Raw genomic sequence first — 52179 nt, forward strand, 5'->3', positions numbered from 1 at the left:
AACTCGCCGAACTCTGCCGCGAACGCGCCGACCGCCACGGCGAACTCCGCCACCTCCTCGAACCCGACCTCAAAGAGGCCCGCGGCGGACTGCGCGACGCCACCGCCCTGCGCGCCGTCGCCGCCTCCTGGCTCGCCGACGCCCCCCGCGACGGACTCGACACCGCCCGCCGCACCCTCCTCGACACCCGCGACGCCCTCCACCTCACCACCGGCCGCGCCACCGACCGCCTCGCCCTCCAGGACCAGGACCAGGTCGCCGCGGCCCTCGGCGAACCCGACGCCGACGCCCTGCTGCGCCGGGTCTGCGAAGCCGCCGGAACCATCGCCTACGCCGCCGACGTCACCTGGCGCGAGGTCCACCGGGTCCTGCGCGCCCGCCGCACCCGCCCCCGGCTGCGCGCCCTCCTCACCGGCGGCACCCGCCGCCCCGCCCCCGAACGGGCCCCCCTCGCCGACGGCGCCGTCGAACAGGACGGGGAGGTCTGGCTCGCCAGGACCGCCCGCCCCGAACACGACCCCGTACTCCCGCTGCGTACCGCCGCCGCGGCGGCCCGGGCAGGACTGCCTCTCTCCCGGCACACCGCCCGCACCCTCGCCGGATCGGCGCCGCCGCTGCCGGTACCCTGGCCCGCCGAGGCCCGGGAGGAGTTCGTCACCCTCCTCGGCGCCGGGCCGCCCGCCGTCCCCGTCTGGGAAGCCCTCGACGCCGAGGGCCTGATCACCCGGCTGCTGCCGGTCTGGGACCACGTACGCCACCGCCCCCAGCGGAACGCCGTCCACCGCTGGACCGTCGACCGGCACCTGATCGAGACCGCCGTCCGGGCCGCCGCCCTCACCCGCCGCGTCCACCGTCCCGATCTGCTCCTCGTCGCCGCCCTCCTGCACGACATCGGCAAGGGCCTGCCCGGCGACCACGCCACCGCCGGCGCGCCCCTCGCCCGGGACGCCGCCCTGCGGATGGGCTTCGGCACCGCCGACGCGGCCGTCGTCGAAACCCTCGTCCGCCACCATCTGCTGCTGATCACCACCGCCACCCGGCGCGACCTGGACGACCCGGCGACCGTACGGGCCGTCGCCGACGCCGTCGGCACCACCGGAACCCTGGAACTGCTGCACGCCCTCACCGAGGCCGACGCCCTCGCCACCGGGCCCGCCGCCTGGTCCGGCTGGCGGGCCCGGATCGTCGCCGAACTCGCCGACCGGGCCGCCGCCGTACTGGGCGGGGCCCGGCCCGAACCGGCCGGGTCCGGAGCGCCCGGCGCAGACGAGGAGCGGCTGGCCGTCGAGGCACATCGCACCGGCGGGCCCGTACTCGCGCTGCGCGCCCGTACCGACGCGGCTCCCGGCGGCCCCGGCACCGGGCAGGAACCGGTCCTCGGTACCGATGCCGGTACCCAGGGGGCGTCCGAACCCGTCGGCGCCGTGCTGCGGATCGCCCTGCCCGACCGGCCCGGGATCCTGCCCGCCGTCGCCGGAGTGCTCGCCCTGCACCGGCTCACCGTCCGCTCCGCCGACCTCCGGGAGATCCCCCTGCCCCCGTCCGTCGGCCCCGGCACCGCCCCCGTCACCGTGCTCGACTGGCGGATCGCCGCCGAATACGGCGCCCTCCCGCCCGCCGACCGGCTCCGCGCCGACCTGGTCCGGGCCCTCGACGGCACCCTCGCCGTCCGCGACCGGCTCGCCGAACGCGACGCCGCCCAGCCGCGCCGCCGGGGCGCCGAACCGCCCCCGCCCCGGGTCACCGTCGCCGCCGACGCCTCCCGGCACGCCACTGTCATCGAGGTCCGGGCCCCGGACGCCCCGGGACTGCTCCACCGGGTGGGGCTCGCCCTGGACGAGGCGGGCGTCCGGGTCCGCAGCGCGCATATCGGCACCCTGGGCGGGGACGCCGTCGACGCCTTCTACGTCACCGGGGCCCGGGGCGGACCCCTCGGCGGCCCGGCCGCCGAACGGCTGGCCCGTGCCGTCGAGACCGCCCTGCGCTGACGCCCCCGCCGACGCTCCGGCCGACGCCCCCGGTACCGCCCTCCGGTACGGCCGGACGGCGTCACATCCCCGCGGCCGGGTCCGGCGGACCACCGCCGGGCAGGCCCCGGGCCGTCTTTCCGGGCCCGGAGCGGGCGGGTACCTCCCGCGGCCGGATACCCTGGAGGGCGATTTCCCGTTGCCCCCGACTCTGAGGACCGAAGAGCGCCGTGTTCGATACTCTCTCCGACCGCTTGGCGAACACCTTCAAGACCTTGCGGGGCAAGGGGCGCCTCAGCGAGGCGGACATCGACGGCGCGGCCCGGGAGATCCGTATCGCGCTGCTGGAAGCCGATGTCGCCCTCCCCGTCGTCCGGGCCTTCATCGCCAAGGTCAAGGAACGGGCCCGGGGCGCCGAGGTCTCCAAGGCGCTCAACCCCTCCCAGCAGGTCATCAAGATCGTCAACGAGGAACTGGTCAGCATCCTCGGCGGCGAGACCCGGCGGCTGCGGTTCGCCAAGCAGCCCCCGACCGTGATCATGCTCGCCGGTCTCCAGGGCGCCGGTAAGACCACCCTCGCCGGAAAGCTCGGCAGCTGGCTCAAGGCCCAGGGCCACAGCCCGCTGCTGGTCGCCTGTGACCTCCAGCGCCCCAACGCGGTCAACCAGCTCTCCGTCGTCGCCGAGCGCGCGGGTGTCGCCGTCTACGCGCCCCAGCCCGGCAACGGCGTCGGCGACCCCGTCCAGGTCGCCAAGGACTCCGTCGAGCACGCCCGCGCCAAGCAGTACGACGTGGTCGTGGTCGACACCGCCGGCCGGCTCGGTATCGACCAGGAGCTGATGCGGCAGGCCGCCGACATCCGCGACGCCGTATCGCCCGACGAGATCCTCTTCGTCGTCGACGCCATGATCGGCCAGGACGCGGTCAACACCGCCGAGGCGTTCCGCGACGGCGTCGGCTTCGACGGCGTCGTGCTCTCCAAGCTCGACGGCGACGCCCGCGGTGGTGCCGCGCTCTCCATCGCCCATGTCACCGGCCGCCAGATCATGTTCGCCTCCAACGGCGAGAAGCTGGACGACTTCGACGCCTTCCACCCGGACCGGATGGCGTCCCGGATCCTCGGCATGGGCGACGTGCTGTCGCTCATCGAGAAGGCCGAACAGACCTTCAGCCAGGAAGAGGCCGCCAAAATGGCCTCCAAGCTGGCGAGCAGCAAGGGCAAGGACTTCACGCTCGACGACTTCCTGGCCCAGATGGAGCAGGTCCGCAAGATGGGCTCCATCTCCAAGCTGCTCGGCATGCTGCCCGGCATGGGGCAGATGAAGGACCAGATCAACAGCATCGACGAGCGCGATGTGGACCGTACGGCGGCCATCATCAAGTCGATGACCCCCGCCGAGCGTGCCGAGCCCACCATCATCAACGGCTCCCGCCGGGCCCGGATCGCCCGTGGTTCCGGGGTCGAGGTCAGCGCCGTCAAGAGCCTGGTCGAGCGGTTCTTCGAGGCCCGGAAGATGATGTCCCGGATGGCCCAGGGCGGCGGCATGCCCGGGATGCCCGGCATGCCGGGCATGGGTGGCGGCCCGGGGCGGCAGAAGAAGCAGCAGAAGCAGGCCAAGGGCAAGCGGCGCAGCGGTAACCCGATGAAGCGGAAGGCCGATGAGCAGGCCGCCGCCGAGCGCCGGGAGCAGGCCGGTCAGGCCAACCCCTTCGGGCTTCCGGCCGGCGGTGGCGACGGCGACCAGCAGTTCGAGCTGCCCGACGAGTTCAAGAAGTTCATGCGCTGACCCCGGGCCGTCGGGCGTCCCGTACGGGGCGGCCCTCCGCGCCCGGCTTCCGCAGTCGATCGGCACCCTCTGTCCGCAGGGGGTGCCGAGGCGTTTCCGGGGGTGCTTCCGGGGTTGTCCACAGGGGGATGCCGGTTCCGCCGCCCCGGTCTACCGTCCCGGATATGAGCGATCCCGTGCTGCCCGCCGTGCCCACTGTGCCCGCTGTGCCCGCGCCTGCCGTGCCCTGCTCCGGTCGCCGCCGCGCTGTCGTCGGCGGCCGTCCCCGAGCCCTGGCCGGTCCCGGGGGCCGGGCCTCTCCGGTCCCGGCCCCCGGACCGCGCGTTTCGGCCCCGGGGACCGCGCATCTCGGCCCCGCCCGTACGGTCCCGGCCGGAATCCGTGCCGATACGGCCGGAAGCACCAAGTCGGCCTTTTCCCGATGTCGGTTTCGGTACGGTGTCCGATGTCCGGTGAGCGGGGCCCTCCGGCCTGCCCGGAGAAGCCGTGCGGTGCGGGGAGCCGTACGAGGTGCTACGTACCACCTTGCGGCGCACTGAGAGTCTTCTCCGCAGATCGGCGTACCCGCCCTCGTCAGGACACATCAATGCCAACTGACGGGTACGTGCAAAATATTTGGGATGCCCCGTAATGGAACCGTGGGCCGTTCAGGCTCGTTATCACGACGTGAGCACGACACCACCTGTTCTCGCCGCAGAACTGGCACAGGCCTGGGCCGACATTCAACGGCACCACCCTGAGCTGCCGGATCTTGCCGCGCCAGAGTCCCTGATCGGAGAGTCGTCGTCCGCCTGCGGCGGCGAGCTGTCCTTCGAACGACTGCTCCATGAGGCAGTCCACGGCATCGCCGCCGCGCGAGGAGTCCGCGACACCTCGCGCGCCGGCCGCTACCACAACCGCAGATTCCTGGCGATCGCCGAGGAGATGGGTCTCGACCATGCCGAGGAGCCGCATCCCAGCAGCGGCTTCTCCCTGGTCGTCCTCAGCCCCGAGGCCAAGCGCCGCTACCGTCCTACGATCGAGCGCCTCCAGCGCGCCCTCAGAGCCCATACGGTCGCCACGGCGTCCGACACCAAGCGCTCCTTCCGCGGACCGGCCGCCAGGCACGGTTCCTCGGGCGGCGGCGTCCGGGTGAAGGCCGTCTGCGACTGCGGGCGCAATGTCCGGGTCGTCCCGTCGGTCCTCGCCCAGGCGCCCATCGTCTGCGGAGGCTGCGGCAAGCCCTTCCGAATCCCCGAACCGGTCGCCGCGGCGAGCTGAACCCCCGGCCCGGCCGCCTGACGGGGGCGGCGCAGGTCCGGGGGAGAGCCCGCCATCGGCGTGTGGCACAATGGCTAGCTGTACTCGACGGCCGCACAGGACCCCTCTCTCCTCCGGCTGACGCGTCCATCGGGCACCCGAGTACCGCAACCCCACGTGGCATCTCGTTGTGCCCAACCACGTCAAGACCAGGAGACACCACTTCCGTGGCAGTCAAGATCAAGCTGAAGCGTCTGGGCAAGATCCGTTCGCCTCACTACCGCATCGTCGTCGCCGACTCCCGTACCCGCCGTGACGGCCGGGCCATCGAGGAGATCGGCCTGTACCACCCGGTGCAGAACCCCTCGCGCATCGAGGTCGACTCGGAGCGCGCCCAGTACTGGCTGTCCGTCGGCGCCCAGCCGACCGAGCCGGTTCTCGCCATCCTGAAGCTCACCGGCGACTGGCAGAAGCACAAGGGCCTGCCCGCCCCCGCGCCGCTGCTCGTGGCCGAGCCGAAGGCCGACAAGCGCGCCGCGTTCGACGAGTTCGCCAAGTCCCTCGAGGGCGGCGAGCCCAAGGGCGAGGCCATCACGCAGAAGGCCAAGAAGGCCGAGAAGAAGGCGGACGAGGCGGCCGACACCGCCGGCGCCGCCGAGTCGACCGAGGCCTGAGCATGCTCGAGGAGGCTCTCGAGCACCTCGTCAAGGGCATCGTCGACAACCCGGACGATGTGCAGGTCGCCTCGCGCAACCTGCGCCGCGGACGGGTGCTGGAGGTCCGGGTCCACCCCGATGACCTCGGTAAGGTGATCGGCCGCAACGGCCGCACCGCGCGCGCCCTGCGCACCGTCGTGGGCGCCATCGGCGGCCGTGGGATCCGGGTCGACCTCGTCGACGTGGACCAGGTCCGCTGACACCAGTGGAACACCGGCTCGGGCCGGGGGTGGCCGACCGGCCGCCCCCGGCCCGAGGCGTATCCACGGGTCCGTGTCTCCGGGCTCTCCCGGCGCCCGGTCCCGTACGGACGGCCGCGTCCCTCCGGCCCCGTACCGCCGCTCCGGAGCGCCGCGACGGCCGCCCCGGCCTACCGTGGATCCGGAGATCCGTGGCGCCGGGCCGCGTGCAGCGGCGGGCGCGGCGGAACGTACCCCTCACGGGGCGGGCCGGTCCCGGACCGGACCCCCGCGGCCGGACCCCCGCGGCCGGACCAACCGGCCCCAACCACAGGAGAGGCAACGAAGTGCAGCTGGTAGTCGCCCGGATCGGCCGTGCCCACGGCATCCGGGGCGAGGTCACCGTCGAGGTGCGGACCGACGAGCCCGAGCTGCGGCTCGGCCCCGGAGCCGTACTCGCCACCGATCCGGCGGGCACCGGCCCGCTGACGATCGAGACCGGACGGGTGCACAGCGGCCGGCTGCTGCTGCGCTTCGCGGGTGTGACCGACCGCAACGGCGCCGAGGCACTCCGCAACACCCTGCTGATCGCCGACGTCGACCCGGAAGAGACCCCCGAGGACCCGGACGAGTACTACGACCACCAGCTGGTCGACCTCGACGTCGTCCTCGCCGACGGCACCGCCGTCGGCCGGATCACCGAGATCAGCCATCTGCCGTCGCAGGACCTCTTCATCGTGGAGCGGCCCGACGGCGAAGAGGTGATGATCCCCTTCGTCGAGGAGATCGTGGCCTCGGTCGACCTCGTCGAGCAGCGGATCGTGGTCGTGCCGCCGCCGGGGCTGCTCGACGACCGGGCCGTGATCGCCTCCGCGCGCGACGCCGAGGCGTCCGGTACCGGCACCGGCGCCGACGGATCCGACCCCTCCGGTACGGCCCCGAAGGGCGGGGCGTGATGCGGCTCGACGTCGTCACGATCTTCCCCGAGTACCTGGAACCGCTGAACGTCTCCCTCGTCGGCAAGGCCCGCGCCCGGGGCCGGCTCGACGTCCATGTCCACGATCTGCGCGACTGGACGTACGACCGGCACAACACGGTCGACGACACCCCCTACGGCGGCGGACCCGGCATGGTCATGAAGACCGAGCCCTGGGGCGACGCCCTGGACTCCGCCCTCGCCGACGGCTACGAGGCCGGGGCACACGACCCCGTCCTCGTGGTCCCCACCCCCAGTGGCCGCCCCTTCACCCAGGAGACGGCCGTCGCCCTGGCCCGGCAGCCGTGGCTGATCTTCACCCCGGCCCGCTACGAGGGCATCGACCGCCGGGTCATGGACGAGTACGCCACCCGGCTGCCCGTCCACGAGGTCTCCATCGGGGACTACGTCCTCGCGGGCGGCGAGGCCGCAGTCCTGGTGATCACCGAAGCCGTCGCCCGGCTGCTGCCCGGGGTCCTGGGCAACGCCGAGTCCCACCGCGACGACTCCTTCGCACCCGGCGCCATGGCGAACCTCCTCGAAGGCCCCGTCTACACCAAGCCGCCGAGCTGGCGGGGGCGTACCGTCCCCGAGGTCCTCACCGGCGGCCACCACGGGAAGATCGCCCGCTGGCGCCGTGACGAGGCGCTCCGCCGTACCGCGGCCCACCGGCCCGATCTGCTGGAGCGCTGCGAGGCCGCCGTCTTCGACCGCAAGGACCGGGAGACCCTGTCGATCCTGGGCTGGGAGCCGGAGCCCGGCGGACGATTTTGGCGCAGACCGCGCGCCGTGGAAGAATAGGCCGCTGCCGTACGTCCGGCGTGCGCCCCTGCCACGGGGGGACACGACGCCCGCCCCGACGCCGACGGCCATCCGAACAAACCGACTCTCCCGTCGATGACCTGTGGCATCGGCGAAGAAAGCAGACGAACATGTCGCATGTGCTCGACGCAGTCAACTCCGCCTCCCTGCGGTCCGACGTCCCCTCGTTCCGTCCCGGTGACACCGTGAACGTCCACGTTCGCGTCATCGAGGGCAACCGCTCCCGTATCCAGCAGTTCAAGGGTGTCGTCATCCGCCGCCAGGGCGCCGGCGTCAGCGAGACCTTCACGGTCCGCAAGGTCTCCTTCTCCGTCGGCGTCGAGCGCACCTTCCCGGTGCACAGCCCGATCTTCGAGAAGATCGAGCTCGTCACCCGTGGTGACGTCCGCCGCGCCAAGCTGTACTACCTCCGTGAGCTGCGCGGCAAGGCCGCGAAGATCAAGGAGAAGCGCGACAACTGAGGCATCGGCCCGGCGGCTCCCCAGGGGTCGCCGGAACCGGGCTCAGGTCCCGTACGGGTCCATGGCGTGGCCGGATAGGCTCGTCCGCGATGGACACCGAGAACGTACGCACGGAGCGCGACCGCTCATCCCACCCCGGCAGCCGGGATTCCGCCGACACGGCGGGGCCCGGCATGTCCGGACCGGGGGAGGAGCGGTCGCGCTTCCGGCGTTTTCGGCGTTCTCCGCGTGCTCCGCGCCCGTTCCGCCGCTCCGGTGCGGAGGACCGCCGGGAGGAGCCGGACGCGGCGGGCGCCCGGGGGTCCTCCTGGCGCCGGACGCTGCTCCTGGCGGCGGTCTGCCTCGGGGCGGTGCTGCTGGTCAGCCGGTTTGTGATGCAGCCGTTCCACATCCCGAGCGACTCCATGAAGCCGACCCTGCGGCCCGGTGACCGGGTGCTGGTCAACAAGCTCGCGTACGGCTCCGGAGACGTACCGGAACGCGGCGATCTGATCGTCTTCGACGGGACGGGCTCCTTCGTCCGGGAGGCGGTGGCGGAGCATCCGTTCCGGGAGGCGGTCCGGGGTGTCCTCGCGGCCGTGGGGCTCGCGGAGCCCGCGGCCACCGACTTCGTCAAGCGCGTCGTCGGCGTCGGGGGCGACCGGGTGGTCTGCTGCGACCGGCAGGGCAGGCTCACGGTGAACGGGACGGCGGTCGACGAGGAGTATCTGTATCCCGGCGACGCGCCGTCGAAGGTGGCCTTCGACACCATCGTCCCGCCGGGCAGGCTCTGGGTGATGGGTGACCACAGAAGCGACTCGCGTGACTCCAGGGACTATCTGGGCGCCCCGGGCGGCGGAACGGTCCCGGTGGAGAATGTGATCGGCCGGGCCGAGTGGATCGGGTGGCCCGCGGGGCGCTGGGGATCCCTGGGGCGTACGGATGCCTTCGACGGGGTCCCGGACGCGCCGGAAGGATCCGCTCCGGACGCGGTCGACCGGCCGCTGCCGGGCGGTGCGCGGGGTGCGGGTGACGGCGAAGACGCGGGCGGTACGGGTGCCCCCGCCTACGGACGGCCGCATGGGTAGGCGGGGGCGGCCCGCCGGACAGCGCCCCGACCCCCTGCCCTCCGCCGGTCCCGGCACGGCGGACGGCTCGCCGGTCCCGCAGGGCGGCCGGGCCGAGCGGCGCAAGCTGGCCCGCAAGGTGCGCCGCAGGCGGCGGCGGTGGGCGCTGACGGAGATCCCGCTGCTGATCGTCGTGGCGCTGGTGATCGCCCTGGTGCTGAAGACCTTCCTGGTGCAGGCGTTCGTCATTCCGTCGGGCTCGATGGAGCAGACGATCCGGATCGACGACCGGGTGCTGGTCGACAAGCTCACCCCCTGGTTCGGCTCCGAACCGGAACGGGGGGACGTGGTGGTCTTCAAGGACCCCGGCGGCTGGCTCGTGGGCGAGGCCGCCCTGCCCGAGAAGAAGGACGACCCGGTCGTCGTCAAACAGATCAAGCAGGGGCTCACCTTCATCGGGCTGCTGCCGTCGGAGGGCGAGCAGGACCTGATCAAGCGGGTGGTCGCGGTCGGCGGGGACACCGTCGCCTGCTGCGACCCGGACGGGCGGGTGACCGTCAACGGCGTCCCGCTGACCGAGTCGTACCTCAAACCGGGCAATGTCCCCTCGACCCAGACCTTCGAGGTCGCGGTGCCACCCGGGCGGCTGTTCGTGATGGGGGACCACCGGGCGAACTCGGCGGACTCCCGGGCCCATCTCGACGAGCCGGAGCGGGGCACGATCGCGGTGGACGCGGTCGTCGGACGGGCCGTGGTGATCGCCTGGCCGGTGCGCAACTGGGCCCGGCTCGACGGGCAGGAGATCTACGCCTCCGTGCCGAACGTACGTGCGAATGGTGAGGTGGCGAGGGGTGATTCGCATACCCTGTCGTCCCAGGGCCACAAAGGAATGGTCCTCCTCCCGAGCCCTGCGGAACTCTCGCTCGTTATGGGAGTGATGGGTCTGGTCGTCCTGCGGAGAACTCCGTGGCGGACGGGCGGACGGTTCACACAGACTGAGGAGTTGATGTGCGGGACGTCGCGGTCGGCGCACAGTCCGGACACGAGCAGCCGGAGGACGGGCCCGAGGGGCGCGACGGGTCCGCCGGGGCCAAAGGGTCTTCGGGGAGTACCCCGGCGGCCGGGCCCGCCGTGGCGTCGCCGTCCCTCAGGGACACCGCGTCGCCGGTGGCCTCGTCCCCAGCGGCGGCGTCCGTGAAGGGCGGTGACGGGAGGCCCGGCGAACTGCCGGACGGTTCCGGCGGCCCGGGCGGTCCCGGTGCCCCCCGGGACGGCCGGGGGACCGGGGGCAGTGGTGGACCCGGAGGTTCCGGCCCCGGCGGTCCCGCGGGGGGGCAGACCCCCTCGCCGGGTGCCGGTCCCGGCCCGGAGGGCACCGAGGGCGGCGACGAGAACGAAGAGGACGCAGAAGGGCGCCGCAAGCCGCAGCGCTCCTTCTGGAAGGAGCTGCCGATCCTGATCGGTATCGCCCTGGTCCTGGCGTTGCTGATCAAGACGTTCCTGGTCCAGGCCTTCTCCATCCCGTCGGACTCGATGCAGAACACCCTCCAGCGGGGCGACCGGGTGCTGGTCGACAAGCTGACCCCCTGGTTCGGCTCCGAGCCCGAACGCGGTGAGGTCGTCGTCTTCCACGACCCGGGCGGCTGGCTGGAGGGCGAGCCCACTCCCGAGCCCAACGCGGTCCAGAAGTTCCTCAGCTTTATCGGCCTGATGCCGTCCGCCGAGGAGAAAGACCTGATCAAGCGGACCATCGCGGTCGGCGGTGACCGGATCGAGTGCAAGAAGGGCGGCCCGGTCAAGGTCAACGGGAAGGCGCTCGACGAGCCGTACATCTTCCCCGGCGACACCCCCTGCGACGATCAGCCCTTCGGCCCGCTGACCGTTCCCGACGGCAAGATCTGGGTCATGGGCGACCACCGCTCCAACTCCCGTGACTCCCGCTACCACACCGAGGACGTCAACGGCGGCTTCGTCCCTGTGGACAAGGTCGTCGGGCGGGCCGTGGTCATCGCCTGGCCCGTGAACCGCTGGGCGACCCTGCCGGTCCCCTCGACGTACGACCAGCCCGGCATCGGGAACAAGGCCGCCGCCCTGGTGACCTCCTCCGCGCCGCTGGCCATGGGCGCCCTCGGAGCCGTACCGCTGGTGCTGTGGCGCAGGCGGCGGCTGATCGCCCGCGAGACGGCCCGGGACACCGCCCCGGCGAGCGCGACCCGTGCGACGGCGCCCGCGGCCGGGCGGGAGCCGGGGCTGTAGCGACGGACCCGCGAGGGAAAACCGCCCGGTAGGGTGCCGTCCCGGGGCGCGGCCGCGCGGGATCACCGCACGGCCGGAAGCCTCCTGGAGCGGGGGAGCGCCGGAATGACGGCAGCACGGACGGGCGGCGGACGAACGGAAGACGGCCACGGCCGGCTCGGCGGGAAACTGTCGGGCCTGGCCGTGGCCGTCGGCTGTGCGCTCTTCCTGGGGAGTTTCGGCTGGGGCGCCCTGGTGTACCGGCCCTATCTGGTACCGACGGACTCGATGACACCCTCCGTACGGGCGGGGGACCGGGTCCTCGCCGAACGGATCGACGGCGCCGACGTACGCCGCGGTGACATCGTGGTGTTCCGGCTCGCCGCCTGGGGCGACACGCCCATGGTGAAGCGGGTCGTGGCCACCGGCGGCGACACCGTCGCCTGCTGCGGGCGGGACGGACGACTCACGGTCAACGGCACCCCGGTCGCCGAACCGTATCTCCGCACCGCCGGACCGGCGTCGCCCACCGAGTTCAGCACCACCGTCCCCGAAGGACACCTCTTCCTCCTCGGCGACGAGCGGAACAACTCCCTCGACTCCCGGAAACACCTCCAGGACGCCGTCGGCGGATCCGTACCCCGGTCCGCCGTGGAAGCCCGGCTGGACGCCGTGGTGTGGCCCCTCGACGGCGCCTTTCTGGAACGGCCCGAGGGCTTCGCCGACCTGCCCGGGGGGATCTCCCGGATGGGACCGGTCAAGACGATCCTCTGGGGCATGGCCGCCGGAGCGCTGCTGGTCTTCGGCGGCGCACTCCACGACCCCGTACGGCGAGCCCTGCGCCGACGCGGCGAACGGCGGGAACGGCGGACGGAGGCGGCCACCGATGCCGGATGAGACGGACCCGGTACCCGGTCTTCCCGGTGGTACCGGCAGGTTTCCGGATGGCTCTGCGGACAGCTCCACGGCCGACTCCACGGGTGGTTTCGCGGGCGGCTTCGGCGGCGTTGACCTGCGGAGAGTCGCCCGCGTCGTACTACTCGACCCCCACGACCGAATCCTCCTCGTCCACGGCTGCCAGCCGGGCGACCCGACCGACGACTGGTGGTTCACCCCCGGAGGCGGACTCGAGGGCGACGAGACCCGCGCCGAGGCCGCACTGCGCGAACTCGCCGAGGAGACCGGCGTCACCGATGTCCGGCTCGGCCCCGTCCTCTGGCGGCGCCTCTGCTCCTTCCCCTTCGACGGACGCCGCTGGAACCAGGACGAGTGGTACTACCTGGCCCGTACCGAACAGACCACGACCGCGCCCGGCGCCCTGACCGAACTGGAACGCCGCAGCGTCACCGGGCTGAGATGGTGGACCTCCGCCGAACTGTCCGCCACGCGTGAGACGGTGTACCCGACCAGACTCGCCGGGCTGCTGCGCACGCTGCTCGACGAGGGCCCCCCGCCAACGCCGATCGTCCTCGCCCCCGAAATCGCCTAGAGACGGGTGCGACTGGCGCACAATAGGGGGACGCACGGCTGAAGGGGAACATGCCATGAGCGCCGAGGACCTCGAAAAGTACGAGACCGAGATGGAGCTGAAGCTCTACCGGGAGTACCGGGACGTCGTCGGACTGTTCAAATACGTGATCGAGACCGAGCGCCGCTTCTACCTCACCAACGACTACGAGATGCAGGTCCACTCGGTACAGGGCGAGGTCTTCTTCGAGGTCTCCATGGCGGACGCGTGGGTCTGGGACATGTACCGGCCCGCCCGCTTCGTCAAGCAGGTACGGGTCCTCACCTTCAAGGACGTGAACATCGAGGAGCTCAACAAGAGCGACCTCGAACTCCCCGGCAGCTGAGCAGCGGCCGATCAGCGGCCTTCGGCGCCCCGGCGGGCATCCGCGGTTCCCACGGATGCCCGCCGTCGCCATGACCGGGTGATTCCCGGATCCCTTCCGTCCTGCTTCCGGACCGTTGCCGGACGGCTCCGGGACCGCTCCGGCACCGCACTCGGTCCGCTCCGCTTCCGGTGAGCAGACCGGCCCGGCGGACCTGTACGGGTGACGGAGTTATCCACAATCCCCCCGTTGTCCACCAAGATCCACGGGCGGACGGCGGTCGCGTCACTCTCGGTGCAGGAGGTGGTGCCGAGATGAACGCCACGAAAGCACTGGGACACTACGGCGAGGAAATCGCCGCGCGCCTGCTCACCGAGACCGGAATGACCGTCCTCGCCAGGAACTGGCGCTACGGCCGCACAGGGGAGATCGACATCGTCGCCCGCGACGGCGACACCGTCGTGCTGTGCGAGGTCAAGACCCGCAGGGCAGGGCCCTTCGAACACCCCATGGCCGCGATCACCCCGGCCAAGGCCGCCCGGCTGCTACGCCTCGCCGAAGGCTGGATCGAGCGGTACGGCGGACCACCACCGGGCGGCATCCGGATCGACCTCGTCGGCGTACTGCTGCCCCGGCGCGGAGCACCCGTCGTGGAACACGTCCGGGGGGTGGCCTGATGGGATTCGCCCGTGCCTGCTCCGTCGCCCTGGTCGGTGTCGAAGGCGTCGTCGTGGAGGTCCAGGCCGACCTCGAACCCGGCATCGCCGCCTTCGCCCTCGTCGGACTCCCCGACAAGAGCCTCACCGAGAGCCGCGACCGGGTCAGGGCCGCCGTCGTCAACTCCGGTGCCGACTGGCCCCAGAAGAAACTCACCGTCGGACTCAGCCCCGCGTCCGTACCCAAAGGCGGCAGCGGATTCGACCTCGCCGTCGCCTGCGCCGTCCTCGGCGCCGCCGAACGTGTCGACCCCCGGGCCATCGCCGACCTCGTCCTCATCGGCGAACTCGGACTCGACGGCCGCGTCCGGCCGGTCCGCGGAGTCCTCCCCGCCGTCCTCGCCGCCGCCGAAGCCGGCTATCACAACGTCGTCGTCCCCGAACAGACCGCCGGGGAAGCCGCCCTCGTCCCCGGCGTCTCCGTCCTCGGCGTCCGCAGCCTGCGCCAGTTGATCGCCGTACTGAACGACGAACCCGTCCCCGTCGAGGAACCCGTCACCGACGGCCCCGACCCGATACTCGCCGGACTCGCGCTACCCGGCGCCGGCCTCGGCACCGGACTCGTCAGCGGCCCCGCGGACCAGCCCGACCTTGCCGACGTCGCGGGCCAGCACGCGGCCCGTACCGCCCTGGAGGTCGCCGCCGCCGGCGGACACCACCTCCTGCTCTCCGGACCACCCGGCGCCGGGAAGACCATGCTCGCCGAACGCCTCACCGGCATCCTCCCGCCCCTCACCCGGCGGGAATCCCTCGAAGTCACCGCCGTCCACTCCGTCGCCGGAATCCTGCCCCCCGGCCAGCCACTCGTCCGCACCGCGCCCTACTGCGCCCCGCACCACTCGGCGACCATGCCCGCCCTCGTCGGCGGCGGCAACGGACTGCCCCGCCCCGGCGCGGTCTCCCTCGCCCACCGCGGCATTCTCTTTCTGGACGAAGCCCCCGAATTCCCGGTCAAAGTCCTCGACGCGCTCCGCCAGCCCCTGGAATCCGGCTATGTCGTCGTCGCCCGCAGCGGCGGAGTCGTCCGCCTCCCCGCCCGCTTCCTGATGATCCTCGCCGCCAACCCCTGCCCCTGCGGCCGCCATACCAGCGACGGCACCGGCTGCGAATGCGCCCCAGCCATCGTCCGCCGCTACCAGTCCCGGCTCTCCGGCCCCCTCCTCGACCGGGTCGACCTCCGGGTCAGGGTCGAACCCGTCAACCGAGCCGACCTCATGGGACGAGGCGGCCGGGGAGAACCCAGCGCCACCGTCGCCGACCGGGTCCACCAGGCCCGCGAACGGGCCGCCCACCGGCTCCGGGACACCCCCTGGACCATGAACAACGAGATCCCCGGCCATGAACTGCGCACCCGCTGGCCCGTCGCCCCCGGCGCCCTCTCCGCACCCGAACGCGACCTCGAACGAGGACTCCTCACCGCCCGCGGACTCGACCGAGTCCTCCGCGTCGCCTGGACCATCGCCGACCTCACCGGCCGTGACCGGCCCCGGAACGAGGACGTCGCCCTCGCCCTCGAACTCCGTACCGGAGTACCCCGGGGCGCCACCCGGCCCACCGGAGGAGACACCCCGTGACCGAGGAACCCCCACCCGGCCCCACCGCCCGACACGCGCTACGGCCACCGGACCGATCAGCCACCGGCTCCCCGTACCCCCGGGAAACCGGCCCCCGGGACGACACCGAACGGCTCGCCCGCGCCGCGCTCACCCGCGTCGTCGAACCCGGCGACCAACTCGCCGGGCGATGGCTCGCCGACTACGGCGCCGTAGAAGTGCTCCACCGCATCACCAGCAGCCGCACCGGCACCGGCGCCGCCGCCGGGCAGGGCGGTGACCCGCCCCTGCCCGGCGCCACACCCCGCAGACTCGCCGGCTACCGGGCCCGCGCCGCGACCGCCGACCCTCACCGCGACCTCGCCGCCATCACCGCACTCGGCGGCAGATTCATCTGCCCCGGCGACACCGAATGGCCCACCCAACTCGACGACCTCGGCCCCACCCGGCCCATCGGCCTCTGGACCCGCGGCACCCCACACCTCAGAACCTGGGCCCTGCGCTCGGTCGCCCTCGTCGGCGCCCGGGCCTGCACCCCCTACGGCACCCACACCGCGGGCACCCTCGCCGCCGAACTCGCCCACCGGGGCTGGGTCGTGATCTCCGGAGCCGCCTTCGGCATCGACGGCGCCGCCCACCGAGGCGCCCTCGCCGCCGACGGCGCGACCATCGCCGTACTCGCCTGCGGAGTGGACTCCGCCTACCCGCCCGGACATACCGAACTCATCCGCCGGATCGGAGAACAGGGCCTCGTCATCGCCGAACTCGCCCCCGGCGATCACCCCACCCGCAGCCGGTTCGTCCTCAGAAACCGGGTCATCGCCGCCCTCAGCCGGGGCACCGTCGTCATCGAGGCCGCCTACCGCAGCGGGTCACTCGTCACCGCCCGCCACGCCCGTGAACTGGGCCGCCACATCATGGGCGTCCCCACACCTATTTCTGGGAGCAACGCTCTAGCTCCGATCCGGTTCCGGCTGGCCGTCGCGGCGTAGCCGGGCATAAGAGAGCCCCGGAGGGCGGGATGGGCCCTCCGGGGCTCTCTCGTACCTGCGCCGGGCCCAGGGCCCCGGGGCGCCATCCCGTGCGCTCCGGAGTACCGTCCTGGGCCGTCGCGCCCTACTGGCCGCCAGCCACCCAGCCCATGAACGCCCGCCAGGGCTGGCGAGTGGTCACGATCAGCGGGCCGTCAGCCCGCTTGGAGTCGAGGACAGCAACTGTCCCGTCGGCCGTCGCGTGGCACGCTCCGGCGACTCCAACGCAGTCGTCGCCTGCGGCCGATTCGGAGCTGAACAGAAACGGCTGGCCTACGTGAGTTCGGGTGACTCGTTCTTTGCGGATCGCCATGACGCGAGAACCTCTCGGATGAACATCTGGGTGGAGTCGGGGGACATGGCCTCCCTCACGATGTCGCTGAACGTCGAGTGGAGCTTGGCCACGTCGTCGAGCCGCGTCGAGTACCACGACCCCATGATCGTCTCAACGTAACCAACACGCTGGTCGTCGTCCATCCCGTAAAGCGCGAACTGTTCGGCCAGCGCGGGTGTTACGACCTTCTCCGGCATGACCTGGATGGAGATTTTGGCGTGCGTCGCCAGCATCAGCAGGTGGCGGAGCTGGAGGGCGTGCATGTTGCCCTCGTCCTCCATGTCGATGCACCTGGTGATGGCGCGCTCGCCGATGATGAACCACGCGCCGATCAGCTGCTCGTCGAACGTCCGGCGCAGGAACGCGCGGGCTCGCTCCTCCTTGATCAGGACCCGTCGGCGCACCTCGTAGTGAGGGAGCTTCGGGTGTGCGGCGTGGATGACCGCCGCCGAGTAGTTGGGCGTCTGGAGGTTGCCCGGGATCACGTTGCTGTCGAAGACACGCACGGTGGTGGCCAGCGCGTCCAGCGATGACAGCCGATTCAGGTTGTCGGCACCCACTTCGGCGGTCTCGATGCGCCCCATGTTCCGCTGGTCTGGGGCTCGTAGGTTTTTGATGATCTCCTGTGCGTTCACGGTCACTTGGCGACTCCGCTCACGGGCTGATGGCCTGTCATCATCCAGAATAGTGGCGTGGGTCACTCCGCATAATCACTCCGACCAAGGTGCACCCACACGGCTCTCCCCGGCCGTCCCCGGGCCTCGTGCTGGCGGGTGCGGCCGGACGCCCCCAGGCACCCCCGGAAGCCCACGGAGACCCCACGGGAGGCCCGGGAGATACCAGCCCGGGGCCGCTGGCGGCGCGGGGGAGACCTCGGGGTCGGGTTGGGCTCGCCGGCCTTACTTCTCGTGACTGATCTGAATACTTCTCGTGACTGCTCACCTTGCCGAAAACGCAAGGTCAGACGGGCATTGTGCGGGTGGTAAGGCCCATGGTGGAGTAGTCCTACACCCCGGCAGCCGTGGCTACCAGGTCGGGGGTCAGCAGGTAGTAGCCAGCGCATGGATATGACGCCCCGTCGTTACCCGCCTCACCTGGGCACCCTTCTTTCGAATGGGTCATCCATGTTGCAGTTCGATCCCGCCGCCCTGCGGCGGATCCGCGAAGAGCGCGGAATCTCTCAGCGCAAGCTCAGTACGACCGTCACGGGTGACGCCGCCCGGCTCTGCGCCTATGAGCGCGGCCGGTCCGTTCCCGACCTCCCGACCATCGGCAAGATCGCTGAGGCCCTGGGCATCGAGTACACGGCCCTCATCGGGTGGTCCAAGTGATCGCCAAGGACGCCCGGCAGATGACCGAGGCCGAACGCCAGCGACTCATCCGCCTGATCTTCGGACCGCGAAAGGGCGGCGAGGCCAAGTGACGACACACATGGAGCGACCCCCGGCGGACCAGGCCGAGGGTCGTCACGAGAGCCGCACTACCACCACCAACGAGACCAGCGAAGCACGCAGTTTCCCGGCGGTGCAAGCAGCCGCGTCGCCGTACGAGATCGCAGGTGAGTACGCGGAACTGGGCTTCGGCGTCTTCCCGATGCCCGTCAACAAGAAGCGCCCCGTGGTGGTGGGTTGGCCGGACAAGGCCCTGACCTCTTTCGAGGAGGTCGAGATCTACTGGCACTCGCTCGCCCGGCACGAGTGGCTGAACGTCGCGCTGACCCTGGACGGCTGGGTCGTCGTCGACGTCGACCCGAAGAACGGCGGGACGGCCTCGCTGGCCAAGCTCCAGGCCGATTACGGCCAGCTCCCGGCGACCCGGACGCACCACACGGCCTCCGGGCCGGACAGCCTCCACTTCGTCTACCGAGCCGATCCCGCAGTCGAGTTGAAGGCCGCGCCGCTTGACCCGGAGCGGTACCCCGGCATCGACATCAAGACCGGTCGGGCGTCGCTCATCGTCGCCCCCGGCTCGGTGATCTACAACCAGCGTTATCAGGTGGTGGACGCGGGCGAGTCCTCCGTGGCCCCTCCGTGGCTCTCGGAGATCCAGCAGGCCGCTCGGTACCTGCCCACCCGTCCTGTGGGCTCCGGGACCCCGTCCCGCCCCGCCGCTGGGCTGTCCGGCGGCCCGTCGCTGGCGGAGCTGCGGGCGCTGCCCTCGGACCACCCCGGGCGCGGCTGGCACTGGCTCGGCCAGGTGGCCGGGCACCTCGCCCGCAAGCACCGTAACGACGACTTCAACACCTACCTCGACGCGCTGGAGGAGATCGACAGCGAGTCCGACACCCCCCACGACAAGGACGCGCTGATGGTTACCGCCGAGCGAATCTGGCAGATGGAGCAGGACAAGCCCAAGGCGGTCAACGCCGAGCCGGTGTCTGACGGCCGGTACGAGGCCAGCCACCTGGGCGAAGCCCGGCGGCTCAAGGACTGGTCGGGCGCGGACCTGCGATACGTCATCGGGCGCGGCTGGCTCGGCTGGGACGGTCGGCGGTGGGTCCAGAACAACTCGACTGTCTTCCGGGCCGTCCACGAGATGACCGACCGGATGATGATCGAGGCCAAGGCTCTGCCGGACGACGACGAGAGCCGGTCGAAGCGCGTCGGCTACGTGCGCAAGCTCCAGGGCTCGGCCAACATCCGAGGCATCATCGAGCAGGCCGGACACTTGGCCGAGATCCAGGCGTCGGGCAAGGTCTTCGACGCCGACCCGTACAAGCTGCTCGTCGGCAACGGCGTGGTCGACCTCAAGACCGGCCAGCTCCTCCCGAACGGCCGCGAGTTCATGATCACCAAAGGCACCCGGATCGACTACGACCCGACCGCCTCGTGCCCGCGCTGGGAAGAGTTCCTGATGTGGGCCTTCAAGGGCGACGCCCAGCTCGTTGACTACGTTCAGCGGATGGTCGGCGAGATCCTGATCGGCCACAACGACGGCCAGCGCGCCTACTTCCTGTACGGCCCCGGCGGCAACGGCAAGTCGCAGCTGATCGAGGTCATTGGCGGAGTCGTCGGCGACTACTACACCCAGGCCCTGCCGGACCTGCTGACGGCGCAGGCCGCCGCCACGCACACCGAGGCTGAGGCCAACCTCGCCGGAGCCCGGATGATCTCCATCTCGGAGACCCGCAAGGGTCAGGTCCTGGACGAGTCCCGGTTCAACCGACTGTCCGGCGACAAGGTTCAGCGCGCGTCCCACAAGGGCGAGAAGTCGTTCGAGTTCCCGACCACGTTCACGATGGTCATGTACGGCAACGTCCGGCCCACCATCCCGTTCACGGAGGGCGTCCGCCGCCGGGTCAAGGTCATCAAGATGGACGCCAAGGTCGACCCGGCGAAGCGCGTTGAGGACCTGTCCGGCCAGCTCCTCCGGCAGGAGGGCCCCGCCATCCTGGCGTGGGCCGTGAAGGGCGCGGTGCGCGTCGCCAACGGCGAGCGCGTCGAGGACCCGCCGGTCGTGACCAATGCGGTCAAGGACTGGCAGCGCGAGAACAACCCGTTCGGCGAGTTTGCTGACGACTACCTGATCGTCGAGCCTGACGCGAAGATCTCGAACGATGACCTCTGGACGGCGTACGAGTTCTGGCGCAGCCACGGCGGGCGGGACTTCGCGAAGAACGTCACGCAGCTCGGTGACCGGCTCATGGAGTGGGCGGGCGTCGAGCAGATCGACGGCATCGAGCGGCCTCGGAACGCCATGAAGTTCGGCGGGGTCCGCAAGCGCGGATTCAAGGGCGTGAAGACCACTCTGCCCACCGTCTGACAGCGGCGGGCAGGGGGGTACACAGGTACACACCCGGTACACGCCCTCTCCCGGTGGATTCCAAAAAAAGAACTCCGAGAGCCGACCCCCGGAAGACCGTGTACCGACTGTGCACTGTGTACCCCCCTCGCCTGGGCCCCTTTCAGCACGTCAGCACCCACCCAGGATTTGAGGCATTGAAGTGACGAACATGCACCCGCTGGCCGTCGAGCTGGCCGAGAACGACATCGAGTTCAAGGAGCAGTTGGCCGCAGTGATGGCCGGGATCATCGAGACCGGGAACGTGACCCTGGTGCCCGAGTGGAAGACAGCGGTGGTCAAGGAAGCCGACCGCGCTGAGTTCGGCCAGATCACCCCCGGACCCCAGCCGCACCACATGCTCATGGTCCCCAACTCGGCGTCGATGCCGGGCGGCCCGTACTGGCTGTACCCGCTGGGCATGGAGGCGTGGCAGTACTTCACGGAGATGGCCGAGGGCTGACAGCCCGGGACGGCCAGCGGAGACCACCGGACGGCCGCCCGGGGCACAGAGCACCCGGGCGGCCCCAGAGGGCCAGGAAGACCCCACGGGAGCCCGCCGCGACGCCAGCCCGTCGCCCCCGCCAGCCGGGGGAGAGGCAGGGCGGCGAGACCAGTCACGACGAATCACAGATTCAACACGGGAAGTTAGGCCGGCGAGGACCCGCACGGCCAAAGTGAGAGGCAGGTGCAGGGTGGCCGTGGAGTTCAGGAAGGCGTATTCGGCGCGAGTGCTCGGGCAGCGGCTCAGCGTCATCCGGCGGCATGGTCTGTATGACCCGGACTGGTGCTTGGCCAAGGTGACCGAGGGCCCAGGGCGCGGGCAGCTCGACCAGATCATCCGAACCGAGTTCGCGAGGGCAGGGTTCAACTGCCTGTTCGACGCGACGGTTGTGTTGAAGATCGACGCGCCGGGCCTGCTGGCCAGGTTCGAGGAGATCGGACACGCGGAGCGGCTCGTGTTGAGGCTGCTCCCGCCAGCACCCAGAAAGTGGGTGTACGCGCCGCAGGATCGAGTGGTCCTGGAGGGCCCGGGGGAGGACCCGGAGCGACCCGACCCGTACTGGTGGGCGTCGGACGCGAAGCAGCCCCCGAAGGAGCCGCAGAACCCGCCGACCGGACCCCGGAAATTCTGGTCAGGGCTGTAGCGCTGCGGACATGAATGAGCCCCCGGAACCTACGCATTCCGGGGGCTCACCCGTGACCCCAAGGAAGGTCGCAACACATGCGCCGTGATGACCTCACCGCCGAATGTCGGCTCGGTATCAGGGTGTGCTGGGACCAGGAAAGCACGAGGTGGCCCCAGAGCGGTACTTGACAGAAACGCAAAAATTATGCGTATGCGCATGTGCATGATTTTCTGGGGATATGGACGGAAGGAGACTCCAGATGTTCATCGGAAAGGCTCTGCGTACTCTGCGCGAAGCCCAGCGGATGAGCCAGAGAGAAATCAGCGAAGCTCTTCTCGTGGAGCAGTCGACGGTAAGTCGGTGGGAAAACAACGAATGTCGGCCGAACGTGGAATCGCTGATCAAGCTGGCGGCCATGTTCCACGTTTCGCTGGAAGACCTCGTGGAAGGACACGTGAGCTGACATGAAGCAGGCGGAATACGCGGCGGCGTCGCCGGGGTGGTGGGTGGCCAATGGCCAGGGCATCGACCGGATGGGGCTGTGGCAGTTCGACGAGGACGGCGTAAGCCCGACCACCAAATCTCGGGATGGCATGTTCATGGCAAGCCAGCCGAGCGACGCGGTGTTCGAGATGCGGGGAACGGCCCGTCAGATCGCGGGGGCGGCGCACCTGCTGCGGCTGCTGGCCACGGTCGATGAGGCCGACCCGGACGAGGTCGAGCGGCTGCGGCGCAGGGTGCTGGAGGAGGTGGGCGAGTAGTGGCCGCGCTGGAGGGACCGGTCAACCCGGACGGGGAGCAGGGCGAAGGGCAGGGGGTCGGCGAAGACATACCGGTAGACCCTCGCGCGGAGCTGGTAATCGTGTTGGCGCAGCAGGGATTTGGCCGTAACGAGATTTCAAGGCGCACCGGGATCTCAACGTTCATGGTCTCGAAGATCGCCCAGGCTCACGGCGTCGAATTCGACCGCGCCAAGATGGAGCAGCCCCTTAAGGATCGGCTGAATGACCTGCGAGTCGCCCAGGCCGGAGCTGCCGAGGGCTTGAGCGAAGACCTGATCATCGCCCGAACCGTCTTCCGGATGGCGCGCACCCCTCGCGACTACGCCTTTGCCGCCAAGGCCATCGTCGACATTCAGAACTCGCTCTACAAGGCGATGCTGGCGGCGGCACCGGCCCTGGAAGACGTCAACGAGGAAGCCAAGTCCCTGCTGGGCGACCTGATGAAGGGCATCAAGGAAGTAAACGCCTTGATGGAGATTGAGGACGAGATGTACGAGCGGGGCGAGTTCGACCAGATGAGCCCGTCCTACCTCGAACAGAAGAGGAAGCGAGAGGCAAGTGAACGTGCAGATCGCGAAGGGTTCCACTGAGATCACCCAGGGCCCGACGACCCCGGACGGCCCGAGCGTGGACGAGCTGCGCACGATGCGGCGCGGATACGAAGAGACCAGCCGCCGGGTGACGGACCACTGCGTCGCCAACGGCATGGCCCTGAACACCGACCCCGGCGGCGAGGTGGCCGAGCACGAAATGGCGGCTCTGCGCCGGACGGCCAGCCACTCCGGCCAGCGGGCCCGGACGACGTCCCGCCAGCACCCGGAGTCGTACACCGAGGCCCGAGACCCGGTCACCCGGGCCGTGGTCCGCACGTACGAGGACGGCCGCACCGAGATCCGGGGATGACCGACGGTCCGAACGGGCGTGAGCCCACCCATTCCGCACACCACTCATGCCGAGGAGGCAACCCCATGAACGACGACCTGATGACCCGGGCCGAGCAGGCCATCGCCGACGAGGAGCACGCCCGGAAGGTGGCCAAGGCCCGGGAGCTGCTGGCCGACGACGAGGCCGCCCAGAAGGCCGCCGCCCTCAAGGCCCGGCAGGACCAGACCCGGGCCGAGGTCAAGGCGATGGTCGAAGCCGACGACGTCACGCTGGAGCACGTCGCGGCGAAGTTCGACGCGGCGGTGTCGGCGCTGGCCGAGCTGGCCCAGGCCGCCCTTCACCGTGAGCGGGTCATCTACGCGGCCAACCACAAGATGCAGGGCGCGCAGCTGCCGGAGGCGCGTGGCCGGACCAGCGAGGTCCAGGCGGACGGCGTGGTCCACCACGTCAACGACGCCCCGCCGCGTGTGCTGCTGGCTCGGGCCCTGGTCCTCGTCGCCCAGGCTGAGGGCACCCCCAACAACGGGTTCGACGCCCTCGCCACGGACCTGACCCGGATCGCGGGTCCGGTGCACCGCCGGACCAAGGTCGAGGAGATCCGCCGCTAGGTCGGCCGGACCTTGCCGGGTCGACATCGACCGCCGGACCTCGGTCCAGATCCCGTGTCGATCCGGCAAGTTGAGGCCCGGACCCGGTCTGGATCTGCTGGCGAGGTCGGCCCGGGTCTTGCGGACCAGGCACAGACCCCCACACCCCCCAAAGCGGGAGATCCGGCCGGGCCCACCCGATCTGGCCCCGGAACCCCTCACGCGAGGCCCACGCGGCGCGGGGTGGCCCCCAGGACTGGGGCCCAGCCCACGAGATACCCACGGGAGGGCTCCGGCGGTACTACGGACGGCCTCTCGTACCGGGGCCGGTACTCGGTGCCCGCCCGGGGGTCTCAGGCCCTCGGAGATACCTCCGGAGGGCTCGCCGGCCGCACCTTAACGATTCGACGCTGAACCGCACTGCCCGGACATACAGCGAGGGCCCCCGCACCCCGGTCGAGAGAACCGGTTGGACCGTCGGGGGCCCTCAGGAGGCGACGCGTCGCGCCAAATCCCCAAACCCGAGTGAACCAGCCTGCTAGCCGATGCCACCTCAGTGAGGACCGCCCCAGGGAAACACACACCTTGGGGCGCCCGGAAGGGATGCCAGAAATGGCCACCAAGAACTTCAAGCCCACTTTCCGAACCGCCACCGGACGGGTGGTGTCGTTCGAGTCGGCGACCACCAATGACGTCGCCGCCAAGAAGCGCGCCGGATTGTCCAAGGCGGGAATTCCGAAGCCGCCCAAGCTGGTGCCGCCGCCCGCGCTGGCGGAGCCCGAGCGCCACGAGAACGACGGAATTCCGGCCGTCCCGACGGCCCTTTTCCTGTTGAACGTGCTGGCGACCGGGTGGGCGTACGCCAGCCACGAGTTGGGCGGGGCGGTGCCCGGCTCGCTGGCCACCCTCCTGGCGCTCTACCTGCTGTTCTGCGTGGTCAAGCCCAAGTCCCGGAAGGGGAAGTAGTCATGGCGAAGTTCGATCCCCGCTGGCTGAAGGCGTACCGCAAGCTCAGCGGCTTGTCACAGCGGGAGCTGGCCGAGGCCGCCGGGGTGTATCAGCCCCAGGTGGCGAAGTGGGAGAGCGGCCAGCGGACGCCCGCCGAGCACAACGTGGCACGCCTCGCGTCGGCCCTCGGCCGAGACCCCGAGGACTTCCTGTCGTAGCCGATATCACTGTGCCACCGATATCACTGTAGCCGTGCCGCAGCCGCCCCCGGAGGCCCCCCGTGCCCGTGCACGGGGGGTGTGGGAGGGGGTGTCGTACGACAGTCCCAGTGATATCGGCTCGGGTGATATCGGGACCGGTTACTCGTCGTGAATTCAGGTGCGGGAATGGGTGCGGTCGAGCCTATGCGGAATGACGCTCTAGCTGGGAATTGTGCGCCAAATTTGCTGAATGTTTTAATGGCATTTCCAGCACGACAAGCCGCAATTCAGGGAGTACCGAAATGGCCGCCAAGAACACCGCCGCGAAGACCGCCCAGCCCGCCGCCGACGAGCTGCACGCCTGCGAGTGCTCCCGCTACGACGCGGTGTTCCCGGACGAGCTGACCGAGGAGAACCTGGAGTCGGGCAACTACCAGATCTTCGAGACCGGTTGCACCGCCCAGACCAAGCGGCTGTTCGCCCCCGGGCACGACGCCAAGCTCAAGAGCGCGCTCATCAAGTGGGGCGCCCTGGGCCTGGACATCCGCCGGACCGACGAGGGCGGGGTGGCCACCAGCGCCGAGGCCGTGAAGCACGCCAGCGCCTTCAAGTTCGCCCACATGGTGGCGGCCGGAATCAAGCGCGCCGAGGACAAGCGGCTGGCCAAGCTGGCGAAGGCCGAGGAGCGCGCCGCGAAGAAGGCCGCCCCGAAGGTCGTGACCGCCAAGGTCGGGCGCTGGGAGCGCCAGGGCACCGTCGAGGGCGGCGTCTTCACCTACCAGGACGCCAAGGGCGCGACCAAGACCACCACCAAGTTCGCCCTCGTCGGCTGACCCACCCGCCACCGGGTCCGGCCGGGGGGAGCACCCCGGCCGGGCCGACGCTGAGAACCAGAGGAACCAGCATGAGCCAGCTGAACACGGCGGCGGCCCTCGCGGCGATCGACCGAGCCACCGCCAGCACAGCCACCCTGCGCGCCGTCGATTACCTCCGGGTGTCTACCGAGGACCAGGCCAAGGGGTACGGCATCGACTACCAGGGCAAGCGGACCACCCGGCACATCGGTAAGAAGGGGTGGGCCCACGTCGGCACCTACGTCGATGAGGGCATCTCAGGGTCGCTCGAATCCGCCCACCGGCCCGACCTGAATCGGCTGATGGAGGATGCCCACCGGAAGCCCCGCCCGTTCGACGTGGTGGTCGTGAAGGAAGGCCGGGCGATTGGTCGTACCGGCCGCGCGTTCTGGCGGTGGGTCTGGAGCCTTGAGGAGATCGGCGTCTTTGTCGCCGTCGTCCAGGGCGACTACGACAACACCACCGTCGAGGGTCGTCGCAAGATGCGCGCTGACGCCGACTACGCCGAGACCGAGTGGGAGACCATCCGGGAGCGCACCCAGGGCGGCCTACAGGAGAAGGCCGAGGATGGCGGCTGGACCGGCGGCACCCCGCCCTACGGGTACGAGATCTGCTGCAAGGGTCAGAAAGGTAAATCGCACCTCATCAAGTGCGAGGCCGAGGTCCTGGTCCTGCGCGCGATGTACGGCATCGTCGTCGAAGACGGCATGAACACGAACCAGCTTGCCGAGCGGCTGAACATCATGGGTCTGCGGAACCGCTCGGGCGGTTTGTGGACGGCAGCCAACGCGGCACACAAGCTGTGGTCCGAGGCCACCCTCAACGCCCGGGTGATCTTCCGGAACCCCAACCGCACGAGGGCCGGACACGGGGCGAAGTTCGGGCCGGACGGCAAGCCGATCAACGGCGAGACCGTGTTCATCGAGCTGGACCCGATCTTTACCCCGGACGAGGTGGCCGCCCTCAAGAACGCCAAGGGGCGGCTGTCCAACGGCAAGAGGAAGGCCCCGCCGCACAGCTACCCGCTGTCGAAGCGACTGTTCAACGAGCACACCGGCTGCAACTCGCACCACGTCGGCATGAAGAGCACCAGCCGCAACGCCAGGTGGTACCGGTGCAGCAGCCTGTCCGAGCGGTTCCCGGGCGCTGGCCGCTGCGACTGCAAGATGGTCGACGCCGACGCGATGGAGGCGGCGGTCTGGGACGAGGTCGTCACCCTCTTGGGCGACCCCGACCGGCTCAAGGCGATGGCGGCTGAGTGGGTCGGCATGACCGAGGGCGACCAGACCAGCCACGCCGACCGCATCGCCGATTTCGACCGCCAGATTGCCAACCTGGACAAGGCCATCACGACCACCGTGAAGGAGTACGCCAAGGCGGGGCTGCCTGCGTCGGCCGTTGCTGAGGTAACCGCGTCCCTTATAGAGGAGCGACGCCAGGTCGCGGACCTGCGCGACGAGGCCGCCGCGTGGCTGGAGGAGACCGAGGCCACCGCCCAGCGGGCGCGCGACCTGGAAGCGCTGGCCGACATGGCGCGTACCCGGCTGGCGGAGATGACCCCGGCCGAACAGAAGGAGGTCCTGGACCTGCTCGACGTGCGGGTGACGATCACGGGCCCGGTGCCCAAGCCGAAGCTCGGGCTGGCGTGCTCGCTGGCGGCATGGTTCAAGGAAGCCGGGCGCAAGGTGCCCTCCGAACTGACCGACGCGATGTGGGCAGCAGCCGAGCCGATCGTCAAGGCATGGGAGCCGCCGCACCACAAGCTGAGGCCGGGCCGGGGGATGGTCGACGCGATGCTCTACAAGGTCCGCACCGGCTGTCGCTGGGAGGACCTGCCGGAGCGGTTCGGGGCCTGGAAGGGCATCCACACCCGGTACAAGACGTGGCGCAACACGGGCACCTGGGACCTGATCCTTGCGGCCCTGCCCGTGGACGGGCCCGGGTACCGACCGGCGCACGAGCTGAACCTCGTGCCGCCCTTCCGGGTGGAGGGCCGGGTGGACCCGCGCGTCCTGACTGGCGGGGCCGATATCCAGGAAGAAGCGTTGTCCGGAGAGACAGGTGTCCCCGGACCCGTCACCAGCCCCCTCTCCGCCGGGGTCCACGAACTGCTGCGCGGCGAAGCCACCCTCGTCACCGACGCCGACGACATCGCCGAACTCGTCGGCACCATCGGCGAACTGGCCCCCGACCGGCGCGGCCCCGTCCACCCCAGGGACCTGCTCACACCCCGAAACACCCGGATCCTCGAAGCCCTCCCCGCTCAGGGCCCCGCCCACCCGGCCGAGCTGGCCGGTACGGCCGGGACCACCACCGACGACACACTCGCCGGTCTGTACGAACTCCACGCCCTGGGGTTCGTCGAACGCAGAGGGGAGAGCTGGGAATTGGCCCACCGGACGAATCGCGAGTCGAACAAGCGGCGAGGCGGTTCGTGATCCGGAGCATTCGGGTGAAAAAGTGATGGGGGCGACCTCAGCGGTGCCGTCCACCACACCCGAGGACCGGCGTACGCCGTCGCGGCGCCGGTACACCGGACACGGGACGACTGATCCTCCGCGCGCGGTCGCCCACCCGGCCTTCGCCCACCGCGACCATTCAGTCACGCTACGCTCACCACCTCCGGACACATATCCACTCCCCGACGAACCCCGCCACCGCTCACCGGGCCCATCACCCCCCGCATACCCCCCCTCCCCCCGCACCGAGTCCCCCCTCAACAGCAGAACGGCTCAAGGCAACGCATGCCCCAGCACACCCCCGGGTCTGATCGCGCGCCAGTGCCCCCCGCTGCCCGTGGCACCGCACGGCCCCCCGCCCCCTCCTCGGTCGAGGAGCTGTGGCAGTCGTACAAGGCCACCGGGGACGAGCGGCTGCGCGAGCAACTGATCCTCCACTACTCACCCCTGGTGAAGTACGTGGCGGGCCGGGTCAGCGTCGGGCTGCCGTCCAATGTCGAACAGGCGGACTTCGTCTCCTCCGGCATCTTCGGACTCATCGACGCCATCGAGAAGTTCGACATCGAACGATCCATCAAGTTCGAGACCTATGCCATCACCCGGATCCGCGGCGCGATGATCGACGAACTCCGCGCCCTCGACTGGATCCCCCGCTCCGTCCGACAGAAGGCCCGGGCCGTCGAACGCGCCTACGCCACCCTCGAAGCCCAACTGCGACGCACCCCCACCGAAGGCGAAGTCGCCTCCGAAATGGGCGTCGGAATCGACGAACTCCACGCCGTTTTCAGTCAGTTGTCCCTGGCCAACGTCGTCGCCCTCGAAGAGCTGCTCCATGTCGGCGGCGAGGGCGGCGACCGGCTCAGCCTCATGGACACCCTCGAGGACACCGCGGCCGACAACCCCGTCGAGGTCGCCGAGGACCGCGAACTGCGACGGCTCCTCGCCCGTGCCATCAACACCCTCCCCGACCGCGAGAAGACCGTCGTCACCCTCTACTACTACGAGGGCCTCACTCTCGCCGAAATCGGCCAGGTGCTCGGCGTCACCGAGAGCAGAGTCAGCCAGATCCACACCAAATCCGTGCTCCAGCTCCGGGCCAAGCTCGCCGACGTCGGCCGCTGACCCGCCGAAACACCCCGCCCTCTTGCGCGGCATCCGTAAAGTGGGAGGGTGCCCAGGATTCGAGCGGCCTCCGTGGCCGAGCACCGGACCATGCAGCGCGACGCCCTGCTCGACGCCGCGCGCTCCCTGCTGTCCGAAGGCGGCACGGAAGCGCTGACCTTCCCCGCCCTCGCCGAACGCACCGGCCTCGCCCGGTCCTCCGTCTACGAGTACTTCCGCTCCCGCGCCGCCGTCGTCGAAGAACTGTGCGCCGTGGACTTCCCCGTCTGGGCGGCGGAGGTCGAGGCCGCGATGGACCGGCCCGACACCGCGGAGGGCAAGGTCGAGGCGTATGTCCGCAGCCAGCTCGCCCTGGTCGGCGACCGCCGGCACCGGGCCGTGGTGGCCATCTCCGCCGGGGAACTGGACGACGGCGCCCGGGAGAAGATCCGAGCCGCCCACGGCGGACTGATCGCCATGATCGTCGAAGCCCTCGCCGAACTCGGCCACGACCAGCCCCGGCTCGCCGCGATGCTGCTCCAGGGCGTCGTGGACGCGGCCGTACGCCGGATCGAACTCGGTGCCGCCGAGGACCCCGCCGTCATCGCCGACGCGGCGGTGTCCCTGGCGCTCCACGGCGTCCGCCCCTGACTTCTCCGATCCTTCCGGGGCCCCCTCCCCCCCCGCCCCCCACCCCACCCCCGCCTCCTCCTGGAATATCGGGCAGCCCGGCTCGACCCGAGAGCCCGGGCAGCCCGGGCCGACCCGATCGACCCCACCGATCCGACCGATCCGACCGATCGGGCCGGTCGTACGGCTTTCAGTGGCGGCTCGCGTCGCCGGAGCCGGGCGCGCCGGTCGAAGCCGGTTCACCCCCCGGCGCCGTTCGCGTGGTCCGTACCGTTGTGCGCCGGATCGGGGCGGAGACCTCCGCGCGCCCCGCCCCGCCCGACCGGGAAGGAGCGGGCGGGTCGCCCCGGGTGAGGGGAAGGAGCCGGATACGGGGGCGCTGAACGAGGGTGAGCGGGTTCAGATACTCCGTACCGCGGCGCAGTCCCCAGTGGAGACAGCTCTCCGGGCAGTGTCGCGGGGCGGCCGAGAGGGTGGCGACCGGGGCGCCCGCCGTGACCCGGGTGCCGGTGGGGAGCAGGGTGTCGACGGGTTCGTAGGTGACCCTCAGGGGTGGTTCGCCGGTGCCGTCGAGGACGAGGGAGAGGACCGACCGGTCCGCGATCCGGCCGGTGAAGAAGATCCGGCCTGGTCCCGGGGCCCGTACCGGGGTCTTCGGCGGGGCGGCCAGATCCACCCCGCGATGGCCGGGGCCGTAGGGCGAGGCGGGTGGCCGCCAGCCGCGGAGGATCCTGGGCCGGGGTACCGGCCAAAGCCACCCGTCACCCAGGGTGACGGACGGGTCCGGCCGGGCCTGCCCGGCGGTCGGTGAGGACGGCCCCGGGGCCGGTAACGGGTCCCCTGGCGGGGCCTGTGGCGGGGCCTGTGGCGGCGCCGGTGGCGCGGCCGGCGGAGGGGCCGGTGAAAGGGCCGGTGCGATAGCGGTGCGCGGTGAGGACCCGGGACCGGCGATCACGGAAGGTGACAGCAGGGCCGGGATCAGGACGAGCGCGGTGACAGTGGTCCGTGGCATGGGACGAGGATGCGCCGGGGGAGGGGATCCCGGGGGATCACGGCGCGGACCTGTGGACGGGGGAGCGGTTGTGGACAACGCCGTCACCCGGCACCGCCGGGGTCCCGTACACTTCTACTGGCGATCCGGGTCACCGGGTCGACTTCGCACGCCCCGCCACCGCTCACCCCTCCGGGGTCGGTGGCAGCGCCCCTCGGTCCTTCGTGGCAGGCGCGCCGGGGCGTCAGGAACATCAACCGAGAATCCAAGGAGATACGGCCATGGCCGTCGTCACGATGCGGGAGCTGCTGGAGAGCGGCGTCCACTTCGGTCACCAGACCCGTCGCTGGAACCCGAAGATGAAGCGCTTCATCTTCACCGAGCGCAACGGCATCTACATCATCGACCTGCTCCAGTCGCTGTCGTACATCGACCGCGCCTACGAGTTCGTCAAGGAGACCGTCGCGCACGGCGGCTCCATCATGTTCGTCGGCACCAAGAAGCAGGCCCAGGAGGCCATCGCCGAGCAGGCGACGCGGGTGGGCATGCCGTATGTCAACCAGCGCTGGCTCGGCGGCATGCTGACCAACTTCTCCACCGTCTACAAGCGGCTGCAGCGCCTCAAGGAGCTGGAGCAGATCGACTTCGAGGACGTGGCCGCCTCCGGCCTCACCAAGAAGGAGCTGCTCGTCCTCTCCCGCGAGAAGGCGAAGCTGGAGAAGACCCTCGGCGGCATCCGCGAGATGCAGAAGGTGCCGAGCGCCGTCTGGATCGTCGACACCAAGAAGGAGCACATCGCCGTCGGTGAGGCGCGCAAGCTCCACATCCCGGTCGTCGCGATCCTCGACACCAACTGCGACCCGGACGAGGTCGACTACAAGATCCCCGGCAACGACGACGCGATCCGCTCCGTCACGCTGCTGACCCGTGTGATCGCCGACGCCGTCGCCGAGGGCCTCATCGCCCGTTCCGGTGTCGCCACCGGTGACTCCAAGCCGGGTGACAAGGCCGCCGGTGAGCCGCTGGCCGAGTGGGAGCGCGACCTCCTCGAGGGCGAGAAGAAGGCCGACGACGCCGAGGCCGAGAAGCCCGCCGAGGCCCCCGCGGCCGAGGCCGTCGAGACCGCCGAGGCGCCTGCCGAGGCCCCTGCGGCTGAGGCCCCCGCGGCCGAGGCCGACAAGCCCGCCGAGGACGCCGCGCAGGGCTGAGCCCCGCCGCACCAGGCAGGTGAGGACGGCGGGTACGGTGCCCCGGGCACCGGCCCCGCCGCCCGCCCCCGGATCCGGACCGGCCGCGAACCCCGATCAGGGGTCGCGGCCCCGCCGGGCGCAGGCCCCGCCGGATCCGTCTCGACTTCGACTTCCGACCTTTCGAGAAAAGACTGAAGGACATGGCGAACTACACCGCCGCCGACGTCAAGAAGCTCCGTGAGCTGACCGGTGCCGGCATGATGGACTGCAAGAAGGCCCTGGACGAGGCCGACGGCAACGTCGACAAGGCCGTCGAGCTGCTGCGCGTCAAGGGCCAGAAGGGCGTCGCCAAGCGCGAGTCCCGTACCGCCTCGAACGGCGCCGTGGTCTCCCTCATCTCCGAGGACAAGACCTCCGGTGTGCTGCTCGAGCTGAAGTGCGAGACCGACTTCGTCGCCAAGGGCGAGAAGTTCCTCGCCGTCGCGAACGCGCTCGCCGCCCACGTCGCCGCCACCTCTCCGGCGGACATCGAGGCGCTGCTCGCCTCCGAGATCGAGGCCGGCAAGACCGTCCAGGCGTACGTCGACGAGGCCAACGCCAACCTCGGCGAGAAGATCGTCCTCGACCGCTTCGCGCAGTTCTCCGGCGCGTACGTCGGTGTCTACCTGCACCGCACCATGCCCGACCTCCCGCCGCAGGTCGGCGTGCTCGTCGAGCTGTCCGGCGCGAACGCGGACGCCGCCAAGGACGTCGCGCAGCACATCGCCGCCTTCTCGCCGACCTACCTGTCGCGCGAAGAGGTCCCGGCCGAGATCGTCGAGAACGAGCGCCGGGTCGCCGAGGCCACCTCCCGCGAGGAGGGCAAGCCCGAGGCCGCCCTGCCGAAGATCGTCGAAGGCCGGGTCAACGGCTTCTTCAAGGAGGTCACTCTCCTCGAGCAGCCGTTCGCCAAGGACAACAAGAAGACCGTCCGGAAGGTTCTCGACGAGGCCGGTGTGGAGCTCAAGCGCTTCGCCCGGATCCGTGTCGGCGCCTGACCGGGACGCAGGAACGAGAGTACCCGCGCACCCGGACCGTCCACCCGGACGGAACGGGTACGCCGAGTACGCGATCGATCCGTCGGCCCGCTAGGGTTTCCCCCGCAGTCATCACACGCGTGGGCCCCGGGCGCCGCCGTCGCGCCCGGAGCGCCGGACGACCGCAGATCTGACGAGGAGGCCATTGCCGACAGGGACACCAGTACCCAGCGGCGATGGCCTTCTCGTATGTGCACGAGGAGATCTCCATGAACAAGGGCGCGGACGCCACCCAGGCAGCCGGCGACAACAGCGACCACGACGGGAAGCACGACGTGACCAAGGCCGGTGCCGGACGCTTCATGCTGAAGCTCTCCGGAGAGGCGTTCTCCGGCGGCGGGGGTCTCGGTGTCGACCCCGACGTGGTGCACGCCATCGCCCGTGAGATCGCGGCCGTGGTCCGCGACGGCGCCCAGATCGCCATCGTGATCGGCGGCGGCAACTTCTTCCGCGGCGCCGAGCTCCAGGTCCGCGGCATGGACCGGGCCCGCTCCGACTACATGGGCATGCTCGGCACCGTCATGAACTGCCTCGCGCTCCAGGACTTCCTGGAGAAGGAGGGCATCGACTCCCGGGTCCAGACCGCCATCACCATGGGTCAGGTCGCCGAGCCGTACATCCCGCTGCGGGCCGTACGGCATCTGGAGAAGGGCCGGGTCGTCATCTTCGGCGCCGGAATGGGCATGCCGTACTTCTCCACCGACACCACCGCCGCGCAGCGCGCCCTGGAGATCGACGCCGAGGCCCTGCTGATGGGCAAGAACGGGGTCGACGGGGTCTACGACGCCGACCCGCGGACCAACCCCGACGCGGTCAAGTACGACGCGCTGGAGTACGGCGAGGTCATCACCCGCGATCTGAAGGTCGCGGACGCCACGGCGATCACCCTCTGCCGTGACAACGCCCTGCCGATCCTCGTCTTCGAGTTGCTGGCCGAGGGGAATATCGCCCGCGCGGTACGGGGTGAGAAGATCGGCACGCTCGTCAGCGACAAGGGCACCCGGTCCTGAGCCGGGGGATGTCCGGGGGGTCCGGCAACGGATGCCCGAGGATATCCGGGGATAGACAAAGCCCTGCCGGTCGGAGACCGTGCAGGGAAGACGCGACAGGTTCCGCCCGACCGGGCAGTTGTCAGCCGGGCCTACTCAAGACACGCAGGAGCAAGTGGTGATCGAAGAGACCCTCCTCGAGGCCGAGGAGAAGATGGAGAAGGCCGTCCTGGTCGCCAAGGACGACTTCGCCGCGATCCGCACCGGGCGTGCGCACCCGGCGATGTTCAACAAGATCGTCGCCGACTACTACGGCGCGCTGACCCCGATCAACCAGCTCGCCTCGTTCTCGGTGCCCGAGCCCCGGATGGCCGTGGTCACGCCCTTCGACAAGACGGCGCTGCGGAACATCGAGCAGGCCATCCGCGACTCCGACCTCGGCGTCAACCCGAGCAACGACGGCAACATCATCCGAGTGGTGTTCCCGGAGCTGACCGAGGAGCGCCGCCGCGAGTACATCAAGGTCGCCAAGGGCAAGGCCGAGGACGCCAAGATCTCGATCCGCGCCGTGCGCCGCAAGGCCAAGGAGACCATCGACAAGTTCGTCAAGGACGGCGAGGTCGGCGAGGACGAGGGCCGCCGTGCGGAGAAGGAGCTCGACGACACCACCGCGAAGTACGTGGCGCAGGTGGACGAGCTGCTGAAGCACAAGGAAGCCGAGCTGCTCGAAGTCTGATGAACGACGCTTCCTGGGGGGCCCCGCAGCGGGCCGACTATGTCGGGGAGTGGCGTCCGCAGGACCGGGGCCCGCTATCGGCGGGTCCCGCGTACGGCGGGCACGAGGCACAGCAGACTCGGCCCATGCCCATCGTGCCGGACTTCCCCGACGCAGGTAACAACGCCGAAGGTCCCGACGATCGCGACCGGCGGAACGAGCGGGACCAGCAGGGCCACTCGAACGGCGACGACCCGGGACCCGGGCGCCGGGGTGGTCCGCTCTTCCGCGACGAGGTCCCGGCGGGCGCCGCTCCCACCGGGCCGCCCGGTCCGCCGCCGCCACCCGCCGGGCCCGGCCCCGGCTACGACGGCGGTGAACCGGGCCGCGGCCGCGGGCCCGCCGGGCGGAGCGACGGCCGGCGCGAGAAGAAGCGCGCCGGGCGCGATCTGCGGGCGGCCATAGGGGTCGGCGTCGGACTCGGCGTGGTGATCGTCGCCTCGCTCTTCGTCGTCAAAGCCGTCTTCGTCGGCGTCATAACGGTCGCCGTCGTCGTCGGGCTCTGGGAACTGACGTCCCGCCTCCAGGAGCGCAAGCAGATCAAGGCGCCGCTGGTGCCGCTGGCGGTCGGCGGCGCCGCGATGGTCGTCGCCGGGTACGTCCGCGGTGCGGAAGGCGCCTGGGTCGCCATGGCGCTGACGGCGCTCGCGGTCCTGGTGTGGCGGATGACGGAGCCCCCCGAGGGGTATCTGAAGGACGTCACGGCGGGGGTCTTCGCGGCCTTCTACGTACCGTTCCTGGCGACGTTCGTGGCGATGATGCTCACCGCCGACGACGGGGCGCAGCGGGTCCTGACGTTTCTGCTGCTGACCGTCGTCAGCGATACCGGCGCCTACGCCGTCGGCTGGCGCTTCGGCAAGCGGAAGCTGGCCCCGCGGATCAGCCCGGGGAAGACCCGGGAGGGCCTGCTGGGCGCGATCGGCTTCGCGATGGTGGCCGGCGCGCTCTGTATGGAGTTCCTGGTCGGCGGCGGCAGCTGGTGGCAGGGTCTGCTGCTGGGTCTTGCGGTCGCGGTCACGGCCACCCTGGGCGACCTGGGCGAGTCGATGATCAAGCGTGACCTGGGCATCAAGGACATGGGCACCCTGCTCCCCGGCCACGGCGGCATCATGGACCGGCTGGACTCGCTGCTGCCGACCGCCCCGGTGGTCTGGCTGCTGCTGGTGATCTTCGTCGGATCCGGCTGAGCCCCGTTCCGCCCGGCTGACCCGCGGTTTTTTAGGGCAAGGGCCCGTCGTCCACAGGATGGCGGGCCCTTCGTCGTATCTCTGCGACACTGGATGGACCATGCCCAAGCCCGGAGAACTCACATTCATCGCGCCCCGCGGAGCCAAGAAGCCCCCGAGGCATCTCGCCGACCTCTCGCCCGCCGAGCGGAAGGAAGCCGTCGCCGCCGTCGGTGAGAAGCCGTTCCGCGCCAAGCAGCTGTCGCAGCACTACTTCGCGCGGTACGCGCACGACCCCGCCGAGTGGACGGACATCCCGGCCGCCGCGCGGGAGAAGCTGGCGGCCGAGCTGCTGCCCGAGCTGATGTCGGTGGTGCGGCACATCTCGTGCGACGACGACACCACCCGCAAGACCCTCTGGCGGCTGCACGACGGCACGCTGGTCGAGTCGGTGCTGATGCGCTACCCGGACCGGGTCACGATGTGTATCTCCTCCCAGGCGGGCTGCGGGATGAACTGCCCGTTCTGCGCCACCGGGCAGGCCGGGCTCGACCGCAATCTCTCCACCGCGGAGATCGTCCACCAGATCGTGGACGGGATGCGGGCGCTGCGCGACGGCGAGGTGCCCGGCGGGCCCGCGCGGCTGTCGAACATCGTCTTCATGGGGATGGGCGAGCCGCTGGCGAACTACAAGCGGGTCGTCGGTGCCATCCGGCGGCTCACGGACCCCGAGCCCGACGGGCTCGGCCTGTCGCAGCGGGGTATCACGGTCTCCACGGTCGGGCTGGTGCCCGCGATGCTGCGCTTCGCCGACGAGGGCTTCAAGTGCCGGCTCGCGGTCTCGCTGCACGCCCCGGACGACGAGCTGCGGGACACCCTGGTGCCGGTCAACACCCGCTGGAAGGTCCGGGAGGTGCTCGACGCCGCCTGGGAGTACGCGGAGAAGTCGGGCCGCCGGGTCTCGATCGAGTACGCCCTGATCCGGGACATCAACGACCAGGCATGGCGCGGTGACCTGCTGGGACGGCTGCTCAAGGGGCGGCGGGTCCATGTGAACCTGATTCCGCTGAATCCGACGCCCGGATCGAAGTGGACCGCGTCGCGGCCGGAGGACGAGAAGGCGTTCGTCGAGGCCATCGCCGCCCACGGGGTGCCCGTGACCGTACGGGACACCCGGGGCCAGGAGATCGACGGGGCCTGCGGGCAGCTCGCCGCCTCCGAGCGGTAGCGGTACGGGCGGTACGCCACCGGGCGGGGCCGCCCCCTGCCCTGGCGGGATTCGCACCTTGTAGGCTGGCCTGAACATTTGCATATTTCCGACAGGGGAGCGCCACAGCGCTGAGAGTGCGGTACCCACGGGGCCGCAGACCCTCTGAACCTCGCCCGGGTCATTCCGGGTAGGAAGTTCGGTCTCACACTCCGGCTGTTGCGCCCTGCCCGGATTCCACCGGAATCCGGGCAGGGCCGCGTCTCTTCCTGGCTGTCACCAGGAGGAATTCGTCTCGTGAGCAGTATCAGAAAGACCGCGGCCGTCGCGCTGGCCGGCGCGCTCGGGGTATCCGTGCTGGCCGCCTGCGGCTCCGACGACGGCGGCGGCAAGGACTCCGGCGGCGGTACGGGGTCGAAGACGGTCACCCTCGTCAGCCATGACTCCTTCGCCGCCTCCGAGGCCGTACTGAAGGAATTCACCAAGCGCACCGGCTACACCGTCAAGGTCCTCAAGAGCGGTGACGCCGGGGTCGCGCTCAACAAGGAGATCCTCACCAAGGGCCGCCCGCAGGGCGATGTCTTCTTCGGCGTCGACAACACCCTGCTCTCCCGCGCCCTCGACAACGGCATCTTCACCTCCTACCGGGCCAAGGGCCTCGACCGGGTCCCGGCCGACGTCCAGCTCGACCGGGGCGAGCACCGGGTCACCCCCGTCGACACCGGCGACATCTGCGTCAACTACGACAAGAAGTACTTCGCGGACCGGAAGCTGGCGCCGCCCCGCACCCTCGACGATCTGATCAAGCCCGAGTACAAGAACCTGCTGGTCGCCGAGAACGCGGCCACCTCCTCGCCCGGACTCGGCTTCGTCCTCGGTACCGTCGCCCGCTACGGCGAGGACGGCTGGCAGGAGTACTGGAAGAAGCTCAAGGCCAATGGCGTCAAGATCGTCGACGGCTGGGAAGAGGCGTACAACCTGGAGTTCTCCGGCTCCGCCGGGGGCAAGAAGGAAGGCGGCGACCGGCCGCTGGTCGTCTCCTACGCCTCCAGCCCGCCCGTCGAGGTGCTGTACGCCGAACCGAAGCCGAAGGACGCGCCGACCGGCGTCGCCACCGGTACCTGCTTCCGGCAGATCGAGTTCGCCGGACTCCTCAAGGGCGCGAAGAACGAGGCGGGCGGCAAGGCACTGCTGGACTTCCTGATCTCCACCACGTTCCAGGAGGACCTGCCGCTGACCATGTTCGTCAACCCGGTCGTGGAGGGCGCGAAGCTGCCCGAGATCTTCACCCGGCACGGGGTCCGGATCACCGACCCGCTGACCCTGGCGCCCGACACCATCTCCGAGAACCGTGAGCAGTGGGTTCAGACGTGGTCCTCGACCGTCGTGAAGTGACGGGCGGCCCGTCCCGTTCCCGGTCCGGGCGGGGCGGCCCGTCCCGTACCGGGAACGCGGCGCGGCCGGCGCTGATGCTGCTGCCCGCCGCGTTCTTCGCCGTCTTCTTCGCCTACCCCGTCGCGGCCATCACCGGCCGCGGCCTGCGGGACGGCGGCGCCTGGCGGTTCGACCGGATCACCGAGGTACTCGGCCGGGACGACATCGCGGGCGTGCTGTGGTTCACCACCTGGCAGGCCGTGGTGTCGACCCTGCTGACGCTGGCGGTCGCCCTGCCCGGCGCGTATGTCATGGCCCGGTACGAGTTCCCCGGCAAGCGGCTGCTGCGGGCCGTGGTGACCGTCCCGTTCGTCCTCCCCACCGTCGTCGTCGGCACCGCCTTCCTGGCCCTCGTCGGCCGCGGCGGACTCCTCGACGAGCTGTGGGGCGTCCGGCTCGACACCACCGTCTGGGCGATCCTCGTCGCCCATGTCTTCTTCAACTACGCCGTCGTGGTGCGGACCGTCGGCGGGCTCTGGGCCCAGCTCGACCCCCGCCAGGAGGAGGCCGCGCGGGTCCTCGGCGCCGGGCGGTTCACCGCCTGGCGGACCGTCACCCTGCCCGCCCTCGCACCCTCCGTGGCCGCCGCCGCCCTGATGGTCTTCCTCTTCACCTTCACCTCCTTCGGCATCGTGCAGATCCTCGGCGGGCCCGGCTTCGCCACCCTGGAGGTCGAGGTCTACCGGCAGACCGCGCAACTCCTCGACCTGCGGACCGCCGCCGTGCTCACCCTGGTGCAGTTCGCGGCCGTCGGCGCGGTGCTCGCCGTACACGCCCGCACCGTCCGGCGGCGCGAGAGCGCCCTCGCCCTGGTCGACCCCGGGCAGACCGCGCACCGGCCGCGCGGCCCCCGCCAGTGGGCCCTGCTGGGCGCCGTCCTCACCACCGTCGCCCTGCTGGTGCTGCTGCCGCTGGGCGTCCTCGTCGAACGCTCCATCGACACCCCCCGCGGCTACGGCCTCGACTACTACCGGGCGCTCGGCACCCTCGAAGGCAGCGGCGGCGCCTTCCTCGTACCGCCGCTGCACGCCGTGGGGAACTCCCTGCGGTACGCCCTGGCCGCCACCGCGATCGCCGTCGTCGTCGGCGGGCTCGCCGCCGCAGCCCTCGCCCGCCGGGGCGGCGGCCGGACCGGCCGGCTGCTCCGGGGCTTCGACGCGCTGCTGATGCTGCCCCTCGGGGTCTCCGCCGTCACCGTCGGCTTCGGCTTCCTGATCACCCTCGACGAACCGCCGCTGGACCTGCGGACGTCCTGGATCCTGGTACCGCTCGCCCAGGCCCTGGTCGGCGTCCCGTTCGTGGTCCGCACCATGCTGCCCGTCCTGCGGGCCGTGGACGACCGGCTGCGGGAGGCCGCGGCCGTACTCGGCGCGTCACCGGTCCGGGTCTGGCGGGAGATCGATCTGCCGCTGGTCCGCCGCGCCCTGCTGATCGCCGCCGGATTCGCCTTCGCGGTCTCCCTCGGCGAGTTCGGCGCCACCGTCTTCATCGCCCGCCCCGACCAGCCCACCCTGCCCGTCGCCGTGGCCCGGCTGCTGGGGCGGCCCGGCGAGCTGAACTACGGCCAGGCCATGGCCCTGAGCACGATCCTGATGGTGGTGTGCGCGGTCGCGCTGCTGTTGCTCGAACGGATCCGGACCCGCACCACGACCGCCACGACCGGGGAGTTCTGATGCTGGAACTGGACGATGTGACGGTACGGTTCGGGGCCCGGGCCGCCCTCGACGCGGTCGGCCTCACCGTCGCCGACCACGAGATCGTCTGTGTGCTCGGCCCCAGCGGCAGCGGCAAATCCACCCTGCTGCGGGTTGTCGCCGGACTCCAGCACACCGACGGGGGCCGGGTCCGGCTCGGCGGCGACGACCAGACCGGCGTCCCCGTCCACCGGCGCGGTGTCGGCCTGATGTTCCAGGACCACCAGCTCTTCCCCCAGCGGGACGTCGCCGGGAACGTCGCCTTCGGACTGCGCATGCAGGGCCGGGGCCGGGGAGCGGACCGGGCCGCGCAACGGCGCCGCGTCACCGAACTGCTGGAACTGGTGGGGCTGCCGGGAGCCGAGGCGCGCGCGGTCTCATCGCTCTCCGGCGGCGAGCAGCAGCGGGTGGCCCTTGCCCGCGCGCTCGCGCCCGAACCCCGGCTGCTGATGCTCGACGAACCCCTCGGCCAGCTCGACCGGGGCCTGCGGGAGCGGCTCGTCGTCGAACTGCGGGCCCTGTTCGGGCGGCTCGGTACGACCGTGCTCGCCGTCACCCACGACCAGGGCGAGGCCTTCGCCCTCGCCGACCGGGTGGTCATCATGAGGGACGGGCGGATCGCGCAGAGCGGCGCGCCGCTGGACGTCTGGCGGCGTCCGGCGGACGCGTTCGTCGCCCGCTTCCTCGGCTTCGACAACGTCACCGCGGACGCCGTGGTCCGCGACGGCGCCGCCGACACCGACTGGGGCCGGGTCCCGGTCCTCGGCCCGGTGCCGGACGGCACGTACGACGTGATGATCAGACCGTCGGGCGTACGGCTCACCGCGCCCGGCGCGGGCGAGGGGCCCGGGTATCTCGTGGAGTCCCGGACGTTCCGCGGCACCCATGTCGCCCTGCGGCTGTGCCCGGAGTCCGGCCCCGTACTGGAGGCCGAGACCGGTCTCCGGGACGCGCCGGAGCAGGGGGTACGGGTGGGGGTGGAGTTCGCCCGGGACGAGGTGGTCGTCCTCGGGGAGGGGCCCGCGCGGGGATAGCCGGGGGCGGTTCGCCGTCTCCCGGCCCCGGGCAACAGGCCCTTTCACGCGCCCGGGCGCCTCCGGTCAGGACTCCGGGGCCGGGTCCTCCGCGCAGGCCGCCGCGATGGCGAGGCTGTCCTCGATCACGCGGAAGCGGACGATCAGGCCGTCCCGCACGGTGAAGTGGAGGGCGAACGGCGACTGGAACGCCTTGCCGGTGCGGCGGACCGTACCGGCGAACGAGCCGACCACGACCGCGTCCTCGCCGGTGATCACGACGGCGTCGAACCCGGTCCGCTCCGGGTCCAGCTCCCGGCCCTCCGCCAGCTCCCGGTAGTGGTCGGCGACATCGGCCCGGGTCGAGCGCGGCTTGATCCAGGGCACCCGCGGATTGGGGGCGATGTACCAGTCGACCTCCTCCGCGTACAGCTCGGCGAGCGCCTCCGGCGACCCGTCGCCCAGCCGGGCCAGGAACGCGTCCAGGACGGCCCGGGTCGCCGCCGTCCCGGCGGGCTCGGGGGCTTCCGTGGTTCCGGCGGCGGTCGTGGTAGCGGTCGCATCGGTGGTCATGGCGGGGTCCCTTCGGGCGCGGTGGCGTCGTCGGGAACGATCCTGCCGGGCCGCCCCGGACCGGTCGATTACCTCGCGGGTCATACCCGGCCCCCGGGCCCGCCGCGGCCCGTACGGCGGCGGTGTCAGCCCCGCAGGGGCGCCGCGGCCAGCGTGGCGATCGCCCAGGTCAGCGGGGCGAAGACGGTCAGCAGGGCGACGACCCGGAGTCCGGCCGCCGCCCGCAGCGCCGAACCGGGCGCGCCCATCCGGCGCAGTTCGGTACGGACATCGCTCCGTACCCTCCGGGCCTCCGCGGCGGTGACCAGCAGGGTCGCCGTCGTACAGGCGATGACGAGGGCCGCGCCGAGGCCGGTGAGCGGGCCGAAGGGGCGGGAGCCCTCGCCGCTCAGGGTCACCGCGGCGATCACGGCCGCCGCGACGGCCGACACCACGCCGAGGGGGCGGCCGATCCGGCGGGCCTCGGCCATCAGGATCCGGCCCGAGAGGAGCCGTACGGCGCCGGGCCCGGCGAGTTGGAGGAGACGGCCCGCGACATGGGTGAGCGCCGGGCCCGCGACGGCCAGGCCGACGGCGGTGACCGCCCAGCCGGTGAGGACGCCCGCCGGGTCGGCGCCGAGGTCGCCGGGGAGCGGTACGTCGCCGCCGGTGCCGGTACGGGCCGTGTAGACGCCGATGGCCAGGCCCGCGGCGGTCAGCGCGCAGCCCCAGGGCAGCCCGCCGGGCATGGTGGCGAGATCGGCCGGTGCCGGGGCGTGGTCCGGATCCGGGGGAGTGGTCCGGGCCGCCGTTCGACGGGGCCGGGGCCGGAGGGCGAGTACGGCCGCGGCGGTCGCGGTCAGCGGCGGCAGCGCCAGCAGGGTCAGCGCGGCGGCGGCGGGCAGCGGCCGGTCGGCGGCGAGCAGTTCGGCGGCGGCCCCGTCGAACGGCAGCCCGGTCAGATCGCCGCGCAGATGGAGGAAGAACAGCAGGGCGAGGGCGCTGCCGAGGGTGGCGGCGATCGCCGTGGACGCGGCGGCCAGAGCGGCCAGCCGGGCGGGGCCGAGGCCGACGGCGGAGAGCCCGCCGCGCGGCCGGGTGCCGGGGTCGGTCCTGGCGACGGTCACCGCGAAGTGGACGGTGGCGGCCAGCGGGACCAGGCACCAGACCAGGCGCAGTACCGACGCCGACGGGTCCTCGGGGTGGGCGAGGGCATGGGTCAGAGCGCTGAGCAGCAGAAAGCCCACTCCGGCCGAGGCCGCGGCGACCAGGAGCCGACGGGTCAGGACGAGAGGGCGGGCGCCGCGGGCTAGACGGAGAGCGAGCACGCGGCCCGGCCTTCCGTGCCGTCGGCATCGGCGTCGGCGTCGGCGGCCGGAGCGCCGGGGCGGGGGCGGGGGCCGGGGTCGGTACGCCGCCCGTCGAGGAGGGTCAGCTCCCGGTCGGCGAGGGCCGCGACCTCGGCGTCGTGGCCGGCGAGCAGGACGGTGATCCGGTGGGAGCGGGCCGCGGCCAGGACCGTACGGAGCAGCTGGCCGGCTTCGGCGCGGTGCAGGGTGGCGGTGGGTTCGTCGGCGAAGAGGACGGCGGGTTCGGCGACCAGGGCGCGGGCGGTCGCGGTCCGCTGCCGCTGGGCCGGGGTGAGGGTGTCGGGGCGGCGGCGGGCGACGGCGCCGATGTCGAGCCGCTCCAGCCAGTCCCGGGCGGCGGTCCTGGCCCGCCGGTGCGGTACGCCGCGCAGCAGCAGCGGCAGGGCCGCGTTCTCCCAGACGGTCAGCTCGGGGACGAGGGCCGCGTCGGGGCCGATCCAGCCGAACCGTTCCCGGCGGAGCCGTTCGCGGTGGGCGGCGGGCAGGGTGTGGACGGGGGTGCCGTTGAACCAGACCTCGCCCTCGGCGGGGACGAGCTGGCCCGAGAGGCAGCGCAGCAGGGTCGTCTTCCCGGCGCCGCTCGGGCCGCGGACCGCGAGGATCTCGCCCTCCCGGACCGAGATGTCGACACCGGTGAGCGCCGGTGAACCGCGGTGGGTGTGGTGCAACGAGCGCGCCCACAGTACGTCGTCGTCCGGCGGAGCCTCCATGGCGTACACCTCGCCTCTGATCGGATGCGGCGGCCTCGGCCGGCTGCGGCCCGGTTCCGGAACGTTCCCCCGTCCGGGGGAACGATCCGGGGGCGGATCGGTCACCGGCGCACGCCCGGGGCCGTCCCGTGATCCATGGCCCGGGGATTACGGGGACCACCATCGGGCAGCGGGCCGCGGGGGCCGGGGAACCACACGGCCCGGGTACCCGCCATCCACTCGGATGGGCGTACCCGGGCCGTGGTCCGGGGGCGTGCGGCCGCCGGGGTGCTCAGAGCTTGGTCCACGCCTCCGTGAGGACGGCCCGCAGGACGGCCTCGATCTCGTCGAAGGTGGACTGGTCGGCGATGAGCGGCGGGGCGAGCTGGATCACCGGGTCGCCGCGGTCGTCGGCCCGGCAGTACAGGCCGTTGTCGAAGAGGGCCTTGGAGAGGAAGCCGTAGAGGACGCGCTCGGTCTCCTCGTCGGTGAAGGTCTCCTTGGTGGCCTTGTCCTTGACCAGCTCGATGCCGTAGAAGAAGCCGTTGCCGCGGACGTCGCCGACGATCGGCAGGTCGTACAGCTTCTCCAGGGTGGCCTTGAAGGCGCCCTCGTTGTCGAGGACGTGCTGGTTGAGGCCCTCGCGCTCGAAGATGTCGAGGTTCGCGATGCCGACCGCGGCGGAGACCGGGTGGCCGCCGAAGGTGTAGCCGTGCAGGAAGGTGTTGTCGCCCTGGTAGAACGGCTCGGCGATCCGGTCCGAGACGATGCAGGCACCGATCGGGGAGTAGCCCGACGTCATGCCCTTGGCGCAGGTGATCATGTCCGGGACGTAGCCGAACTTGTCACAGGCGAAGGTGGTGCCGAGCCGGCCGAAGGCGCAGATGACCTCGTCGGAGACGAGCAGCACGTCGTACTGGTCGCAGATCTCGCGGACCCGCTGGAAGTAGCCGGGCGGCGGCGGGAAGCAGCCGCCGGCGTTCTGCACCGGCTCCAGGAAGACCGCGGCGACGGTCTCCGGGCCCTCGAAGAGGATCTCCTGCTCGATCTGGTCGGCGGCCCAGCGGCCGAAGGCCTCGGGGTCGTCGCCGTGGATCGGGGCGCGGTAGATGTTGGTGTTGGGCACCTTGTGCGCGCCGGGGACCAGCGGCTCGAAGGGGGCCTTCAGGGCCGGGAGGCCGGTGATGGACAGGGCGCCCTGCGGGGTGCCGTGGTACGCCACCGCACGCGAGATCACCTTGTACTTGGTGTGCTGTCCGCGGAGCTTCCAGTACTGCTTGGCCAGCTTCCAGGCGGTTTCGACGGCCTCGCCGCCGCCGGTGGTGAAGAAGACCTTGTTGAGGTCGCCGGGGGCCTCGTTCGCCAGCCGCTCGGCCAGTTCGACGGCCTTCGGGTGGGCGTAGGACCACACCGGGAAGAACGCCAGCTCCTGCGCCTGCTTGTAGGCGGTCTCGGCCAGCTCGACCCGGCCGTGTCCGGCGTTGACCACGAAGAGCCCGGCCAGGCCGTCTATGTAGCGCTTGCCCCGGTCGTCGTAGATGTAGGTGCCCTCACCGCGGACGATGGTGGGGACGGGGGAGTTCTCGTACGACGACATGCGGGTGAAGTGCATCCACAGGTGGTCGTAGGCGGTCTTTGACAGGTCGCTGCGGTCCTTGCTCACGGCTATCGGGTTCCCCACATGTAGGTCTGCTTCTTGAGCTTGAGATAGACGAAGCTCTCGGTGGACCGCACACCGGGGAGCGCGCGAATCCGTTTGTTGATCACTTCGAGCAGGTGGTCGTCGTCCTCGCAGACGATCTCCACCATCAGGTCGAAGGAGCCCGCGGTCATCACCACGTACTCGCATTCGGCCATGGCCGTCAGCGCGTCCGCCACGGGGTCGAGGTCGCCCTCCACCCGGATACCGACCATCGCCTGGCGGCGGAAGCCCACGGTGAGCGGGTCCGTCACGGCGACGATCTGCATGACGCCCTGGTCGAGCAGCTTCTGCACCCGCTGGCGCACCGCCGCCTCGGAGAGGCCGACGGCCTTGCCGATGGCGGCGTAAGGACGGCGTCCGTCCTCCTGGAGCTGTTCGATGATCGCGAGGGATACGGCGTCGATCGCCGGGGGGTGTGAATTCCCGGCGGACCCGTTCCTGGAGTCTGCGCTTCGACTGGCCACCTCCTCACTCTGCACCGGGACTCCTCCGTCTCGCAAGCCCCGAGCGATGAAATTCGTTGTTCAAGGGCGCTATGGATACTGAATCCGAAGGTGAGGTGGGTCGGGGCTGTCGAAAGCGTCACTGGACGGTTTAGGGTGGACTGAACTGGGTGGATCCTCACCCGGGCACGGAGAAGAACCGACCTGACAAGGCCGTCAGATCAGGAGGGGTGGCAACAGTGACCACCGAGCCGCGTCGTCTGCGCAACTACATCAACGGGGAGTTCCGGGACGCCGCCGACGGGCGGACCCTCGATGTCGTCAACCCGGTCACCGAAGAGGTCTACGCCACCTCCCCGCTCTCCGGCCAGGCGGACGTCGACGCCGCCATGGAGGCCGCCGCCGCCGCGTTCCCCGCCTGGCGCGACGCCACCCCCGCCGAGCGCCAGCGGGTCCTCCTCAAGATCGCGGACGCCTTCGAGGAGCGGGCGGAGGAGCTGATCGCGGTCGAGTCGGAGAACACCGGCAAGCCGCTGGAGCTGGTCCGGACCGAGGAGATCCCGCCGATGGTCGACCAGATCCGGTTCTTCGCGGGCGCCGCCCGGATGCTGGAGGGCCGCTCCGCCGGTGAGTACATGGAGGGCCTGACCTCCATCGTCCGCCGTGAGCCGGTCGGCGTCTGCGCGCAGGTCGCGCCGTGGAACTACCCGATGATGATGGCCGTGTGGAAGTTCGCCCCGGCGCTCGCCGCGGGCAATACGGTCGTCCTCAAGCCCTCGGACACCACCCCCGCCTCCACCACACTCTTCGCCGAGATCATCGGCGCGATCGTGCCCAAGGGCGTCTTCAACGTGATCTGCGGCGACCGGGACACCGGCCGGGCCATGGTGGAGCACCCGACGCCCGCGATGGCCTCCATCACCGGCTCCGTACGGGCCGGGATGCAGGTCGCCGAGTCCGCCGCCAAGGACCTCAAGCGGGTCCACCTGGAGCTGGGCGGCAAGGCGCCGGTCGTCGTCTTCGGAGACCTCGACAGTGACGCCATCGCCAAGGCCGTCGAGGAGATCGCCGTCGCCGGCTACTTCAACGCCGGACAGGACTGTACGGCCGCCACCCGCGTCCTGGTCCAGGAGTCCGTCCACGACGAGTTCGTCGCCGCCCTCGCCGCCGCCGCGGCCGAGACCAGGACCGGCGCCCCCGACGAGGACGTGCTCTACGGCCCGCTGAACAACGCCAACCAGCTCGCCCAGGTCACCGGCTTCATCGAGCGGCTGCCCGCGCACGCCAAGGTCGAGGCGGGCGGCCACCGGGTCGGCGACAAGGGCTACTTCTACGCCCCGACCGTGGTCTCCGGCCTCAAGCAGGACGACGAGATCGTCCAGAACGAGGTCTTCGGCCCGGTCATCACCGTCCAGTCCTTCACCGACGAGGCGCAGGCGCTGGAGTACGCCAACGGGGTCGAGTACGCCCTGGCGTCCTCGGTCTGGACCAAGGACCACGGCCGGGCGATGCGGATGTCCAAGGCCCTCGACTTCGGCTGCGTCTGGATCAACACCCATATCCCGCTGGTCGCCGAGATGCCGCACGGCGGCTTCAAGAAGTCGGGTTACGGCAAGGACCTGTCGGCGTACGGCTTCGACGACTACACCCGGATCAAGCACGTGATGACGTCCCTGGACGCCTGACCCGCACCCGCACCGGTGCGGGGACCGGAGCCGTAACGGCCGCCGGTACGGAACGAGGGGCGCGGGCCCGTGCCCGCGCCCCTTCGCCGTACCGGGGCCGTACCGGCGCTACGGCTTGCGGGCCACCGCGCCGTACTGCGCCACCACCGGCGGCAGCGACCCGTCCGCCGCGGGCTCGGGACGCCACCGGGAGCAGGAGACCAGACCCGGCTCCAGCAGCTCCAGACCGTCCAGGAACGAGGCGATCTCCGCGCCCGTACGGGCCGTGATCGGCGGTGTCGCGTTCTCGTTCCAGAACGCCATCGCCTCCGCGTTCCCCTCGCCGCCCAGCTCCAGCGTCGGATGGGTGATCACCAGATAGCTCCCCGACGGCACCGCGTTCATCAGCGTCCGGACCACCGACCGCGCCTTCTCGGTGTCCAGGACGAAGTTGAGGATGCCCAGCATGATCACGGCGATCGGCCGGTCCGGGTCGAGCGTCGGCCGCAGCGCCCCCACGATCACCGCCGGATCGTGGGCGTCCGCGTCGATGTACTCCGTCCGGCCCCGGGCCGACGAGGTCAGCAGCGCCCGGGCATGCGTCAGCACGATCGGGTCGTTGTCGACATAGACCACCCGGGACTCCGGCGCCACGCGCTGTGCCACCTCATGGGTGTTCTGCGCGGTCGGCAGCCCGGTGCCGATGTCCAGGAACTGCCGGATCCCCGCCTCCGCGGTCAGGAACGTCACCACCCGGCCCAGGAACGCCCGGTCGGCGCGGGCGACCTCGCCGATACTCGGATAGAGGTCCGTGACACGGTCGCCGACCGCGCGGTCCACCGGGTAGTTGTCCTTGCCGCCCAGCCAGTGGTTCCACACCCGGGCGTTGTGCGCCACATCCGTACGGATCCTGCTGTCACCCACCGGACTCCGCGGTCCCCTGGGTTCGTTCGGGCTCATGGCGCTCCTCCGTGCGGTGGGTGCGGTCGGTGCCGGGCGGCGGATCCGGCGCCCGGCCGCACGGTCATCATGCCGGACCGTCCGCCGCCCGGCCCGGCGGACGGGCACCGAGTACGGAACGGAGGACGGCGACCCGGTTGGTGGTGATCGAGTCGACCCCCGCCGCGACCAGCCGCCGCATGGTGCGCCGGGTGTCCGCCGTCCAGGCCGACACCAGCAGCCCCTCGCCGTGCAGCCGGTCCGTCAGGGCCCGGCTCACCAGGCCGAACCGGTAGTTCAGGGTCCGGGGACCGACCGCGGCCAGCAGTACCGGCCGGGGCGGGGCGAGCGTCGTCCAGGTCAGGGCGATCTCGGCGGCGGGATCGGCCTCCCGGACCGCGAGCATCGTCGCGGGACCCGCGCAGTAGTACGCCGCGTCCGCCGCGCCCGCCGCCCGGACCGTACCCACCACCGCGCGGACCGCCGCCCGGTCCGCACCGGGCAGATCCAGCATCACCCGGGCCCCGGCCGCCGTGATCAACGCCAGCGCCTCGGCGAGTTCCGGCACCCCGCCCCCGGTCAGCCCGGCGACCTCGGCCCGGGTCAGCCGGGACAGCGGCACGTCCCGGCGCCACAGCCGCTTCAGCGTGGCGTCGTGGAGCAGTACGGGCACGCCGTCGGCGGTGAGCCGGACGTCGACCTCCACCGCGTCAGCGCCGTGCGCCAGGGCGGAACGGAGCGACGCCAGGGTGTTCTCCCGGACGCGGTACGGGTCGCCCCGGTGCGCGACCGCGGCCACCGGACGCGCCGGGACGTCCCGCCCGGACCCCGGAAGGACACGCTCCGGGAGGGACTCCGGTACGGCGCGCGGGCCGACGGCCGCCATCGGTCAGTCGCCCGGGGCCGCGAGCCAGGCGGTGGTGTAGGCGTCGATCTCCGCGGCGATCCGGTCCTTGCCCGCCGGGTCCAGGAAGCTCGCCGTCACCGCGTTCTTCGCCAGTTCGGCCACGCCCCGCTCGTCCAGGCCGAGCAGCCGGGCCGCCACCTCGTACTCGGTATTGAGATCCGTACCGAACATCGGCGGGTCGTCGCTGTTCACCGTGACCACCACCCCGGCGGCCACCAGCTCCCGGATCGGGTGCTGGTCCAGATCGGCCACCGCCCGGGTGGCGACATTCGAGGTCGGGCAGACCTCCAGCGGGATCCCGTGCTCGGCGAGATGGGCCACCAGCCGGGGATCCCGCACGGCGCTGGTGCCGTGCCCGATCCGCTCGGCCCGCAGCTCGGTCAGGGCCTCCCAGATCGTCTCCGGGCCCGTGGTCTCGCCCGCGTGCGGCACCGAGCGCAGACCGGCCGCGATCGCCCGGTCGAAGAAGGGCTTGAACTGGGCCCGGGGCACCCCGATCTCCGGCCCGCCGAGCCCGAACGAGACCAGTCCCTCCGGCCGCAGGTCCACCGCCAGCCGGGTCGTGACCTCGGCGGACTCCAGACCGGCCTCACCGGGGATGTCGAAGCACCAGCGCAGGACGACCCCCAGCTCCCGCTCGGCCGCCAGCCGGGCGTCCTCGATGGCCGCCATGAACGCCCGCTCGTCGATGCCCCGGCGCACCGAGCTGTACGGGGTGATCGTCAGCTCGGCGTAGCGGATGTTCTGCCGGGCCATGTCGCGGGCGACCTCGAAGGTCAGCAGCCGGACGTCCTCCGGGGTGCGGATCAGGTCCACCACCGAGAGATAGACGTCGATGAAGTGCGCGAAGTCGGTGAAGGTGAAATACCGGGCGAGCGCGGCGGGATCGGTGGGAACCCGGGCGTCCGGATGGCGCGCGGCCAGCTCGGCGACGATCCGCGGGGACGCCGAACCGACGTGATGGACATGGAGTTCGGCCTTGGGCAGCCCGGCGACGAACGGGCGGAGATCGGACATCGGCGCAGCTTCTCCTGTGATCGGCTGATCGGTCGGAAGGGCCCGCGGACACGGCCCGGGCCCTCGATCATCGTAGGCCGCCCCGGCATATCACGGGGTGGCGCCCGTACCATGGCGGTACGAAGATCCGAGGGGCGCCCGGGCACCGGGCGCACGGGGAGATCCGGGGGGAACCGATGACGGAACGGCCGAGCGGGAGCGCACCGGGGGACCGCGACCCCTGGGCGGCGCCGGAGGACGGCGCGGCCCGGGACGGCGACCGGGCCCCCGACAGGGAAACGGGACAAGGCGCGGACCGGGGTACGAACCCGGCCGCGGGCCCGGACCTCACCAAGGGGCCGACGCGCGGCGCCGGGGCCGTACCGCCCGGGGCCGGTCCGGGGACGCACGACCTGCCGACGATGACGTCCCTGCCCTCGGCGGGACCGACGCCGGTGGCAGGGACGGGGGCCGGAGCGGGAGCCGGGGCCGTACCGCCGCCGCCGACCGCGCCCGGCGGCCCGGGACGCTCCATGGGCACGCCGTACGGCACCCGGGGAACCGCGGACCTCTACGGCGCCTACACCCCGGAATCCGGCTATCAGGCGCCGCGCCCGGTCGCCCCGCCGGTCCACCCCCAGCTGCCGGTCTTTCCGGAGTCCTTCGGCTGGTCGACGCCGGAGGCCAAGCAGAACACCATGGGCACCGCGTCCCTGGTCCTCGGGATCTGCTCCGTGGTGATGTTCTGCGTTGTCGGACTGAATCTGGTGCTGGGCGTACTGGCCGTGGTCTTCGGCGTCCTCGGCCGCAAGCGGGTCCGCCGGGGCGAGGCCGACAACGGGTCCCAGGCCACGGCGGGTCTCGTCCTCGGGGTGATCGGGACGGCTGCCGGGCTGCTGCTGGCCGGGGCGATCTTCTGGGCCGACTCCGAGAGCAGCTCGTACGAGGAGCGGAGCGCGGCCACGGCCGTGGTCACGGTCGCGGCGGACACGACGGGCCCGGCGGCCTCCGGGCGCTGACCCGCCTCCCCCGGCCGGACCCCCGGCCGCCATCGACACAGCGGGGCCTTGGGGGGGGGGGGGGGGGCCCCCCCTTCATCTCCCAGAAGACCCACAACGGACAGTTACTGGTG

51 protein-coding genes, 4 pseudogenes and 1 riboswitch (1 of these 56 only partly in view) are annotated in these 52179 nt (G+C 71.3%); of the genes and pseudogenes, 44 read left to right on the forward strand and 11 right to left on the reverse strand.

Going from position 1 to position 52179, the window contains the following annotated elements:
• The 17 genes and pseudogenes from ABZ714_RS12390 to dprA form a co-directional block, all read left to right on the forward strand.
• Positions 1–1988 carry the 3' portion of a [protein-PII] uridylyltransferase gene (locus ABZ714_RS12390; RefSeq protein WP_358825131.1) on the forward strand. The gene continues 625 nt to the left of window position 1, outside the view, so only the last 1988 of its 2613 coding nucleotides appear in the window; its start codon lies off the left edge, out of view; its stop codon occupies positions 1986–1988.
• 209 nt (positions 1989–2197) lie between these two features.
• Entirely contained in the window at positions 2198–3754 is a 1557-nt protein-coding gene (gene ffh / locus ABZ714_RS12395) for a signal recognition particle protein (protein WP_358825132.1), read from the forward strand.
• A 666-nt stretch (positions 3755–4420) separates the two neighbouring features.
• Complete coding sequence (locus ABZ714_RS12400; RefSeq protein ID WP_358825133.1) at positions 4421–5014, forward strand: hypothetical protein; 594 nt, start codon at positions 4421–4423, stop codon at positions 5012–5014.
• Positions 5015–5220: 206 nt separating this feature from the next.
• Positions 5221–5667, forward strand: a complete 447-nt coding sequence (gene rpsP / locus ABZ714_RS12405) for a 30S ribosomal protein S16 (protein ID WP_358825134.1) — start codon at positions 5221–5223, stop codon at positions 5665–5667.
• A gap of 2 nt (positions 5668–5669) precedes the next feature.
• Positions 5670–5909, forward strand: coding sequence for an RNA-binding protein (locus ABZ714_RS12410; protein WP_005311361.1), 240 nt, complete (start codon positions 5670–5672; stop codon positions 5907–5909).
• A 326-nt stretch (positions 5910–6235) separates the two neighbouring features.
• Complete coding sequence (gene rimM, locus ABZ714_RS12415) at positions 6236–6844, forward strand: ribosome maturation factor RimM (protein WP_358825135.1); 609 nt, start codon at positions 6236–6238, stop codon at positions 6842–6844.
• Positions 6844–7665, forward strand: a complete 822-nt coding sequence (trmD, locus tag ABZ714_RS12420; RefSeq protein ID WP_358825136.1) for a tRNA (guanosine(37)-N1)-methyltransferase TrmD — start codon at positions 6844–6846, stop codon at positions 7663–7665. Before rimM ends, trmD begins: the two co-directional genes overlap by 1 nt.
• A gap of 131 nt (positions 7666–7796) precedes the next feature.
• On the forward strand, positions 7797–8147 hold the full coding sequence (gene rplS / locus ABZ714_RS12425) for a 50S ribosomal protein L19 (protein WP_358825137.1): 351 nt from the start codon (positions 7797–7799) through the stop codon (positions 8145–8147).
• A gap of 89 nt (positions 8148–8236) precedes the next feature.
• The gene (gene lepB / locus ABZ714_RS12430) at positions 8237–9214 is read left to right on the forward strand and encodes a signal peptidase I (protein WP_358825138.1); all 978 of its coding nucleotides are present in this window, start codon (positions 8237–8239) and stop codon (positions 9212–9214) included.
• Positions 9207–10401 (forward strand): annotated as a pseudogene (gene lepB / locus ABZ714_RS12435) (signal peptidase I). Before lepB (ABZ714_RS12430) ends, lepB (ABZ714_RS12435) begins: the two are co-directional and overlap by 8 nt.
• Entirely contained in the window at positions 10361–11449 is a 1089-nt protein-coding gene (lepB, locus tag ABZ714_RS12440; RefSeq protein WP_358825139.1) for a signal peptidase I, read from the forward strand. The pseudogene lepB (ABZ714_RS12435) and the gene lepB (ABZ714_RS12440) overlap by 41 nt, the downstream one beginning before the upstream one ends.
• Positions 11450–11554: 105 nt before the next feature.
• On the forward strand, positions 11555–12325 hold the full coding sequence (lepB, locus tag ABZ714_RS12445) for a signal peptidase I (protein ID WP_358825140.1): 771 nt from the start codon (positions 11555–11557) through the stop codon (positions 12323–12325).
• Complete coding sequence (locus ABZ714_RS12450) at positions 12315–12917, forward strand: NUDIX hydrolase (RefSeq protein ID WP_358825141.1); 603 nt, start codon at positions 12315–12317, stop codon at positions 12915–12917. Before lepB (ABZ714_RS12445) ends, ABZ714_RS12450 begins: the two co-directional genes overlap by 11 nt.
• 55 nt (positions 12918–12972) lie before the next feature.
• Positions 12973–13281 carry a DUF2469 domain-containing protein gene (locus ABZ714_RS12455; protein WP_005311352.1) on the forward strand — a complete coding sequence of 103 codons (309 nt, stop codon included), beginning with the start codon at positions 12973–12975 and terminating at the stop codon, positions 13279–13281.
• A gap of 293 nt (positions 13282–13574) precedes the next feature.
• The gene (locus tag ABZ714_RS12460; RefSeq protein ID WP_358825142.1) at positions 13575–13937 is read left to right on the forward strand and encodes a YraN family protein; all 363 of its coding nucleotides are present in this window, start codon (positions 13575–13577) and stop codon (positions 13935–13937) included.
• Entirely contained in the window at positions 13937–15550 is a 1614-nt protein-coding gene (locus ABZ714_RS12465; RefSeq protein WP_358825143.1) for a YifB family Mg chelatase-like AAA ATPase, read from the forward strand. The genes ABZ714_RS12460 and ABZ714_RS12465 overlap by 1 nt, the downstream gene beginning before the upstream one ends.
• Positions 15547–16482: pseudogene (dprA, locus tag ABZ714_RS12470) on the forward strand (DNA-processing protein DprA); the annotation flags it as partial. The gene ABZ714_RS12465 and the pseudogene dprA, both read left to right, overlap by 4 nt.
• 163 nt (positions 16483–16645) lie before the next feature.
• Here the strand turns inward: dprA and ABZ714_RS12475 are convergent.
• Positions 16646–16873: a DUF397 domain-containing protein gene (locus ABZ714_RS12475; protein WP_358825144.1), complete on the reverse strand. Its 228-nt coding sequence runs from the start codon at positions 16871–16873 to the stop codon at positions 16646–16648.
• Positions 16834–17535 carry a DUF5753 domain-containing protein gene (locus ABZ714_RS12480; protein WP_358825145.1) on the reverse strand — a complete coding sequence of 234 codons (702 nt, stop codon included), beginning with the start codon at positions 17533–17535 and terminating at the stop codon, positions 16834–16836. Before ABZ714_RS12480 ends, ABZ714_RS12475 begins: the two co-directional genes overlap by 40 nt.
• A 483-nt stretch (positions 17536–18018) precedes the next feature.
• Between ABZ714_RS12480 and ABZ714_RS12485 the strand changes: the two genes are divergently transcribed.
• From ABZ714_RS12485 to ABZ714_RS12560, 16 genes and pseudogenes are all read left to right on the forward strand, one after another.
• On the forward strand, positions 18019–18225 hold the full coding sequence (locus tag ABZ714_RS12485) for a helix-turn-helix transcriptional regulator (protein ID WP_358825146.1): 207 nt from the start codon (positions 18019–18021) through the stop codon (positions 18223–18225).
• Between the two features lie 100 nt (positions 18226–18325).
• Positions 18326–20656 carry a phage/plasmid primase, P4 family gene (locus tag ABZ714_RS12490; RefSeq protein WP_358825147.1) on the forward strand — a complete coding sequence of 777 codons (2331 nt, stop codon included), beginning with the start codon at positions 18326–18328 and terminating at the stop codon, positions 20654–20656.
• A 181-nt stretch (positions 20657–20837) separates the two neighbouring features.
• Positions 20838–21137: a hypothetical protein gene (locus tag ABZ714_RS12495; RefSeq protein ID WP_358825148.1), complete on the forward strand. Its 300-nt coding sequence runs from the start codon at positions 20838–20840 to the stop codon at positions 21135–21137.
• A 238-nt stretch (positions 21138–21375) separates the two neighbouring features.
• Positions 21376–21822 carry a hypothetical protein gene (locus ABZ714_RS12500; protein WP_358825149.1) on the forward strand — a complete coding sequence of 149 codons (447 nt, stop codon included), beginning with the start codon at positions 21376–21378 and terminating at the stop codon, positions 21820–21822.
• Positions 21823–22063: 241 nt separating this feature from the next.
• Positions 22064–22267, forward strand: coding sequence for a helix-turn-helix transcriptional regulator (locus tag ABZ714_RS12505; protein WP_358825150.1), 204 nt, complete (start codon positions 22064–22066; stop codon positions 22265–22267).
• Position 22268: 1 nt separating this feature from the next.
• The gene (locus ABZ714_RS12510) at positions 22269–22565 is read left to right on the forward strand and encodes a hypothetical protein (protein ID WP_358825151.1); all 297 of its coding nucleotides are present in this window, start codon (positions 22269–22271) and stop codon (positions 22563–22565) included.
• Positions 22565–23176 (forward strand): hypothetical protein, encoded by a 612-nt coding sequence (locus ABZ714_RS12515; RefSeq protein ID WP_358825152.1) that lies wholly within the window; start codon positions 22565–22567, stop codon positions 23174–23176. The genes ABZ714_RS12510 and ABZ714_RS12515 overlap by 1 nt, the downstream gene beginning before the upstream one ends.
• Complete coding sequence (locus ABZ714_RS12520; RefSeq protein WP_358825153.1) at positions 23145–23489, forward strand: hypothetical protein; 345 nt, start codon at positions 23145–23147, stop codon at positions 23487–23489. The genes ABZ714_RS12515 and ABZ714_RS12520 overlap by 32 nt, the downstream gene beginning before the upstream one ends.
• A 65-nt stretch (positions 23490–23554) precedes the next feature.
• Positions 23555–24079 (forward strand): hypothetical protein, encoded by a 525-nt coding sequence (locus tag ABZ714_RS12525; RefSeq protein WP_358825154.1) that lies wholly within the window; start codon positions 23555–23557, stop codon positions 24077–24079.
• A 591-nt stretch (positions 24080–24670) separates the two neighbouring features.
• Positions 24671–25024 (forward strand): hypothetical protein, encoded by a 354-nt coding sequence (locus ABZ714_RS12530; RefSeq protein ID WP_358825155.1) that lies wholly within the window; start codon positions 24671–24673, stop codon positions 25022–25024.
• 2 nt (positions 25025–25026) lie between these two features.
• Positions 25027–25224, forward strand: a complete 198-nt coding sequence (locus ABZ714_RS12535; RefSeq protein WP_358825156.1) for a helix-turn-helix transcriptional regulator — start codon at positions 25027–25029, stop codon at positions 25222–25224.
• Between the two features lie 284 nt (positions 25225–25508).
• The gene (locus ABZ714_RS12540; protein WP_358825157.1) at positions 25509–26039 is read left to right on the forward strand and encodes a hypothetical protein; all 531 of its coding nucleotides are present in this window, start codon (positions 25509–25511) and stop codon (positions 26037–26039) included.
• A 71-nt stretch (positions 26040–26110) separates the two neighbouring features.
• A pseudogene (locus ABZ714_RS12545) lies at positions 26111–27961 on the forward strand (recombinase family protein); the annotation flags it as partial.
• Positions 27962–28120: 159 nt separating this feature from the next.
• A pseudogene (locus ABZ714_RS12550) lies at positions 28121–28498 on the forward strand (DNA-protecting protein DprA); the annotation flags it as partial.
• Positions 28499–28804: 306 nt separating this feature from the next.
• Positions 28805–29641, forward strand: coding sequence for an RNA polymerase sigma factor WhiG (gene whiG, locus ABZ714_RS12555; protein WP_358825158.1), 837 nt, complete (start codon positions 28805–28807; stop codon positions 29639–29641).
• 72 nt (positions 29642–29713) lie between these two features.
• Positions 29714–30271 (forward strand): helix-turn-helix domain-containing protein, encoded by a 558-nt coding sequence (locus tag ABZ714_RS12560; RefSeq protein WP_358825182.1) that lies wholly within the window; start codon positions 29714–29716, stop codon positions 30269–30271.
• 169 nt (positions 30272–30440) lie between these two features.
• On the opposite strand, the gene ABZ714_RS12565 is transcribed toward ABZ714_RS12560, so the two are convergent.
• Positions 30441–30926 (reverse strand): M23 family metallopeptidase, encoded by a 486-nt coding sequence (locus ABZ714_RS12565; protein WP_358825159.1) that lies wholly within the window; start codon positions 30924–30926, stop codon positions 30441–30443.
• A gap of 596 nt (positions 30927–31522) precedes the next feature.
• Here ABZ714_RS12565 and rpsB point away from each other — a divergent pair.
• From rpsB to ABZ714_RS12610, 9 genes are all read left to right on the forward strand, one after another.
• A complete protein-coding gene (gene rpsB, locus ABZ714_RS12570; protein ID WP_358825160.1) occupies positions 31523–32449 on the forward strand; it encodes a 30S ribosomal protein S2 in 927 nt (308 codons plus the stop codon).
• A 182-nt stretch (positions 32450–32631) separates the two neighbouring features.
• Positions 32632–33468 carry a translation elongation factor Ts gene (tsf, locus tag ABZ714_RS12575; RefSeq protein WP_358825161.1) on the forward strand — a complete coding sequence of 279 codons (837 nt, stop codon included), beginning with the start codon at positions 32632–32634 and terminating at the stop codon, positions 33466–33468.
• A 248-nt stretch (positions 33469–33716) separates the two neighbouring features.
• Positions 33717–34517, forward strand: coding sequence for a UMP kinase (gene pyrH, locus ABZ714_RS12580; RefSeq protein WP_358825183.1), 801 nt, complete (start codon positions 33717–33719; stop codon positions 34515–34517).
• Positions 34518–34674: 157 nt separating this feature from the next.
• Entirely contained in the window at positions 34675–35232 is a 558-nt protein-coding gene (frr, locus tag ABZ714_RS12585; protein ID WP_358825162.1) for a ribosome recycling factor, read from the forward strand.
• Complete coding sequence (locus ABZ714_RS12590; protein ID WP_358825163.1) at positions 35232–36458, forward strand: phosphatidate cytidylyltransferase; 1227 nt, start codon at positions 35232–35234, stop codon at positions 36456–36458. Before frr ends, ABZ714_RS12590 begins: the two co-directional genes overlap by 1 nt.
• 100 nt (positions 36459–36558) lie before the next feature.
• Positions 36559–37665, forward strand: coding sequence for a 23S rRNA (adenine(2503)-C(2))-methyltransferase RlmN (rlmN, locus tag ABZ714_RS12595; protein ID WP_358825164.1), 1107 nt, complete (start codon positions 36559–36561; stop codon positions 37663–37665).
• A gap of 83 nt (positions 37666–37748) precedes the next feature.
• Positions 37749–37859: riboswitch (TPP riboswitch) on the forward strand.
• Between the two features lie 82 nt (positions 37860–37941).
• Positions 37942–39039: a thiamine ABC transporter substrate-binding protein gene (locus ABZ714_RS12600; protein WP_358825165.1), complete on the forward strand. Its 1098-nt coding sequence runs from the start codon at positions 37942–37944 to the stop codon at positions 39037–39039.
• Between the two features lie 74 nt (positions 39040–39113).
• Positions 39114–40751, forward strand: coding sequence for an iron ABC transporter permease (locus ABZ714_RS12605; RefSeq protein WP_358825184.1), 1638 nt, complete (start codon positions 39114–39116; stop codon positions 40749–40751).
• Positions 40751–41806, forward strand: a complete 1056-nt coding sequence (locus ABZ714_RS12610) for an ABC transporter ATP-binding protein (RefSeq protein ID WP_358825166.1) — start codon at positions 40751–40753, stop codon at positions 41804–41806. Before ABZ714_RS12605 ends, ABZ714_RS12610 begins: the two co-directional genes overlap by 1 nt.
• Positions 41807–41872: 66 nt before the next feature.
• On the opposite strand, the gene ABZ714_RS12615 is transcribed toward ABZ714_RS12610, so the two are convergent.
• From ABZ714_RS12615 to ABZ714_RS12635, 5 genes are all read right to left on the reverse strand, one after another.
• Complete coding sequence (locus ABZ714_RS12615) at positions 41873–42358, reverse strand: nuclear transport factor 2 family protein (RefSeq protein WP_358825167.1); 486 nt, start codon at positions 42356–42358, stop codon at positions 41873–41875.
• 125 nt (positions 42359–42483) lie between these two features.
• Positions 42484–43665 carry a hypothetical protein gene (locus tag ABZ714_RS12620; RefSeq protein WP_358825168.1) on the reverse strand — a complete coding sequence of 394 codons (1182 nt, stop codon included), beginning with the start codon at positions 43663–43665 and terminating at the stop codon, positions 42484–42486.
• Positions 43647–44417 carry an ATP-binding cassette domain-containing protein gene (locus ABZ714_RS12625; protein WP_358825169.1) on the reverse strand — a complete coding sequence of 257 codons (771 nt, stop codon included), beginning with the start codon at positions 44415–44417 and terminating at the stop codon, positions 43647–43649. The genes ABZ714_RS12620 and ABZ714_RS12625 overlap by 19 nt, the downstream gene beginning before the upstream one ends.
• A 271-nt stretch (positions 44418–44688) precedes the next feature.
• Positions 44689–46077 carry an aspartate aminotransferase family protein gene (locus ABZ714_RS12630; protein ID WP_358825170.1) on the reverse strand — a complete coding sequence of 463 codons (1389 nt, stop codon included), beginning with the start codon at positions 46075–46077 and terminating at the stop codon, positions 44689–44691.
• Complete coding sequence (locus tag ABZ714_RS12635; protein WP_358825171.1) at positions 46062–46577, reverse strand: Lrp/AsnC family transcriptional regulator; 516 nt, start codon at positions 46575–46577, stop codon at positions 46062–46064. The genes ABZ714_RS12630 and ABZ714_RS12635 overlap by 16 nt, the downstream gene beginning before the upstream one ends.
• A gap of 203 nt (positions 46578–46780) precedes the next feature.
• Here ABZ714_RS12635 and ABZ714_RS12640 point away from each other — a divergent pair, with 203 nt between their 5' ends.
• Positions 46781–48226 (forward strand): gamma-aminobutyraldehyde dehydrogenase, encoded by a 1446-nt coding sequence (locus tag ABZ714_RS12640; RefSeq protein ID WP_358825185.1) that lies wholly within the window; start codon positions 46781–46783, stop codon positions 48224–48226.
• Positions 48227–48334: 108 nt separating this feature from the next.
• On the opposite strand, the gene ABZ714_RS12645 is transcribed toward ABZ714_RS12640, so the two are convergent.
• The 3 genes from ABZ714_RS12645 to ABZ714_RS12655 form a co-directional block, all read right to left on the reverse strand.
• Positions 48335–49165 carry an SAM-dependent methyltransferase gene (locus ABZ714_RS12645; RefSeq protein ID WP_358825172.1) on the reverse strand — a complete coding sequence of 277 codons (831 nt, stop codon included), beginning with the start codon at positions 49163–49165 and terminating at the stop codon, positions 48335–48337.
• 67 nt (positions 49166–49232) lie between these two features.
• Positions 49233–49943: a glycerophosphodiester phosphodiesterase gene (locus tag ABZ714_RS12650; protein WP_358825173.1), complete on the reverse strand. Its 711-nt coding sequence runs from the start codon at positions 49941–49943 to the stop codon at positions 49233–49235.
• 90 nt (positions 49944–50033) lie between these two features.
• Positions 50034–51068 (reverse strand): adenosine deaminase, encoded by a 1035-nt coding sequence (locus ABZ714_RS12655; protein ID WP_358825174.1) that lies wholly within the window; start codon positions 51066–51068, stop codon positions 50034–50036.
• A 176-nt stretch (positions 51069–51244) separates the two neighbouring features.
• Between ABZ714_RS12655 and ABZ714_RS12660 the strand changes: the two genes are divergently transcribed.
• Complete coding sequence (locus ABZ714_RS12660) at positions 51245–52066, forward strand: DUF4190 domain-containing protein (RefSeq protein WP_358825175.1); 822 nt, start codon at positions 51245–51247, stop codon at positions 52064–52066.
• Positions 52067–52179 lie beyond the last annotated feature (113 nt).

The organism is Streptomyces sp. NPDC006798 (assembly GCF_040635975.1).
GTDB lineage: Bacteria > Actinomycetota > Actinomycetes > Streptomycetales > Streptomycetaceae > Streptomyces.

What these genes read in the sequence shown, in the direction of transcription:
- ABZ714_RS12455 (WP_005311352.1), top strand. Translation starts at nt 12,973, where the DNA reads ATGAGCGCCGAGGACCTCGAAAAGTACGAGACCGAGATGGAGCTGAAG.
- ABZ714_RS12540 (WP_358825157.1), top strand. Translation starts at nt 25,509, where the DNA reads ATGGCCGCCAAGAACACCGCCGCGAAGACCGCCCAGCCCGCCGCCGAC.
- ABZ714_RS12655 (WP_358825174.1), bottom strand. Translation starts at nt 51,068, where the DNA reads ATGTCCGATCTCCGCCCGTTCGTCGCCGGGCTGCCCAAGGCCGAACTC.
- ABZ714_RS12525 (WP_358825154.1), top strand. Translation starts at nt 23,555, where the DNA reads ATGAACGACGACCTGATGACCCGGGCCGAGCAGGCCATCGCCGACGAG.
- ABZ714_RS12660 (WP_358825175.1), top strand. Translation starts at nt 51,245, where the DNA reads ATGACGGAACGGCCGAGCGGGAGCGCACCGGGGGACCGCGACCCCTGG.
- rplS (WP_358825137.1), top strand. Translation starts at nt 7,797, where the DNA reads ATGTCGCATGTGCTCGACGCAGTCAACTCCGCCTCCCTGCGGTCCGAC.
- ABZ714_RS12590 (WP_358825163.1), top strand. Translation starts at nt 35,232, where the DNA reads ATGAACGACGCTTCCTGGGGGGCCCCGCAGCGGGCCGACTATGTCGGG.
- rlmN (WP_358825164.1), top strand. Translation starts at nt 36,559, where the DNA reads ATGCCCAAGCCCGGAGAACTCACATTCATCGCGCCCCGCGGAGCCAAG.
- ABZ714_RS12460 (WP_358825142.1), top strand. Translation starts at nt 13,575, where the DNA reads ATGAACGCCACGAAAGCACTGGGACACTACGGCGAGGAAATCGCCGCG.
- ABZ714_RS12490 (WP_358825147.1), top strand. Translation starts at nt 18,326, where the DNA reads ATGGAGCGACCCCCGGCGGACCAGGCCGAGGGTCGTCACGAGAGCCGC.
- ABZ714_RS12645 (WP_358825172.1), bottom strand. Translation starts at nt 49,165, where the DNA reads ATGAGCCCGAACGAACCCAGGGGACCGCGGAGTCCGGTGGGTGACAGC.
- tsf (WP_358825161.1), top strand. Translation starts at nt 32,632, where the DNA reads ATGGCGAACTACACCGCCGCCGACGTCAAGAAGCTCCGTGAGCTGACC.
- ABZ714_RS12450 (WP_358825141.1), top strand. Translation starts at nt 12,315, where the DNA reads ATGCCGGATGAGACGGACCCGGTACCCGGTCTTCCCGGTGGTACCGGC.
- ABZ714_RS12465 (WP_358825143.1), top strand. Translation starts at nt 13,937, where the DNA reads ATGGGATTCGCCCGTGCCTGCTCCGTCGCCCTGGTCGGTGTCGAAGGC.
- lepB (WP_358825140.1), top strand. Translation starts at nt 11,555, where the DNA reads ATGACGGCAGCACGGACGGGCGGCGGACGAACGGAAGACGGCCACGGC.
- ABZ714_RS12625 (WP_358825169.1), bottom strand. Translation starts at nt 44,417, where the DNA reads ATGGAGGCTCCGCCGGACGACGACGTACTGTGGGCGCGCTCGTTGCAC.
- ABZ714_RS12475 (WP_358825144.1), bottom strand. Translation starts at nt 16,873, where the DNA reads ATGGCGATCCGCAAAGAACGAGTCACCCGAACTCACGTAGGCCAGCCG.
- ABZ714_RS12615 (WP_358825167.1), bottom strand. Translation starts at nt 42,358, where the DNA reads ATGACCACCGATGCGACCGCTACCACGACCGCCGCCGGAACCACGGAA.
- ABZ714_RS12610 (WP_358825166.1), top strand. Translation starts at nt 40,751, where the DNA reads ATGCTGGAACTGGACGATGTGACGGTACGGTTCGGGGCCCGGGCCGCC.
- ABZ714_RS12530 (WP_358825155.1), top strand. Translation starts at nt 24,671, where the DNA reads ATGGCCACCAAGAACTTCAAGCCCACTTTCCGAACCGCCACCGGACGG.
- ABZ714_RS12535 (WP_358825156.1), top strand. Translation starts at nt 25,027, where the DNA reads ATGGCGAAGTTCGATCCCCGCTGGCTGAAGGCGTACCGCAAGCTCAGC.
- ABZ714_RS12410 (WP_005311361.1), top strand. Translation starts at nt 5,670, where the DNA reads ATGCTCGAGGAGGCTCTCGAGCACCTCGTCAAGGGCATCGTCGACAAC.
- ABZ714_RS12485 (WP_358825146.1), top strand. Translation starts at nt 18,019, where the DNA reads ATGTTGCAGTTCGATCCCGCCGCCCTGCGGCGGATCCGCGAAGAGCGC.
- lepB (WP_358825138.1), top strand. Translation starts at nt 8,237, where the DNA reads ATGGACACCGAGAACGTACGCACGGAGCGCGACCGCTCATCCCACCCC.
- trmD (WP_358825136.1), top strand. Translation starts at nt 6,844, where the DNA reads ATGCGGCTCGACGTCGTCACGATCTTCCCCGAGTACCTGGAACCGCTG.
- ABZ714_RS12510 (WP_358825151.1), top strand. Translation starts at nt 22,269, where the DNA reads ATGAAGCAGGCGGAATACGCGGCGGCGTCGCCGGGGTGGTGGGTGGCC.
- ABZ714_RS12505 (WP_358825150.1), top strand. Translation starts at nt 22,064, where the DNA reads ATGTTCATCGGAAAGGCTCTGCGTACTCTGCGCGAAGCCCAGCGGATG.
- ABZ714_RS12605 (WP_358825184.1), top strand. Translation starts at nt 39,114, where the DNA reads ATGCTGCTGCCCGCCGCGTTCTTCGCCGTCTTCTTCGCCTACCCCGTC.
- pyrH (WP_358825183.1), top strand. Translation starts at nt 33,717, where the DNA reads ATGAACAAGGGCGCGGACGCCACCCAGGCAGCCGGCGACAACAGCGAC.
- whiG (WP_358825158.1), top strand. Translation starts at nt 28,805, where the DNA reads ATGCCCCAGCACACCCCCGGGTCTGATCGCGCGCCAGTGCCCCCCGCT.
- rpsB (WP_358825160.1), top strand. Translation starts at nt 31,523, where the DNA reads ATGGCCGTCGTCACGATGCGGGAGCTGCTGGAGAGCGGCGTCCACTTC.